The organism is Devosia sp. LC5, assembly GCF_000735585.1.
GTDB lineage: Bacteria > Pseudomonadota > Alphaproteobacteria > Rhizobiales > Devosiaceae > Devosia.
The window spans coordinates 57672-113841 of the sequence record NZ_JNNO01000047.1 but is presented as its reverse complement, the minus strand read 5'-3'; the positions used below and the strand labels follow the sequence as shown (position 1 = coordinate 113841).

General features: G+C 62.1%; 57 protein-coding genes and 1 other RNA gene (2 of these 58 only partly in view). 33 read left to right on the top strand and 25 right to left on the bottom strand.

Annotated elements, in window-relative coordinates; genetic code table 11:
• The 3 genes in view from FF80_RS20510 to FF80_RS20500 are tightly spaced (at most 32 nt apart) and all read right to left on the bottom strand, a layout consistent with a single transcriptional unit that may run on beyond the window.
• Nucleotides 1–1477: the 5' portion of a hypothetical protein gene (locus FF80_RS20510; RefSeq protein ID WP_035103772.1), read on the bottom strand. Its footprint begins 71 nt before the window's first position; only the first 1477 of its 1548 coding nucleotides appear in the window; it begins with the start codon at nt 1475–1477; its stop codon lies off the left edge, out of view.
• Between the two features lie 4 nt (nt 1478–1481).
• The gene (locus tag FF80_RS20505) at nt 1482–2420 is read right to left on the bottom strand and encodes a DUF6384 family protein (RefSeq protein ID WP_035103771.1); all 939 of its coding nucleotides are present in this window, start codon (nt 2418–2420) and stop codon (nt 1482–1484) included.
• Between the two features lie 32 nt (nt 2421–2452).
• On the bottom strand, nt 2453–3661 hold the full coding sequence (locus tag FF80_RS20500; RefSeq protein WP_052153816.1) for a hypothetical protein: 1209 nt from the start codon (nt 3659–3661) through the stop codon (nt 2453–2455).
• Nucleotides 3662–3900: 239 nt separating this feature from the next.
• Between FF80_RS20500 and FF80_RS20495 the strand changes: the two genes are divergently transcribed.
• From FF80_RS20495 to FF80_RS20435, 14 genes are all read left to right on the top strand, one after another.
• Nucleotides 3901–4374, top strand: coding sequence for an SRPBCC domain-containing protein (locus tag FF80_RS20495; RefSeq protein ID WP_035103770.1), 474 nt, complete (start codon nt 3901–3903; stop codon nt 4372–4374).
• A gap of 110 nt (nt 4375–4484) precedes the next feature.
• Nucleotides 4485–4607, top strand: a complete 123-nt coding sequence (locus FF80_RS22365) for a hypothetical protein (protein WP_280113917.1) — start codon at nt 4485–4487, stop codon at nt 4605–4607.
• Nucleotides 4608–4859: 252 nt separating this feature from the next.
• Complete coding sequence (locus FF80_RS20490) at nt 4860–5810, top strand: BMP family ABC transporter substrate-binding protein (protein WP_052153826.1); 951 nt, start codon at nt 4860–4862, stop codon at nt 5808–5810.
• Nucleotides 5811–5835: 25 nt separating this feature from the next.
• Nucleotides 5836–7443, top strand: a complete 1608-nt coding sequence (locus tag FF80_RS20485) for an ABC transporter ATP-binding protein (protein WP_052153815.1) — start codon at nt 5836–5838, stop codon at nt 7441–7443.
• A complete protein-coding gene (locus tag FF80_RS20480) occupies nt 7440–8570 on the top strand; it encodes an ABC transporter permease (protein WP_035103768.1) in 1131 nt (376 codons plus the stop codon). The genes FF80_RS20485 and FF80_RS20480 overlap by 4 nt, the downstream gene beginning before the upstream one ends.
• 1 nt (nt 8571) lies before the next feature.
• On the top strand, nt 8572–9537 hold the full coding sequence (locus FF80_RS20475; RefSeq protein WP_035103765.1) for an ABC transporter permease: 966 nt from the start codon (nt 8572–8574) through the stop codon (nt 9535–9537).
• A gap of 125 nt (nt 9538–9662) precedes the next feature.
• Nucleotides 9663–10073 carry a cytidine deaminase gene (locus FF80_RS20470; protein ID WP_035103762.1) on the top strand — a complete coding sequence of 137 codons (411 nt, stop codon included), beginning with the start codon at nt 9663–9665 and terminating at the stop codon, nt 10071–10073.
• Nucleotides 10074–10172: 99 nt separating this feature from the next.
• Nucleotides 10173–10967 (top strand): purine-nucleoside phosphorylase, encoded by a 795-nt coding sequence (locus tag FF80_RS20465; RefSeq protein ID WP_035103759.1) that lies wholly within the window; start codon nt 10173–10175, stop codon nt 10965–10967.
• The gene (gene deoC / locus FF80_RS20460) at nt 10964–11953 is read left to right on the top strand and encodes a deoxyribose-phosphate aldolase (protein WP_035103756.1); all 990 of its coding nucleotides are present in this window, start codon (nt 10964–10966) and stop codon (nt 11951–11953) included. Before FF80_RS20465 ends, deoC begins: the two co-directional genes overlap by 4 nt.
• A 1-nt stretch (nt 11954) precedes the next feature.
• On the top strand, nt 11955–14321 hold the full coding sequence (locus FF80_RS20455; protein WP_035103753.1) for an aldehyde dehydrogenase family protein: 2367 nt from the start codon (nt 11955–11957) through the stop codon (nt 14319–14321).
• A gap of 155 nt (nt 14322–14476) precedes the next feature.
• A complete protein-coding gene (gene deoA, locus FF80_RS20450) occupies nt 14477–15799 on the top strand; it encodes a thymidine phosphorylase (protein WP_035103750.1) in 1323 nt (440 codons plus the stop codon).
• A gap of 4 nt (nt 15800–15803) precedes the next feature.
• On the top strand, nt 15804–17021 hold the full coding sequence (locus tag FF80_RS20445) for a phosphopentomutase (protein ID WP_035103748.1): 1218 nt from the start codon (nt 15804–15806) through the stop codon (nt 17019–17021).
• A gap of 70 nt (nt 17022–17091) precedes the next feature.
• A complete protein-coding gene (gene upp, locus FF80_RS20440) occupies nt 17092–17721 on the top strand; it encodes a uracil phosphoribosyltransferase (RefSeq protein WP_035103746.1) in 630 nt (209 codons plus the stop codon).
• Nucleotides 17722–17732: 11 nt separating this feature from the next.
• Nucleotides 17733–18170, top strand: coding sequence for a VOC family protein (locus FF80_RS20435; protein ID WP_052153814.1), 438 nt, complete (start codon nt 17733–17735; stop codon nt 18168–18170).
• A gap of 81 nt (nt 18171–18251) precedes the next feature.
• Here the strand turns inward: FF80_RS20435 and FF80_RS20430 are convergent, their stop codons facing one another.
• The 4 genes from FF80_RS20430 to FF80_RS20415 all read right to left on the bottom strand — a co-directional run bounded on the left by FF80_RS20430 (nt 18252) and on the right by FF80_RS20415 (nt 20651).
• Nucleotides 18252–18872, bottom strand: coding sequence for an HAD family phosphatase (locus tag FF80_RS20430; RefSeq protein ID WP_035103745.1), 621 nt, complete (start codon nt 18870–18872; stop codon nt 18252–18254).
• A gap of 66 nt (nt 18873–18938) precedes the next feature.
• The gene (locus FF80_RS20425) at nt 18939–19523 is read right to left on the bottom strand and encodes a TadE/TadG family type IV pilus assembly protein (RefSeq protein ID WP_035103743.1); all 585 of its coding nucleotides are present in this window, start codon (nt 19521–19523) and stop codon (nt 18939–18941) included.
• Complete coding sequence (locus tag FF80_RS20420; RefSeq protein ID WP_052153813.1) at nt 19520–20017, bottom strand: TadE family protein; 498 nt, start codon at nt 20015–20017, stop codon at nt 19520–19522. The genes FF80_RS20425 and FF80_RS20420 overlap by 4 nt, the downstream gene beginning before the upstream one ends.
• A gap of 190 nt (nt 20018–20207) precedes the next feature.
• Entirely contained in the window at nt 20208–20651 is a 444-nt protein-coding gene (locus FF80_RS20415; RefSeq protein ID WP_052153812.1) for a pilus assembly protein N-terminal domain-containing protein, read from the bottom strand.
• 386 nt (nt 20652–21037) lie between these two features.
• On the opposite strand from FF80_RS20415, the gene FF80_RS20410 reads away from it, so the two are divergent.
• The 8 genes from FF80_RS20410 to FF80_RS20375 all read left to right on the top strand — a co-directional run bounded on the left by FF80_RS20410 (nt 21038) and on the right by FF80_RS20375 (nt 29296).
• Nucleotides 21038–21244 (top strand): Flp family type IVb pilin, encoded by a 207-nt coding sequence (locus FF80_RS20410; RefSeq protein WP_035103742.1) that lies wholly within the window; start codon nt 21038–21040, stop codon nt 21242–21244.
• A 156-nt stretch (nt 21245–21400) separates the two neighbouring features.
• Nucleotides 21401–21901, top strand: a complete 501-nt coding sequence (locus FF80_RS20405) for a prepilin peptidase (protein WP_035103741.1) — start codon at nt 21401–21403, stop codon at nt 21899–21901.
• 219 nt (nt 21902–22120) lie between these two features.
• Complete coding sequence (gene cpaB, locus FF80_RS20400; RefSeq protein ID WP_052153811.1) at nt 22121–23047, top strand: Flp pilus assembly protein CpaB; 927 nt, start codon at nt 22121–22123, stop codon at nt 23045–23047.
• Nucleotides 23048–23061: 14 nt separating this feature from the next.
• Nucleotides 23062–24477 (top strand): type II and III secretion system protein family protein, encoded by a 1416-nt coding sequence (locus tag FF80_RS20395; protein WP_035103740.1) that lies wholly within the window; start codon nt 23062–23064, stop codon nt 24475–24477.
• 24 nt (nt 24478–24501) lie between these two features.
• On the top strand, nt 24502–25773 hold the full coding sequence (locus FF80_RS20390; RefSeq protein WP_035103739.1) for an AAA family ATPase: 1272 nt from the start codon (nt 24502–24504) through the stop codon (nt 25771–25773).
• A 30-nt stretch (nt 25774–25803) separates the two neighbouring features.
• Nucleotides 25804–27291 carry a CpaF family protein gene (locus tag FF80_RS20385; protein WP_035103737.1) on the top strand — a complete coding sequence of 496 codons (1488 nt, stop codon included), beginning with the start codon at nt 25804–25806 and terminating at the stop codon, nt 27289–27291.
• Nucleotides 27288–28262, top strand: coding sequence for a type II secretion system F family protein (locus tag FF80_RS20380; protein WP_035103735.1), 975 nt, complete (start codon nt 27288–27290; stop codon nt 28260–28262). The genes FF80_RS20385 and FF80_RS20380 overlap by 4 nt, the downstream gene beginning before the upstream one ends.
• A gap of 17 nt (nt 28263–28279) precedes the next feature.
• Entirely contained in the window at nt 28280–29296 is a 1017-nt protein-coding gene (locus FF80_RS20375) for a type II secretion system F family protein (protein ID WP_035103733.1), read from the top strand.
• Nucleotides 29297–29355: 59 nt separating this feature from the next.
• Here the strand turns inward: FF80_RS20375 and FF80_RS20370 are convergent, their stop codons facing one another.
• Complete coding sequence (locus tag FF80_RS20370) at nt 29356–30114, bottom strand: tetratricopeptide repeat protein (protein WP_160172867.1); 759 nt, start codon at nt 30112–30114, stop codon at nt 29356–29358.
• 142 nt (nt 30115–30256) lie between these two features.
• Between FF80_RS20370 and FF80_RS20365 the strand changes: the two genes are divergently transcribed.
• Together FF80_RS20365 and FF80_RS20360 are read left to right on the top strand one after the other, a co-directional pair.
• Nucleotides 30257–31609, top strand: a complete 1353-nt coding sequence (locus tag FF80_RS20365; RefSeq protein ID WP_035103728.1) for a leucyl aminopeptidase family protein — start codon at nt 30257–30259, stop codon at nt 31607–31609.
• Between the two features lie 56 nt (nt 31610–31665).
• The gene (locus tag FF80_RS20360) at nt 31666–32607 is read left to right on the top strand and encodes a helix-turn-helix domain-containing GNAT family N-acetyltransferase (protein WP_035103726.1); all 942 of its coding nucleotides are present in this window, start codon (nt 31666–31668) and stop codon (nt 32605–32607) included.
• On the opposite strand, the gene FF80_RS20355 is transcribed toward FF80_RS20360, so the two are convergent.
• The 3 genes from FF80_RS20355 to FF80_RS20345 all read right to left on the bottom strand — a co-directional run bounded on the left by FF80_RS20355 (nt 32608) and on the right by FF80_RS20345 (nt 35169).
• Nucleotides 32608–33288 carry a YqaA family protein gene (locus FF80_RS20355; RefSeq protein WP_081917579.1) on the bottom strand — a complete coding sequence of 227 codons (681 nt, stop codon included), beginning with the start codon at nt 33286–33288 and terminating at the stop codon, nt 32608–32610.
• A 96-nt stretch (nt 33289–33384) separates the two neighbouring features.
• Nucleotides 33385–34344, bottom strand: a complete 960-nt coding sequence (locus tag FF80_RS20350) for a glyoxylate/hydroxypyruvate reductase A (protein WP_052153809.1) — start codon at nt 34342–34344, stop codon at nt 33385–33387.
• Between the two features lie 78 nt (nt 34345–34422).
• Entirely contained in the window at nt 34423–35169 is a 747-nt protein-coding gene (locus FF80_RS20345; protein ID WP_035103724.1) for a cytochrome c family protein, read from the bottom strand.
• A gap of 260 nt (nt 35170–35429) precedes the next feature.
• On the opposite strand from FF80_RS20345, the gene FF80_RS20340 reads away from it, so the two are divergent.
• Entirely contained in the window at nt 35430–36254 is an 825-nt protein-coding gene (locus FF80_RS20340) for a prephenate dehydratase (RefSeq protein ID WP_035103721.1), read from the top strand.
• A 91-nt stretch (nt 36255–36345) separates the two neighbouring features.
• Here FF80_RS20340 and FF80_RS20335 read toward each other — a convergent pair whose 3' ends face one another.
• Complete coding sequence (locus tag FF80_RS20335; protein WP_152558452.1) at nt 36346–36909, bottom strand: hypothetical protein; 564 nt, start codon at nt 36907–36909, stop codon at nt 36346–36348.
• Nucleotides 36910–37054: 145 nt separating this feature from the next.
• On the opposite strand from FF80_RS20335, the gene dapD reads away from it, so the two are divergent.
• The 4 genes from dapD to FF80_RS20315 all read left to right on the top strand — a co-directional run bounded on the left by dapD (nt 37055) and on the right by FF80_RS20315 (nt 40376).
• The gene (gene dapD, locus FF80_RS20330; RefSeq protein WP_035103717.1) at nt 37055–37897 is read left to right on the top strand and encodes a 2,3,4,5-tetrahydropyridine-2,6-dicarboxylate N-succinyltransferase; all 843 of its coding nucleotides are present in this window, start codon (nt 37055–37057) and stop codon (nt 37895–37897) included.
• A gap of 192 nt (nt 37898–38089) precedes the next feature.
• Nucleotides 38090–39256: a succinyl-diaminopimelate desuccinylase gene (gene dapE / locus FF80_RS20325; protein ID WP_035103852.1), complete on the top strand. Its 1167-nt coding sequence runs from the start codon at nt 38090–38092 to the stop codon at nt 39254–39256.
• The gene (locus FF80_RS20320; protein WP_035103715.1) at nt 39253–39795 is read left to right on the top strand and encodes a hypothetical protein; all 543 of its coding nucleotides are present in this window, start codon (nt 39253–39255) and stop codon (nt 39793–39795) included. The genes dapE and FF80_RS20320 overlap by 4 nt, the downstream gene beginning before the upstream one ends.
• A 14-nt stretch (nt 39796–39809) precedes the next feature.
• Nucleotides 39810–40376 (top strand): hypothetical protein, encoded by a 567-nt coding sequence (locus tag FF80_RS20315; protein WP_035103713.1) that lies wholly within the window; start codon nt 39810–39812, stop codon nt 40374–40376.
• Here the strand turns inward: FF80_RS20315 and truA are convergent.
• From truA to def, 3 genes are all read right to left on the bottom strand, one after another.
• Nucleotides 40373–41110 carry a tRNA pseudouridine(38-40) synthase TruA gene (truA, locus tag FF80_RS20310; protein ID WP_035103711.1) on the bottom strand — a complete coding sequence of 246 codons (738 nt, stop codon included), beginning with the start codon at nt 41108–41110 and terminating at the stop codon, nt 40373–40375. The two genes, FF80_RS20315 and truA, sit on opposite strands and share 4 nt — an antisense overlap.
• A 2-nt stretch (nt 41111–41112) precedes the next feature.
• Nucleotides 41113–42033 carry a methionyl-tRNA formyltransferase gene (fmt, locus tag FF80_RS20305; RefSeq protein ID WP_035103709.1) on the bottom strand — a complete coding sequence of 307 codons (921 nt, stop codon included), beginning with the start codon at nt 42031–42033 and terminating at the stop codon, nt 41113–41115.
• A gap of 119 nt (nt 42034–42152) precedes the next feature.
• Entirely contained in the window at nt 42153–42668 is a 516-nt protein-coding gene (def, locus tag FF80_RS20300; protein ID WP_035103707.1) for a peptide deformylase, read from the bottom strand.
• A 124-nt stretch (nt 42669–42792) separates the two neighbouring features.
• On the opposite strand from def, the gene FF80_RS20295 reads away from it, so the two are divergent.
• Both FF80_RS20295 and FF80_RS20290 read left to right on the top strand, forming a co-directional pair.
• Complete coding sequence (locus FF80_RS20295) at nt 42793–44205, top strand: DNA recombination protein RmuC (protein ID WP_052153808.1); 1413 nt, start codon at nt 42793–42795, stop codon at nt 44203–44205.
• A gap of 78 nt (nt 44206–44283) precedes the next feature.
• Complete coding sequence (locus FF80_RS20290; protein WP_035103706.1) at nt 44284–44778, top strand: hypothetical protein; 495 nt, start codon at nt 44284–44286, stop codon at nt 44776–44778.
• 215 nt (nt 44779–44993) lie between these two features.
• Here FF80_RS20290 and recR read toward each other — a convergent pair whose 3' ends face one another.
• The 5 genes from recR to FF80_RS20270 form a co-directional block, all read right to left on the bottom strand.
• Nucleotides 44994–45590, bottom strand: a complete 597-nt coding sequence (gene recR, locus FF80_RS20285; RefSeq protein WP_035103847.1) for a recombination mediator RecR — start codon at nt 45588–45590, stop codon at nt 44994–44996.
• 283 nt (nt 45591–45873) lie between these two features.
• Nucleotides 45874–46197 (bottom strand): YbaB/EbfC family nucleoid-associated protein, encoded by a 324-nt coding sequence (locus tag FF80_RS20280; protein WP_035103705.1) that lies wholly within the window; start codon nt 46195–46197, stop codon nt 45874–45876.
• Nucleotides 46194–47966, bottom strand: a complete 1773-nt coding sequence (locus tag FF80_RS20275) for a DNA polymerase III subunit gamma/tau (RefSeq protein WP_035103703.1) — start codon at nt 47964–47966, stop codon at nt 46194–46196. The genes FF80_RS20280 and FF80_RS20275 overlap by 4 nt, the downstream gene beginning before the upstream one ends.
• 121 nt (nt 47967–48087) lie before the next feature.
• An RNA gene (gene ffs / locus FF80_RS21525) (signal recognition particle sRNA small type) lies at nt 48088–48183 on the bottom strand.
• A 39-nt stretch (nt 48184–48222) separates the two neighbouring features.
• On the bottom strand, nt 48223–49077 hold the full coding sequence (locus tag FF80_RS20270; protein WP_035103701.1) for a DUF817 domain-containing protein: 855 nt from the start codon (nt 49075–49077) through the stop codon (nt 48223–48225).
• A 226-nt stretch (nt 49078–49303) separates the two neighbouring features.
• Here FF80_RS20270 and FF80_RS20265 point away from each other — a divergent pair, with 226 nt between their 5' ends.
• Both FF80_RS20265 and sthA read left to right on the top strand, forming a co-directional pair.
• Nucleotides 49304–50164, top strand: coding sequence for an LOG family protein (locus FF80_RS20265; protein WP_035103699.1), 861 nt, complete (start codon nt 49304–49306; stop codon nt 50162–50164).
• Between the two features lie 102 nt (nt 50165–50266).
• The gene (sthA, locus tag FF80_RS20260; protein WP_035103698.1) at nt 50267–51685 is read left to right on the top strand and encodes a Si-specific NAD(P)(+) transhydrogenase; all 1419 of its coding nucleotides are present in this window, start codon (nt 50267–50269) and stop codon (nt 51683–51685) included.
• Nucleotides 51686–51707: 22 nt separating this feature from the next.
• On the opposite strand, the gene FF80_RS20255 is transcribed toward sthA, so the two are convergent.
• The 5 genes from FF80_RS20255 to FF80_RS20235 form a co-directional block, all read right to left on the bottom strand.
• The gene (locus FF80_RS20255) at nt 51708–52529 is read right to left on the bottom strand and encodes a transporter substrate-binding domain-containing protein (protein ID WP_035103697.1); all 822 of its coding nucleotides are present in this window, start codon (nt 52527–52529) and stop codon (nt 51708–51710) included.
• 113 nt (nt 52530–52642) lie between these two features.
• Nucleotides 52643–54406: a PQQ-binding-like beta-propeller repeat protein gene (locus FF80_RS20250; protein ID WP_035103696.1), complete on the bottom strand. Its 1764-nt coding sequence runs from the start codon at nt 54404–54406 to the stop codon at nt 52643–52645.
• 50 nt (nt 54407–54456) lie between these two features.
• The gene (locus tag FF80_RS21195; RefSeq protein WP_052153805.1) at nt 54457–55086 is read right to left on the bottom strand and encodes a c-type cytochrome; all 630 of its coding nucleotides are present in this window, start codon (nt 55084–55086) and stop codon (nt 54457–54459) included.
• A 182-nt stretch (nt 55087–55268) separates the two neighbouring features.
• Nucleotides 55269–56090 (bottom strand): transporter substrate-binding domain-containing protein, encoded by an 822-nt coding sequence (locus tag FF80_RS20240; RefSeq protein ID WP_035103695.1) that lies wholly within the window; start codon nt 56088–56090, stop codon nt 55269–55271.
• On the bottom strand, nt 56087–56170 hold the end of the coding sequence (locus tag FF80_RS20235; protein WP_035103694.1) for an ABC transporter permease. It continues 729 nt past the right edge of the window; 84 of the gene's 813 nt are visible here — the last part of the coding sequence; the start codon falls outside the window, past its right edge; the stop codon is at nt 56087–56089. The genes FF80_RS20240 and FF80_RS20235 overlap by 4 nt, the downstream gene beginning before the upstream one ends.

Sequence of the window (56170 nt, the reverse complement as noted above, 5' to 3'; positions counted from 1 at the left end):
AACCGCCGCCGCCCGAACTCGCGCCACCGCCCCAGCCGCCACCAAAGCCGCCGCCGCCCTTGTTCTTGCCGCTACTGCTGCCGCCGCCAAAGCTGCTATCGGGCCATTGGAATCCCCCGCCCTGCGGCCAGGGCGTGCTAGAGCGTTGCCGGCCATTATTGGGCAGGCCCGCGCCGCCGCCCCACTCCGATGAGCTGCTCCAGTTCTGGCTGCGCCGCCACTGGTCCCAATAGGACGCCGCCGAAATGCCGCCACGCAGGAAATCGTTGAGCAGGTCGCCCACCAGCCGGTCCTCGCGGAAGCTGGAGCGCGGATCATCGAACCGCTGCTTCTTGAATTCCCACTGGATATCTTCCAGTTCCCGCCGCCGCGCCGCCAGCGTCTTGAGCCGCTCCTTCTGGTCGCGCGTCTCGTCTTCCTCGTCCTTGGCCCGGGCACGCGCATCGTCGATCTGGGCGACGATGGTATCGTCCTGCCCGGTCCGCGTCCGCCGCGCCTCGGCCAGCAGCGTCTGGATATCCTCGCGCGCCAGTGCATTGGCCAATTCGGCCAGGGCACTTTCAAAGGCCGGGTTATTACCTTCCGCCAATACGCCCAGCGCCTGCGTAGTCTGGTCGCGCTGGTCTTCGGTGGCCACGATTTCAGCGTCGATGGCGTCGATCCGCTCCTGCACGCTGGCCAAAGCCGCCCGGATCGGCTTGCCGCCCGCCGCGTCGATGGCTGCGGTTTCCATCGCTTCCAGTTCGGCCTCAGCCGCCTTGGCGCTTTCGATCTGCCGCTCGGCATGTTCGCGCAGCCGCAGCGGGATTTCGTTCAGCATGGCAAAATTGGGCCGCGCCTTGGCAAAGCCGGCAATGCCCGCCACCAGCCCATCGAAATAGCGGATCAGATTATTGGCCCGATAGTTGGACGTGCCGTAGCCCGCTTCCCACAGATACATGAACAGCGGATCGTCGCGATAAGGCTTGCCCTTGTCTTCGCGGTCGGCCTCGGCCTGCTCGGTCTTGCGCATGGATTGGTTGGCAATATCGGCCAATTCCTGCGCCGCTTGCCGTTTGGCAGCAAAGGCCGGCTCCTGCGCAATGGTGGCCGATAGTTTGTCGCCCAGCGCCTTGAGCTCGGCCTGGTGCCCTTCCAATTCCTTGAGCGCGGCCGCACGCTCGCCGGTCAGCCTGGCCAAAGCCGCATCGATATCGGCCGCCGCCTGCTCGGCCTTGCTCAAATCCTGCGCATGCGCCTTGAGCATGTCGCGGGCCTTGGCTTCGGCCGCCGAAATCCGTCCGTCCAACTCGCCCTGGACAGAAGGATCCAGCCGCAGCTGCGCCAATTGGCGGAACAATTCGGCCTCATTCTCGCGGATCTTGCCCACGCGCTCGCCCGATCGGGCCAGCCGCTTGGAAATTTCGTCCTCTTCGCGACGAATGTCGCGCATGGCTTCGTCCAGCGAGGCCAGGGCTTCGGGTCCGCGCAGGCTCATTGCGTCACCACCGGGTCACCGCGCCGCCAAGAACGGGCATGTTATATTCCACCTCGAGAAAACCATCGGCCTTACGGCCCACTTCATTGGCCTGGATGATACCGTCGTCGCGCTTGTCGGCGGCCACCGCGTTGTAAACCACTTCAGGCACCCGCACGCCCCAGATATTGACCGTCTCGGTCTGCCCGTTCTCTTCGTTGAGGATTGGCAGCGACAGGACATTGCCGGACGGGTCGACCGCCTCCACCACGACATAATAGTTGGTCGCGTCGATATTGACTTCAGGCGTCGTCCAGAATCCCGATTGCACATCGGCGCGGTTGACGATGCGCAGCGTATATTGCTGGCGCAGCGTATCGCGCAATGCCGTCAGGTCGGCTACCGCCTGCTCGGCGCCGGCGCGGTTCGCCTCGGCGGCAAAGGCCTTGCCGCGGCTGCGGATGGCTTCAGCCTGCACCACGGCCGTCTGCACCTTGGTCTCTTCGAAAATCGTCTGGTAGAGCCCATCCATCTGCGCCGGCAGGCCCTCGGCCAGTTCCACCCGTGCCTGCTCGGCCTGCCCCGCCTGATAGGGCCGCCACACGCCGAAATAGCCGATGCCCAGCACCACCAAGGCGAGCAGCACGGCCATGGCCGGCTTGCCCCAGCGCTTGCGGCTCACATAGAGCCGCGCCAGCGTCGTGCCAAAGCCCGGCTTGGGCGGATCATAAACGAACCGGCTTTCCGCCAGCGCCGCCACGCCTTCCTTGAGGATATGGTCGGGCACTTCGATGCCCTGCTGGTGATAGATATCCCGCAGCTTGTCGATGAGCTGCGCCTCACGGGAAATCCCGTCGAGTTCGCGCGTGGCCAGATCCTGGCGATGGCGCAGTGTATCCACCACATCCATCGCCAGCATCACTTCATCGAGGGGCGCAGCGGGCTTCGCTGTCACGTCACTCATGGCTTGAGCTCACCTATGGGGCAGGCCCCGCATCAGTTCTTGGTTTCGAGCAGCAAGGCATTGCCATCGGCAGCCAAAGCCGCCAGGCGCCGCTTGCCATCTTCCACCGCATCGCGGATTTCGGCCGAATTCTTGGTCGAGGCGATCCGCATTTCGTTGATGATGGTGCGGCTCTTTTCCTGGAAATTGACCACCGAATCCACCAGCTTCTTGACTGCGTCGGCGCGCACTGTGGGGCCATAGCCGGCCTTGACGGCTTCTTCCTGCACCTTGTCGCCGATCTCGGAAAGGGTTTCGAGGCTCTTGCTCATCCCCTCCTTCATCGCGTTGAGCGTTTCGGTCGATTCATGCAGCCCGAACATGCCGGTGAACGAGGCCGAAAGCGCGGTCAGCACTGTCTCATTGGTCGAGAAGAAGCTGATCGACTGCTGATAGACGCGCTCCTTGGCATTGGTGGTCTGCATCAGCCGCGCCATCACCACTTCCGACGTATTGTAGGAAATGGTCAGATTGTCCGAGAGGTCCTTGGCGATCTGGTAGCGCTTTTCCTCGTTCTGCATGTCGCGCAGCTTTTCGTCGCGATCCATTTCGAGGCGGGCACGATCGGCCGGGGCCGTACCAGCATAAGCCGCAACTGCCGAAGAGGCCGTCTGCAAAATGTTCTTCTTCTCTTCCAGCCGCTTTTCGGCGGTGCCCAGCACTTCGAGCGCCATCACTTCGGACTGTTTCAGCGCACCGCGGAAATCGCGATAGGCCTCGAGAATGGTCTGCTCGCGGTCGATCTGGTCCTTGGTGTCCTTGGTGACATCGAGGTAAATGTCGCGGATCTTGTTGAAGCGCTGGGCGATATCGCCGCGGCTGACCTTCATCCACACATTGGAGGCGCGCTCCAGCAGATCGATTTTATTGTCCGCCAATTGGTCGACCATGCCCTTGGCATCGTCGCGGATGGAATCGAACCCCTTGGTGATCTCTTCATAGCGCTCGCCGATCTTCATGGCGGCGATCTGCTCGCGCACCACTTCGTTGAAGGCGCTCGCCTGGCTCAGCGTGCGGCCGATCAGCACCACGCGGGTTTCATCCAATTCGGTGATCTGGCTGAGCAGGCCCGTGATCGGCTGTTCGCCCTGCTGTTCGGGCCAGATGCCCAGGTCGCGGATCGCGCTGACCGCTTTATCCAGATACTGCAGCGGCTTCTCTGCAAGCGTGGCTGCTGGTGCTGATGTGACTTCGTTGGCCATGTTTTGCTCCCCGTGATCTGACGCCGATGCGGCGGAATGCGTGCCTTCAGGGCCATAGATTGACCCTGCGCCGCAGGATGACAATTGCCACATATCTGCGACACAACTATTTAGGCCATATTGGTGCGAAAAAGCCGCACGTCAAATAGCGGGGCCACCATGCTGGCAAGTATTTGTTTCTATGGGCATTCAGGCCACAATGGGGCGGCCGGCTCGTGCCCTCCGGCGGGAGCGGGATAATGGATTTTGGCGGCCACTATATCATCGCCGCGCCACGGCAAGAAGTCTGGGAGGCGCTCAACGATACTGCCATGCTCAAGGCCGCCATTCCCGGCTGCCACAGAATAGAATGGTCGAGCGAAAAAACCCTCGACCTCGAGATCAAGGTCAATCTCGGCGTCATCCATCCCGTGTTCAAGGGCGGGTTGACCCTGTCCAACATCATGCCCTCCAAAAGCTATACGCTGGCCGGCAAGGGTAAGGGCGGTCTGCTGGGTCTGGCCGAAGGGGCGGCCGACATCGTACTCAGCGATGCCGGTGAACAAACCGATCTGCTCTTTTCCGCCCAGGGCGGCGCTTCCGGCCAGATCATGAACCTGGGCAAAGCCATTATCGGCAATTCCGCCCAGAAGGTCATTGACGGCTTCTTCGAACGTTTCGGCACCGCCATGGGCGCCAAGGTCACCCCGCTGCCGCTGGAATGGGCGCCTTAACCCATCCCTAACCACGCCAAGCTCTGCCGCAAAACCATCACAATCGGCACTGCGTTTCCGGGTTACTGAGGCATTAACAACGCCCCGCAAATACCGGCCAAATTGTAACCATGACCGCCCGCACCCGAGATACGCTTGCTCTGTTCGCCATCGCCGCGCTTGCCGTCCTGGCAGTGCTTTATGCCGATCTCAATCTGGCCGACCTGTTCGCTTCCCTGCTGAACCCGGGCTAGCGCATCGCCCCGCACAAGGCGCAAACGCCCACGCCGCCTTGCCTGTGGACTATGCGCCCAAATTTTGACCATTCGGAAAAAATTGCCTTTTTCCCTCTTGCGGGCAGGCCATTTGCACGATTGTATCCCTTTTAGCGCACAGGGATTGTCCGTTGGCTGCAAGCGCCTTCGCTCATGTGCGAGACAGGGAGACTATTCATGAAATTCAACATGTTCACCAAGGCCCTCGCAGGCGGTGTCGCGCTGAGCGCCATGCTGACCGGGGTGGCGCTCGCCGATCCGGCCGTGATCTACGATCTGGGCGGCAAGTTCGACAAGTCGTTCAACGAAGCCGCCTATAATGGCGCCGAGGCCTGGAAGGCCGAAACCGGTGGCTCCTTCCTCGATCTGGAATTGCAGAACGACGCCCAGCGCGAACAGGCCCTGCGCCGTTTTGCTGGCCAGGGTGCCAACCCGATCGTCATGGCCGGCTTCTCCTGGACCGCAGCGCTCACCGCCGTTGCCACCGAATTCCCGGACACCAATTTCGTCGTGATCGACACCGTCGTGGACGCACCCAATGTGCAGTCGATCATTTTTGACGAACATACCGGCTCGTACCTGGTCGGCGTTCTCGCGGCCCTCAAGTCGGAAACCGGCACTGTCGGCTTTATCGGCGGCATGGACGTCCCCCTGATTCACAAGTTCTATTGCGGCTACGCCCAGGGCGCCAAGGCTGCCAATCCCGATATCAAGCTGATCGAAAACTACACCGGCACCACTCCCGCCGCCTGGAACGACCCGGTCACGGCCGGTGAATTGGCCAAGGCAGGCGTTGATGCCGGCGCCGACGTGATCTTCGCCGCCGCCGGCGGTTCGGGTCTGGGCGTGCTGCAGGCAATGAAGGATGCCGGCAAGTTCTCCATCGGCGTTGACAGCAACCAGAACTATCTGCAGCCCGGCTCGGTGCTGACCTCCATGGTCAAGCGCGTCGACGTCGCGGTCAAGACCGCTCTGACCGAAGCGGCTGACGATGCCACCTTCAAGCCCGGCCTGACCATTATGGGCCTGGCCGAAGACGGTGTCGGCTACGCCGTCGATGACAACAATGAGGCCCTGCTGACCCCCGAAATGATCGCCGCCGCCGAGGACTACAAGGCCAAGATCATCGCCGGCGAGATCGCGGTCCACGACTACACCACCGACTCGACCTGCCCGCTCTAAGCCAAGCTGGATGAGTGGTGATCACATGAACCCGCAGCGGCCGGAAACGGCCGCTGCATCGGCGCCGGCCAATGGCTGGGCGATCGAGCTTGAGCAGATCAACAAGCGATTTGGCGCGGTTCACGCCAATAAGGACATCGATCTATCCATCGCCCGCGGCACCATCCACGGCATTGTGGGCGAGAATGGCGCCGGCAAGTCCACGCTGATGTCCATCCTCTATGGCTTCTACACCGCCGATAGCGGCACCATCCGCGTCAACGGCCAAGTGCAGTCCATCACCGATTCCAGCCATGCGCTGTCACTGGGCATCGGCATGGTGCACCAGCATTTCATGCTGGTCGACAATTTCTCCGTGCTGGAAAACATCGTGCTCGGTGCCGAAGATTCCGGCTTCCTCAAGCCAAGCCTGGATCGCGCCCGCAAGGAGCTGGACCGGCTGGAGCATGAATACGACCTCGAGGTCGATCCCGACGCCATCATCGAGGATATCTCGGTGGGCCAGCAGCAGCGCGTCGAAATCCTCAAAGCCCTCTATCGCGGCGCCGAAACGCTGATCCTGGATGAGCCCACGGGCGTGCTCACCCCCAAGGAAGCCGACGATCTGTTCCGCGTGCTGCGCACCCTGCGCGAGCAGGGCAAGACGGTGATCCTGATCACCCACAAGCTGCGCGAGATCATGGCCATTACCGATAGTGTCTCGGTCATGCGCCAGGGCCAGATGGTCGCCACCGTAAGGACGAGCGAAACCAGCCCCGAGCAATTGGCCGAACTCATGGTCGGCCGCCGCGTGCTGCTGCGCGTCGAAAAGGACCAGGCCAAGCCGGGCAAGACGCTGCTCGAAGTGCAGAACCTGGTCGTCAAGGACGATATGGGCATTACCCGGGTCAAGGATGTGAGCTTTGCCGTCCGTGCCGGCGAAATCGTCGGCATTGCCGGTGTCTCCGGCAATGGCCAATCCGAACTGCTCGAAGCCGTTTCCGGCATGCGCGACCAGGCGTCCGGCAATGTCATCCTCAACGGCGATGCCCTCTCGCTCAAGGGCGATGACGGCGCCGCCCGCGCCCGCGCCGCTGGTCTTGCCCATGTGCCTGAAGATCGCCAGCGCATGGGGCTCGTCACCAATTTCTCCGAATGGGAAAATGCCATTCTGGGCTACCAGAACAGTTCCGATTACGGGCAGGGGCCCTTCCTTGATATCGGCGCCGCCAAGAAGCGCGCCGCCGAACACGTCAAGCTGTTCGATGTCCGCCCCGCCAATATTAATCTCAAGACCTCGCTCTTCTCCGGCGGCAATCAGCAAAAGATCGTGCTGGCCCGCGAGATGGAGCGTGATCCCGATGTGCTGGTCATCGGCCAGCCCACAAGAGGCGTCGATATCGGTGCCATCGAATTCATCCATAATGAAATCATCAAGATGCGCGACGAGGGCAAGGCCATTCTGCTCGTCTCGGTCGAACTCGACGAAATCCGCTCGCTGGCCGACCGCATCATCGTCATGTTCGACGGCGTCATCGTCGGCGAAGCCGATCCCGCCAGTGCCAGCGAAGGCGAACTGGGCCTGATGATGGCCGGCATCAACGATAAGGCGGCCGCAGGCCCCGGCGCAGCCGGCCAGGAGACTAAACCGTGAGCGCCCGCAGACCCATTCCCCGCTGGGCGGACGTTGCCCTGCTGCCCGCTATCAATCTGCTGCTGGCGCTGATCGTGTCCGGGCTGGTCGTGCTGTTTGTCGGCGAAAATCCGTTCCACGCCATCCAGGTCATCATCTATGGTGCCTTCGGCTATGGCGAGGGCGTCGGCTACACGCTCTATTATGCGACCAATTTCATCTTTACCGGCCTCGCCGTGGCGGTTGCCGCCCATGCCGGGCTGTTCAATATCGGTGGCGATGGCCAGGCCTATGTCGCGGGCCTCGGCGCCATCGTCGTGGCCCTGGCGCTCGACCAGACCCATTGGCTGATCGCCATGCCCCTGGCCGTGATCGCGGCCGGTGCGGTGGGCGGCTTCTGGGCTTTCGTGCCCGGCTGGCTCCAGGCCAAGCGCGGCAGCCATGTGGTCATCACCACCATCATGTTCAATTTCATCGCCGCCGCGCTCATGGTCTACATGGTCAATCGCGTGCTCAAGCCCGCCAGCACGATGGCCCCTGAGTCCGAAACCATCGACGTGGCCGGTCGCGTGCCGCAACTGCGCCAGTTCTTCTCCTTCTTCGGCTATTCGCCGGTCAACCTGTCGATCGTCATCGCCATCGCCGCGCTGATCGGGGTCTATATCCTGATCTGGCACACCAAATTCGGCTATGCCATGCGCGTGCTAGGCCAGAACCCCACAGCCTCGCGCTATGCCGGTATTTCCAATTCCCGCATGATCATGATCACCATGACCATTTCCGGCGCTCTGGCCGGCATGGTGGCGATCAACGAAGTCATGGGCGTGCAAAACCGGCTGGTGCTCGATTTCGTCGCCGGCGCCGGCTTTGTCGGCATCGCCGTGGCGCTGATGGGCCGCAACCACCCCATCGGCATCGCGCTTGCTGCTGTGCTGTTCGGCGCGCTCTATCAGGGCGGGCAGGAGCTGCAATTCGTCATCCCCGGCATTACCCGCGAAATGATCGTGGTGATCCAGGCTCTGGTGATCCTGTTTACCGGCGCCATGGAAGGCCTGTTCCGCCCCGCGCTCGAACGCGCCTTCATGCTGTTCTCGCCCGAACAGAAGGCCGATGCTATCGCCGCCTCAACCGCCAAGACGGAGAGCTGACATGGACCTTTCCGCCATTCTCTCCATTCTGGACGCGACGATCCGCCTCTCCACCCCGCTGCTGCTGGCGTGTCTGGCCGGCCTCTATTCTGAACGCGCGGGCATCTTCGATATCGGCCTTGAAGGCAAGATGCTGGCCGCAGCCTTTGCTGCCGGCGCTGTCGCCGCCATTACCGGCTCGGCCTGGATCGGCCTTGCCGCCGGCATGTCCGTGTCGCTGGCGACCGCGTTGCTGCAAGGCGTCGCCGCCATCACCCTGCGCGGCAATCAGCTCATTGCCGGCGTCGCCATCAACATGCTGGCTGCGGGCCTCACCACGTTCCTGGGCCAGACCTGGTTCTCCCAGGGCGGCCGCACGCCTCCCCTTGGCGAAGGTGGGCGCTTCGTGCCCATCAACCTGCCATTCGCCAATGAAGTGGCGGGCGTCCCCATCATTGGCCCGATCTATTACGAGCTGATTTCGGGCCATTACATCCTGGTCTATATCGCCTTCCTCATGGTGGCCGTCACCGCCTATGTGCTCTATCGCACCCGCTTCGGCCTGCGCCTGCGCGCCGTGGGCGAAAGCCCCAAGGCCGTCGACACGGCCGGCATTTCGGTGGTCAAGCTGCGCTACCAGGCGGTGATCATAACCGGCCTGCTCTGCGGCATCGCCGGGGCCTATTTCTCCATCGCCCAAGGCTCGGGCTTCGGCAACAATATGACCGCCGGCAAGGGCTATATCGCGCTCGCCGCTCTGATCTTTGCCAAGTGGAAGCCGGTGCCCGCCATGTTCACCTGCCTGCTGTTCGGCTTCCTCGATGCCTTGCAGATTCGCCTGCAGAGCGCGCGGCTGGGCGGGGTGGAAATCCCGGTTCAGGCCATTCAGGCTTTGCCCTATGTGCTGACCGTGATCCTCTTGGCCGGTTTCATCGGCAAGGCAGTTGGCCCCAAAGCCGGCGGCGTTGCCTATACCAAGGAGCGTTAGGGGACCGATCCCCAAAAGACCTCATGGTGAGCTTGTCGAACCACGAGGTCGAGCAAGTGGAGGCCTGGGTGCCACGACCTCGTCCTTCGACGGGCTCAGGATGAAGTCTACTGATAGGATATGCGATGTCTCTAACCAATACCGACAAAGCCCTGTTCGACGCCGCCGAAGCCGTTCGCGCCAAGGCCTATGCGCCCTATTCGGGTTTCCATGTCGGCGCCGCCATCCTTGCCGATGACGGCAAGATCTATGCCGGCTGCAATGTCGAAAACGCCGCCTATCCCGTCGGCAATTGCGCCGAACCCAGCGCCATCGCCGCCATGCTGGCCGGCGGCGGCAAACGCATCAGGCGCATCTATGTCACCGGCCCAGGCACGACCCCGGTCACCCCCTGCGGCGGCTGCCGCCAACGCATCCGCGAATTCGCCGACCTCGATGTCGAGGTCATTTCGCATGGGGTCGATGGCACCCCGCTGGTCATGACGCTAGGCGAATTGCTGCCGCATTCATTTGGACCCGAGTTCCTGGGCAAGTGACCCAGCGCCTGACCAACCACTGTGCCCCCCTTCTCCCCCCGGGGGAGAAGGTGCCCCGCAGGGGCGGATGAGGGGTCCCTTTCTTTTGGAATTCACACCATGACCAAAGCCGCCAAGACTATCCAGAAAATCGCCGGCAAGGAGCCCATCGAGGCCGCCATCGTGCTCGGCTCGGGCCTCTCGGCCATTGGCGAGCTTCTGGCTGACAAGGTCACCATTCCCTATTCCGAGCTCAAGGGCTTCCCCGGCGGCGGCGTCTCAGGCCATGGCCGCGACCTGCTCATCGGCACGATGGGCGGCAAGCGCGTCGCCGTGCTCACCGGCCGCGAGCATTATTACGAACACGGCAATGCCGCCGCCATGCGCCCCGCGCTCGAAGCCATGGCCGAACTCGGCGCCAAGACCCTGCTGCTGACCAATTCGGCCGGCTCGCTCGACGAGCGCTTCCGCCCCGGCGATCTGATGCTGCTCTCCGATCACATCAATTATGCCGGCATGAACCCGCTGATCGGTGAACCCACCGACCGCCGTTTCGTCAATATGGTCGATTGCTACGCTCCCGATCTGCGCGCCAAGGCGATTGCCCTGGGCGAACGCCTCGATATCAAGGTCGGCGAAGGCATCTATCTGTGGTATTCTGGCCCCAGCTTTGAAACGGTCGCCGAAATCCAGATGGCCATTCGCCTGGGCGCCAATGCCGTAGGCATGTCCACGGCACCCGAAGTCATTCTCGGGCGTTTCCTGGGAATGAAGGTCTGGGCCTGCTCGTCCATTACCAATATGGGCGCGGGTCTGTCGAGCGAGAACATCAGCCATGAACACACCAAGACCATGGCGGTACAAGGCGCAGAGAAGCTGAAAAAGCTCATACCAGCGCTGGTGGAGGAACTATGAGCTTACGCGTTGTAGACAACCCCGAGCCCCATACCCCGCATAAGCGCAATCCGGGCTTCCCGCTTGATCTCGATTGGGTCAACAACGTCCGCATGAACCGCTCGGCGCTCGAACGCCGCGCCGGCTCCATCGGCGCGCGCCGCACCGTCAAAAAGGATTATCAGCTGGCCTGGCTGCTCAAGGCCATCACGCTGATCGATCTGACCACGCTCAATTCCGACGACACCGACGGCCGCGTCACCCGCCTCTGCGCCAAGGCGCGCCATCCCCTGCGCACCGACATTCTCGACAAGCTCGACATTCCCGGCCTGCGCATCCTGCCCGGCGCCGTCTGCGTCTATCATAGCTTCGTCAAGACCGCGGTGACCGCGCTCGAAGGCACCGGCATCCCCGTCGCTGCTGTCTCCACCGCCTTCCCGCATGGCCTCGCCCCGCTCGAAACCAAGCTCAAGGAGATCGAGCTCTCGGTCGCCGACGGCGCCAGGGAAATCGACATCGTCATCGAACGCGGCATGGTCCTGCGCGGCGATTGGCAAGCGCTCTACGATCAGGTCAAAGCCTTCCGCAAGGCCTGCGGCGACGCCCATATCAAAACCATTCTGGGCACGGGCGAACTGGCCACCCAAACCAATATCGCCAAAGCGTCGCTGGTCTGCATGATGGCCGGCGCCGATTTCATCAAGACCTCGACCGGCAAGGAAAAGGTCAATGCCAATCTCGTCACCAGCCTGACCATGATCCGCATGATCCGCTGGTTCAGTGAGGAGACCGGCATCGAAATCGGCTACAAACCCGCCGGCGGCATCGCCACCGCGGGCGACGCGCTGAAATACATGGCGCTGATGAAGGAAGAACTCGGAACGCGTTACCTTCAACCGCATTTATTCCGTTTCGGCGCTAGCAGTCTGTTAACCGATATCGAGCGTCAGCTGGAACACGGGTTAACCGGACACTATGCCGCCGACTACCGCCAGCCGATGGTGTGACATGAACAAGATTGCACAGATTTTTCAATCACTTGAATATGGTCCGGCCCCCGAATTGCCCGATCAGGCCAATGCCTGGCTCGATAGCCACGGCCGCAAATTCGGCCATTTCATCGACGGCAAATGGACCAAGCCGGGCAAGACTTTTGCCAGCGAAAACCCCGCCAATGGCGAAAAACTGGCCGATATCACCGAGGGCACCGCCGAAGACGTCAACGCCGCCGTCAAAGCCGCCCGCGCCGCCTTCAAGCCGTGGAGCGCGCTGTCCGGCTACGAGCGCGGCAAGTATCTCTACGCCATCGCCCGCGCCATCCAGAAGCATTCCCGGCTCTTCGCCGTGCTCGAAACCATGGACAATGGCAAGCCGATCCGCGAAAGCCGAGACGTCGATATCCCATTGGTAGCGCGTCATTTTTACCATCACGCCGGCTGGGCCCAGCACCTATCCCGCGAATTCCCCGACGCCGTCCCCTATGGCGTCTGCGGCCAGATCATCCCCTGGAATTTCCCGCTCCTGATGCTGGCGTGGAAGATCGCCCCGGCCCTCGCTGCCGGCAATACGGTCATCCTCAAACCCGCCGAATTCACCTCGCTGACCGCATTGCTGTTCGCCGAAATCTGCGACCGCGCCGGCCTGCCCAAGGGCGTGGTCAATATCGTGACGGGGCAGGGCGAAACCGGCCAAGCCATTGTTTCTCATGAAGGTATCGACAAGATCGCCTTTACCGGCTCGACCGAGGTCGGCAAGGCCATCCGCGCCGCCACGGCCGGCACCGGCAAGGGCCTCAGCCTCGAGTTAGGTGGCAAGTCGCCCTACATCGTCTTCGAAGACGCTGATATCGACAGCGCCATTGAAGGTCTGGTCGACGCCATCTGGTTCAATCAGGGCCAGGTCTGCTGCGCCGGCTCGCGCCTGCTGGTGCAGGAAAGCATCGAAACCCGCTTCATCGCCAAGCTCAAGACCCGCATGGCAAGCCTGCGCGTCGGCGATCCGCTCGACAAGAGCATCGACATCGGCGCCTTGGTCGCCCCGGTGCAGGTCGAACGCATTCGCGATCTGATGAAGCGCGGCGTGGCCGAAGGCGCATTGGTCTACGAGGCCGATGGCCCGGTCCCTGCCAATGGCTGTTTCCTCAAGCCGGCTCTCGTCACCAATGTCTCCCCCGCCAATACGCTGGTGGCCGAGGAGATCTTCGGGCCCGTGCTGGTCGCCATGAGCTTCCGCACACCGGAGGAAGCTGTGGCGCTGGCCAACAACACCAAATATGGTCTCGCCGCCACGATCTGGAGCGAGAACATTAATCTCGCCCTCGACATCGCCCCCAAGATCAAGGCCGGCGTGGTCTGGATCAATGGCACCAATAATTTCGACGCTGCGGTCGGTTTCGGCGGGTACAAGGAATCCGGCTTCGGCCGCGAAGGTGGCCGCGAAGGCATGAGTGCCTATCTCAAGCCGGCCTGGGAAAAGGAGCTGAAACTGGCTCCCGCTGCCAAGGCGGCGCCGGCGAAGGCCGAAAATCCGCTCGATAGCGGCCATCTCGACCAGACCGCAAAGATGTATATCGGCGGCAAGCAATCCCGCCCCGACAGCGCCTACAATCGCCCCGTGCTCGATCCCAAAGGCCAGACCATTGGCGAAGTGGGCGAAGGCAATCGCAAGGACGTCCGCAACGCCGTCGAAGCCGCCCGTGCCGCGCTCGGCTGGTCGACAACGGCTGCCCATACCCGCGCCCAAATCCTCTATTTCCTCGCGGAAAATCTCGACTACCGCCGCGACGAGTTTGCCGCCCGCATCAAGGCGCAGACTGGCGAAGATGGTACTGCCGAAGTCGCCCTCTCGGTCGAACGCCTCTTCGCCTTTGCCGGCTGGGCCGACAAATATGATGGCGCGGTCCACAATCCGCCCCTGCGCGCCGTCGCCGCCGCCATGGTTGAGCCGCTCGGCGTCATGGGCATTGTCGCCCCGCCATCGCGTCCTTTGCTCGGCTCCATTGCCCTGATCGCCCCGGCGCTGGCCATGGGCAACACTGTTGTGCTGGTCCCCTCGAGCCAGTCGCCGCTATCCATCACCGATCTCTACCAGGTCATCGAGACCTCCGACGTGCCCAATGGCGTGGTCAACATCGTCACCGGCGATAGTGTCAGCCTGGCCAAGACCCTGGCCGAGCATGATGGCGTCGATGCAATGTGGTTTGCCGGTTCCGCCGAAGCCTCCGCCATGGTCGAAAAAGCCTCGATCACCAATCTCAAGCAAACCTGGACCAGCCGCGGCCTCTACTACGATCTGGCCGATCGACGCTTCGAGGGCGACTATTTCCTGAGCAAGGCGACCCAGGTCAAGAATGTCTGGATTCCGTACGGGGCGTAGGTCCGGGGATCGGAGTACCCCCTCCTAACCTCCCCCTGATAGGGGGAGGGACCGCCCGGTGCCTATGACGCGATCGTGCCACAAGAGTGGAGCCATCCCTGCCCCTATCAGGGGGAGGTTAGGAGGGGGTATCCCCTAAACAAAAAGAGCCATCCATGGTCTTCCTCCCCCAAGAAGTCATCGCCAAAAAACGCGACGGCCACGCCCTCTCCGCCGGCGAGATCGCCGCCTTCATTCATGGTTTCACCCATGGCACGGTCTCCCACGCCCAGGCCGCGGCCCTTGCCATGGCGGTCTATTTCAACGACATGTCCATGCCCGAGCGCGTTGCGCTGACCCTGGCCATGCGCGACAGCGGCACCGTGCTCGATTGGTCCGATCTCGACGGCCCCGTCGCCGATAAGCACTCCACCGGCGGCGTCGGCGACAATGTCAGCTTCATGCTTGCGCCGATCCTGGCCGCTATCGGCATCTACGTGCCCATGATCTCGGGCCGAGGCCTTGGTCATACCGGCGGCACGCTCGACAAGTTCGATGCCATCCCCGGCTATGCCACCAGCCCCGACAATGCCCTGTTCCGCAAAGTGGTTGAGGAAGCCGGCTGCGCCATTATCGGCCAGACCGCTGACCTCGCCCCCGCCGACAAAACGCTCTACGCGATCCGCGACGTGACGGGGACGGTCGAATCCATTTCGCTGATCACCGCCTCCATCCTCTCCAAGAAGCTCGCCGCGGGCCTGGGCGCACTGGTCCTCGACGTCAAAACCGGCTCGGGTGCCTTCATGCCGACGCTGGAAAAATCCCGCGATCTCGCGCAAAGCCTTGTGACCGTTGCCAATGGCGCAGGCCTCAAAACATCAGCTCTCATCACGGACATGAACGAGCCACTGGCCTCCGCCGCTGGCAATGGTTTGGAAGTCCGCAATGCGGTCGACTTCCTCACCGGCAAGCATCAGGACACCCGCCTGCGCGAAGTCACCCTCGCCCTCTGCGCAGAAGTCGCTGCCATGACCGGCCTTGCCGACAGCGTCATCGCCGCCCGCAAACTGGTGGATGATGCACTCGATAGCGGCCGCGCCACCGAGCGCTTCGCCAAAATGGTCAGCGCCCTTGGGGGGGCTTCAGATTTCGTCGAGCGGATGGACACCCATTTGGCCCCCGCCCCGATCATCCGCGACGTCTTCGCCACGGGGCAGGGCACTATTGCCGCAATCGACACCAAAGGCGTCGGCATGGCCGTGGTCGCCCTGGGCGGCGGCCGAACCATGCCCAGCGACAGCATCGATCACACAGTCGGCTTCGACCGCCTGCTCGGCCTTGGCGACACGGTTGACAGCCATACCCCCATCGCCCGCATCCACGCCCGCGACGAAGCCTCCGCAGCCGATGCCGAAGCCCGCCTCAAATCTGCCTATCGCTTGGGTGAAGCAGCCCCGCGCCACGATCTCATTGCCGCGCGCCTCGCGCCAACGGAGTAAGCCCATGCCCCGCGCCATTCTGTGCATTCTCGATAGCGTCGGCATTGGTGGCGCCCCCGACGCTGCCGCCTATGGCGATGCCGGCTCCAACACCTTTGGTCACATCGCCGAATGGGCCGCGGCTGGCAAAGCCGATAAGGCCGGCCTGCGTTCCGGGCCGCTCAACGTGCCCAATCTCGATGCCCTCGGCATCGGTGCCGCGATAAAACTTTCCACCGGAACCTTGCCGCCCAACCTTTCCGCTACGCCCAAGGGCGGCCGCTTCGGCGTGGGCCGCGAAGTCAGCAAGGGCAAGGACACCCCTTCCGGCCATTGGGAAATCGCCGGCGTGCCTGTGCCCTTTGAATGGGGTTATTTCCCGCAAACCGTGCCGACCTTTCCCGACGAACTGATCGCCGACCTGATCGAAAAGGCCGAGCTGCCGGGCGTCCTGGGCAATCGACACGCCTCGGGCACAGAGATCATTGCCGAATTGGGCGAGCAGAGCATTCGTTCGGGCAAGCCCATCGTCTATACTTCGATCGACAGCGTCTTCCAGATCGCGGCCCATGAAACCCATTTCGGCCTCGAAAAGCTCTATCGGGTCTGTGAAATCGCTTTCTGGATGACTTCGCCGCTCAAGATCGGCCGGGTCATTGCCCGCCCCTTCCTGGGTGAGGACGCCGCTTCGTTCAAACGCACCGGCAATCGCCGCGACTTTGCCATTGCCCCACCTGAGCCGACCCTGCTCGACCGCAACAAGGAAGCCGGAAACCAGGTCTTCGCCATCGGCAAGATTTCCGACATTTATGCCGCCCACGGCGTCACCCATAAGCTAAAAGGCACGGGCCTCGGCCAGCTGTTCGACAAGACGCTCGAAGCGCTCGAAATGGCTGATGACAAGGCCTTCATCATGACCAATTTCGTTGATTTCGACAGTGAATATGGCCATCGCCGCGATGTGCCCGGCTATGCGGCGGCGCTGGAATATTTCGACGCCCGCCTGCCCGAACTGATCGCCAAGCTGAGGCAGGATGATCTGTTGATCCTCACGGCCGACCACGGCAATGATCCGACCTGGCCCGGCACTGACCACACGCGCGAACAGATCCCGATTCTGCTCTTTTCCCCAAGCGTATCGGCGGGCGAGATTGGCATTCGCTCCACCTTCGCAGATATTGGCGAAACCATTGCCCATTGGCTCGGCCTCGCGCCCGGCCGCCATGGCAAGAGCTTTCTCTAACCAGAGCGTTTCCAGCAAAAGTGGCCAGCGGTTTTGCGGTTCGGAAGCGACAATATAGACAGGTGATCCTATGAGCAGCGTGACCGTCCTTGATCACCCTCTGATCCAGCATAAGCTGACCATTATGCGCAACAAGGAGACCTCCATCGCGGGGTTTCGCCGCCTGCTGCGCGAAATCGCCCATCTGATGTGCTATGAGGTCACACGCGATCTCGAACTCGAGATGATCCCCATCGAAACCCCGATGGCCGAGATGCAGTCCCCCGCCATCAAGGGCAAGAAGCTGGTTTTCGCCTCCATCCTGCGCGCCGGCAATGGCCTGCTCGATGGCATGCTCGACCTGGTCCCTGCCGCCCGCGTCGCCCATATCGGCATCTATCGCGATCACGAAACGCTCGAGCCGGTGGAATATTACTTCAAGGCCCCGTCCAATCTTGAAGATCGCCTGATCATCGTGGTCGATCCGATGCTGGCCACCGCCAATTCGGCGACCGCCGCCATCGACAAGCTCAAGGAGCGTGGCGCCAACAATATCCGCTTTCTCTGCCTGCTCGCTGCCCCCGAGGGCATCAAGCGTTTCGGCGAAACCCACCCCGACGTGCCGGTCTTCACCGCCTCCATCGACAGCCATCTCAACGAAAAGGGCTATATCATCCCCGGCCTGGGCGATGCGGGCGACCGCATGTACGGTACGAAATAGGATTCCTGCCCATGGCCAAACTTGTCCATTCGATGATCCGCGTCATCGACGAGGCCCGCTCGATCGATTTTTATCGCCGCGCCTTCCGGCTGGAACTGGCCGAACGCATCGCCTTTGATGATTTCGCGCTGGTCTATCTGCGCCATCCTACAGAGGACGATTTCGAGCTGGAACTGACGGTCAATTTCGGTCGCACCGAGCCCTATGAACTGGGCAATGGTTATGGGCACCTGGCGGTGGTGGTCGATGAACTCGACGCCGAACATGCCCGCTTCACCGCCGAAGGGTTCAATCCGCGTCCGCTCAAGGATTTCATGAACAAGGAAGTGCTGGTAGCGCGTTTCTTCTTCGTCGCCGATCCCGATGGCTACCAGATCGAAGTCATCCAAAAGGGTGGTCGGTTCGGCAAGGCCACTCCACCATCGTCATCACCCGGCTCGTCCGGGTGATCCATGCTGCAGCGCCCGCTGAAAAATAGATTGCCCGGACAGGCCGGGCAATGACGATATCGCTATGATAGGCGGGCTTGCTTACTTCGCCTTGAGCGGCAGGCCCAGCGCGATCAGTTCCTTGCGCAGCATGACCGGGTCCTTGAAGTGGATCCCGTGCATGCCGAATTTGCGCGCCGAGATGATATTGGGCTCGCTATCGTCGATGAACACGCAGCTTTCCGGCGCCATTCCATAGCGCTCGCAGAACACGCGATAGAGCCGCGGATCGGGTTTCACCAAGCCTTCAAGCCCCGAGACGATCACGCCATCGAACTTTTCGAGGAACGGCCATTCGCCGAGACAACTCACCCATTTCTCCCAGGAGAAATTGGTAATGGCAAAGGTGGGAATTTCCTGCTCGATCAACTCGTCATGAATGTCGATCGTGCCCTGGATGAACCCGCCCAGCGTTTCTTTCCAGCGCAGGTCGAACGCCTGGATTTCGCGCCAATATTTGGGGAAGCGGGTGATCAGCTTGGCCACGCCCTCCGAATAGATCTCCCCGGCGTCGAATTCCAGATTCCAGTCCAGCGTGCAGATATTCTGGTGGAACCACAGCGCGTCGTCCTCGCTCTCGAAGAGCTTGCGGAACAGATACATCGGGTTCCAGTCGACGAACACGCCGCCAAGATCAAAAACAGGGACGAGCGTATCGGTCATGGGAATTGTCACCAGGAGGGAGGAAGCTGGCTGGCTTTTGCCACGCGCCGGAGGCACGTGCAACGGCTAGTTCAAAACGATGGGCTCGCCGAACCGCGGCACGTAAAAGCTCTGGCGATAGAGATTGACGGCGGTGTCAAAGACGATCCCGTAGAGCGGCTTGTAGCTATAGCTGGCTTCCGAAACGATGACATAGCTGCCCTTGGCGATATCGGCCATGCTGGCCATGTCGCTGGCCCGGCCATAAGGCTGGTTCTGCGGGTAGGTCGTCCCCACGCTCATGTTGCCGTTGAGATATTCGCGCGACCAGGCCACGTTCGTCGTGCCGTCCACTTTCACCTCCACGGAGGTGACGATCTGCTTGATATCCGTCGTCGTATAGGGCGTCATAATGCCTGACGAGGCCTGGAAGTAATCCTGCAATGTGGTGCCGGAAATGGTTCCGTTCTCACGGGCCACCAGATCCCCCACCGCGCCGGCAACCGATTGCACCTTGCGATCCATGGTGATCAGCGCCCCGCCTTCGGTCGTCCCCAGATAAACTGCCAGCATCACCGGCACGATCATCGCGAACTCCACCGCCGCGACGCCGCCCTGAGCTTTGACGAAGCGCCGTAGCAATCGCTTGAGCATCTGCGAGGTCCCGATCATGTGAAAGGCTCGTTGCGGAACACGGTCACTGCGCCCAGCAGGCGCCGCCCGTCATTGAGATTGGACAGGCCAAGCGAGCCACCCAGAAAGTTGAGGTTCAGCAGTACCGGATATTTGTAATAGACCTGCACCAGAACCACGTTGGATCCAGCGCCCGGCGCATAGTGCTCATCCTTGGTCCAGCCGCAATTGTCGGTCTTGCAGGCCCAGTCCACCGGCGGCTCGACCGTCGCCGATTGGAAATTGGACACCACCGACACCCGCACATGCAGGCCCGAGCAATCGGAAAACAGCCCATAAAGCCGGTCGCAAATATTGTTGCTGAATGATTCCAGCGTGTCCTTGCGCTGCTGCGCCTGGCCAGTTCGGATCATCCGGCTGGCGTCCTGCACGGCACTTTCGAGTATCTGGCCGGACATGAAGACCAGCGAGGTTTGCAGAATTGCCGTCATGATGGCGAAGAACGGCATTGCGAGGAGAGCAAATTCGATCACCGTCGCAGCACCCTCATGGCGCGCGAAGGCCCGCCATCTTTTCCTCGGCGTCGCTCTGCCGAGCAGGAATGCGGTTGACTTGATCATGAGCCCACATGCGTTTGGTCGCCGCACCCTAGGGGCCTTTGGCTAATCCTTGGTTACGAAGGGCCACCCCGTCCGCACGGAAGGTTAAGCTGCGGTTAACCGCTCACTGCGCAGCAGACTGTACGACCTGTGACGAAGCCAGCGCCTGTGCGGTAAAGGAATTATCGTCGCCCAGCATGATCACGGGCTGGCAAGTGGGCGCGCAGGATAGCGTCGTGCGGTTTTGTCCCTGATAGACGGTCATCACCCCCGCCTGCATCTGCGCCACTTCGACCATGGTGTCGGCAATCGGATTGCCCTGCATGTCGAGCACGATCAGATTGGTCTGCCCGTAGCTTTTGCCGGTCAGCACCAGTGTCAGCGGGTCCTGGATGGTTACGTCGGCAATGCCGGGATTGCCGATGATCACCGTGGCGGCCGGTGAACTGATGCGCAAGACCCGCGCCATGTTGACATTGACCTCGATCGGCAGCCCGTCAGCCGCATGGACACCGCCCGGGCTGGCCAGCAACAGAAACAAAGCGGCAAAAGCAGGGGGCAAACGCATGGGGACAATCCGGCCATCGAGGACGCAATGCCTGCCACTTTCCATTGGAATGGTGAATTTTTTGACAAACACCCAGCAAGGGCCCGGGCAGGATATTTCGCACACGCGCAGGGCATGATGGCCGGGCAATGCTGCCTGGCTCTAAAGCAGATAAGTAAAGCCGGATTCTATACTTAGTGGCACCTGGCGGCGTGGCGATAGATAAGATGCCATCGATCTCATTAATGCTTTGATTATCATGCGGAAATCAGCGCCGTAATCGCGATCCGGCGGCCGCACCAATTAACTCAATTGCAACAAGTCGCGACTAGTTTTTGCCTCATGTTCGATGTGTGACGTGTCGAACGACGGCGTCACCCGATGACGTTATTTAAAGGAGCCTGGGAATGACTATTTTCGCACGTTTCGCCAAGGACGAGTCCGGCGCAACCGCAATTGAATACGGCCTGATCGCCGCTCTGATCTCCGTTGCCATCATTGGTGCCGCGACCCTGCTGGGTGGCAGCCTCAGCGAACTGTTTACCGGCATCTCTACGCGGCTCGACAATGTGGACGTGCCCACTGGTGCTGCCGCTCCGCCGGCTGACGGCTAAGGATTGTAGCGCGGCACCGGCTCCCGGTGCCGCAGCGCGTGGAAAGGGGAAAGCGCTTGTCGCTTTCCCCTTTCCTTTTTGTCGTTTTTTAACGCCGCCCGTCGCATTATCTCCACGGCGCAAAGGCAGAAGCAGCGCCGTTTTGGGGATGCTCCTATGGCCACGATTGCATTGTTGTTTTTTCCGCTTGGCATGGCTTTCGCGGCCTCTTCTGACTTGTTGACCATGCGCATTTCCAACAAGCTCGTGCTGTTGCTGGTGGTCGGCTTTTGCATCACGGCCATGGCCATCAACCTGCCGCTGCAGCAATTTGCCATGCATGTTGTCGCGGCGCTGATCGTCCTGGTCGCCGGCTTCACCTTTTTCGCCCTGCGCTGGGTCGGCGGGGGCGATGCCAAGCTGGCGGCTGCGACCGCGCTCTGGCTCGGCTTCGGCCTCACGCTGCCTTATCTGGTCTATGCCGCCGTGCTGGGGGGCGTATTGACACTGTTGATCCTCGCCCTGCGCCGGCTTCCTCTCACGCCCTTCCTCGCCCGCTATCGTTGGCTCGAGCGGTTGCATGACCGCAAATCCGGTATTCCGTACGGCATTGCTCTCGCGTTGGCCGGTCTCCTGACCTATTCCAACTCGGTGATTTTCGAGCGCTTGTCCGCCTAGGCGCCCTCGACGGAGCCTTGCAGGCCGTAAGCGCCGCAAAGATCAATAAGTCCCCGCGCCCAATACTTGTCCTTCCCAAGCCATTACCAAATTCTCTAAAATTTACATCCCGTTAACTGAATTCGCAAACGTCCGGTTAACCAAACTTTGACCCTTTGGGCTCACACTCACAACCGTGGAATTGGGCCAGAACGGCTCTGTGCCTAAGCGGAGTGTGGCATGAAGCCGGCGCGTCTCATCTTGATCCTAGTGGCAGTCGTCGCCGCCGGGCTGGCCGCATTTCTGGTGACCCGCGGCGGCCGCCCGGCGCCCGAGCAGGTCGTGAGCGAAGTGGTGCGCGAGGAAGCCAAGGCCCAGGTCTTGGTGGCGCGCACCGCCGTGGGTATTGGCGAGCGCCTGACCGCAGAGAGCCTGGAATGGCAGGATTGGCCCGAGGGCGCTGTCCGCCCCGAATATGTCACCTCATCAGCCATGCCCGATGCCCCCACGCAACTGACCGGCGCCGTGGTGCGGTTTGAATTTTTCCCCGGCGAGCCGATCCGCGAGGCCAAGCTGGTCCGCGCCGACCAGGGCTACCTCTCGGCTGTGCTGGGCCAAGGCATGCGTGGCGTCTCGGTCGGCGTCACGGCGGTCTCCAGCGCCGGTGGCTTCGTCGTCCCCAATGATCATGTCGATGTGGTGCTGACCACCGCCACCGAAATGGGCCAGCAATCCCAGGTCATCCTCTCCAATGTGCGGGTACTCGCCATTGGCAAGCGCTTGGGCGAAATGGGCACTACCGGCACCGAGGCCGGCCAGGAGCCAACGGGCTCGCCCACGCCCGTTGTGTTCGACAACGCTACCATCGCCACGCTCGAATTGCTGCCGCCCCAGGCCGAGATACTGATCAATGCCGCCACCCGTGGCGAACTCAGCCTGACCCTGCGCTCGGTGGTCGATTTCAAGGACAATAGCGTGGCCGATGCCGGGGGCAGCCAATCGATCCGGCTGATCCGTTTCGGCAGGGAACAAAGCGTGCGCTCGACCAGCAGCGGCCAGGTTTTCAACCCGCCTGCCGCTACGGGCCTGCAGACGACCGACAATCTCTACACTCCTCCCCTTAATGTGCCGGCCAGCGCCGCCGCGCCGCAAGTGTTGCCCCAATAGGGCGAGAGGCAACCATGTTCACATCCGTTTCCGCCCTGTCCCGCAAGCTCCTGGCTCCCGCCATCATGGCGCTGTTGACCGGCGCTGCCCTGATCCAGCCGGTGCCTGCCCAAGAGGCGCAGATAACCATTTCATCGGCCGCCTATGGCGGCACGCGTCAGATGGAACTCGACCTCAACAAGTCCATCATCATCGATCTGCCCGCGGGTGTGGCCGAAGTCGTGGTGTCCCAGCCTGCGGTCGCGGCTGCCATCATGCGCACCCGCACCCGCGCTATCGTGCAGGGCATTTCGGGTGGCGACACCAACATTTTCTTCCTCGATGACCAGGGCCGCACCATTTCCGTGCTCGATATCCGCGTCATCAAGGAACCATCCCAGGTCGGCAATGCCCTCCAGGAGGCATTGGCCCGCGTCATTCCCGGCTCCAATATTCGGGTTGAATCGGTGACCCTGGGTGACGAGACCAACCGTGTCGTGCTGACCGGCACGGTGCTGTCGAGCGACGACAGGGAGCGCGCCGAACAGGTGGCCGTCCAGTTTGCCGGCGACCCGCAGAATGTCGCCAATATTCTCGACATTTCCGGCTCCCAGCAGGTCATGCTGCAGGTCACCGTGGCCGAGGTGTCGCGCGACACGGTCAAGCAGCTCGGCATTAACCTGTCGGGCAGCCTCTCCATCGGCAATTTCAATGCCGGCATCAACAGCACGCAGTCTACCCTGCCCAATGGCGTCACCGGCGGCTTCTCGGCGGGCAATGTCTCGCTCTCGGCCGAGCTGCGGGCGCTTGAACAGCGCGGTTCGCTCCGTACCCTGGCCGAGCCGGTTCTCACCGCCATTTCAGGCGAACCGGCCGAATTCCTCGCCGGCGGGCAGATTCCCATTCTCTCGGCGATCGACCCAGCCACCAATAACCGCACCTACACGCTCAAGGATTTCGGCGTGAAGCTCAAATTCACGCCCACCATCAAGTCGAATGGCGTGGTGGGGCTCGAGGTCGAAACCGAGGTCTCTGAAATCGCCGAAACCGGCTTCAATATCGGTGGTGAAACCGTCCCCGGCTTCAACAATCGCAGCGCCAAGACTTCCATCGAGCTGCGTCCGGGCCAGACCATCGCCATTGCCGGCATGATCCAGGACAAGCTGCGCCAGCAGATTTCGGGCCTGCCTGGCCTGGGCGACATCCCCATCCTGGGAACGCTGTTCCGCTCACGCAATTTCCAGCGCAGCCAGACCGAGCTGGTCATCATCGTCACACCTTATCTGGCCGCGCCGATGACCCAGCAGCCCATTCTGCCCACCGACAAGTTCGAGGCCGCCAGCGATGCCGAAGCCATTTTCCTGGGCCGCATGGAGCGCAATTACGGCGTCGGCGGCAATATCGAAATGCGCGGTGGTTTTAACGGATCTGTCGGCTTCGTGCTTGATTGAGCGCGGCCTCAGGAGTTTAGTACGATGAGTTTTCTCTCTCCCGAAAAAACCAAGAGCGAAGAGGCCGCGGCCGAGATTTCCGCTGGTGCCCGGCTGATCCCGCGCATCACCATTCAGGCCTTTTGCGAGCATTCCCAGACCGCCCAATTGGTGGAAAGCGCCATTCACGACCGGCGCATGTCCAAGGTGGCGCTCACCACCCATAATGGCGGCATCGAAGGTGCGGTGGAGACCTACAAGTCCAACCCCACACCCAATCTGATCATCGTGGAAACCGCGCTCTCGCCGTCCGAAATCCCGCTGGCGCTGGAGCGGCTGGCCGAAGTCTGCGACGCCTCCACGCGGCTGATCGTGCTTGGCCATGTCAACGACGTGCCGCTCTATCGCGAACTGATCCGCTCCGGCGTCTCCGAATATGTAGTGTTGCCCGCCACCTCGGGCCAGATCGTCTCGGCCATCACCGATCTGTTCGCTGCCGAAGGGGGCGCTCCCATCGGCCGCACGATCGGCTTTGTCTCGGCCAAGGGCGGGGCAGGGGGCTCCACCGTGGCGCATAATGTTGCCTGGGGCATTGCCACTGCACTGCGCCAGGATAGCCTCATCCTCGACATGGACCTGGCCTTCGGCACCGCCGGGCTCAATTACAACCAGGACCCTCCGCATGGCCTGGCTGATGCAGTGCTGGCCAACCAGAAGGTCGACCAGACCATGCTGGACCGCCTGATGAGCAAGGCAGCCAACCATATCAACCTGCTCACGGCTCCGGTCACGCTCGATCGCACCTTCGATTTCGAAGAACGCGAATTCGAACAGATCATCGAGATGAGCCAGAACACAATGCCTGTCGTGGTGCTCGACATTCCCCATGCCTGGAATGCCTGGATCCGCCACACCCTGGCGACCGTGGACGAAGTGGTCATCGTGGCCGAACCGGACCTCGCCAATCTGCGCAATGCCAAAAATCTGGCCGACACCATCAAGGCCCTGCGCCCCACCGAGACCATGCCTAACCTGGTGCTCAACAAGATGGGCATGCCCCGCCGGCCCGAAATCAGCTCCGCCGAATTCGCCGCTTCGGTCGAATGCCAGCTATTGGGCGCCATTCCGTTCGACGCGGCCTTGTTCGGCACTGCCGCCAATAACGGGCAGATGATTGCCGAGGTCGCCGCCAACAGCAAGATCAACGATATCTACCGCGCCATCGGCATGCAGGTGACGGGACGGCAGGTGTCTCACGCCGGAGGCAAGTCATCGAGCCTGATGAAGCTGCCTTCGTTCCTCAAGAAGCGGGCCTGATCGGGTTCCGATCGGCCGGATAGGACGAACATGTTTGGCAAGCGCACGACATTTGGTGGCAATACGCCGGGCCTGGCCGAAACACGTCCAGCGCCCAGCGCGCCGCTGCGTTCCGAAGCCCCCGCCCCGCGCCGTGGTGTTGACAGTGACGCCATGTCTGCCCGCATGCGCACGAGCGAGGAGGTGGTCGATGTCCGCACCCCGGTCGATACGCAGCGCGACAAGGATTACTTCCACACCAAATCGGCCATTTTCAGTGCCCTGATCGATTCCATCGATCTGAGCCAGCTCGCCACCATGGATCAGGATGCGGCGCGCGAGGAAATCCGCGACATCGTCGCCGAGATCATCGCGCTCAAATCCATCATCATGTCGATTGCCGAGCAGGAGGACCTGCTTGAGGATATCTGCAACGACGTTCTGGGCTATGGCCCGCTCGAGCCCTTGCTGGCGCGCGACGACATTGCCGATATCATGGTCAACGGCTCCCAGCGTTGCTACATCGAAGTGGGCGGAAGGGTGAAGCTCACCAATGTGCGCTTTCGCGACGACGCGCACCTGATGAATGTGTGCCAGCGCATCGTCAGCCAGGTCGGCCGCCGCGTGGACGAAAGCTCCCCCATTTGCGACGCGCGCCTGCCCGACGGCTCCCGCGTCAACGTCATCGCACCGCCGCTGGCCATCGATGGCGCCGCCCTCACCATCCGCAAGTTCAAAAAAGACAAGCTGACCCTGCCACAGCTGGTCAAATACAATTCCATTTCCAGCGAAGGGGCCGAAGTGCTGCGCATCCTTGGCCGGGTCCGCGCCAATGTGCTGATTTCGGGCGGCACAGGCTCGGGCAAGACCACCCTGCTCAATTGCCTCACCGCCTTCATCGAAAAGGACGAGCGGGTCATCACCTGCGAGGACTCCGCCGAACTTCAATTGCAGCAGCCCCACGTGGTGCGGCTGGAAACCCGCCCGCCCAATCTTGAGGGCGAGGGCGAGATCACCATGCGCGATCTCATCAAGAACTGCCTGCGTATGCGGCCCGAACGCATCATCGTCGGCGAAGTGCGTGGCCCCGAGGCCTTCGATCTGCTCCAGGCCATGAACACCGGCCACGATGGCTCCATGGGCACACTGCATGCCAACAGCCCGCGCGAAGCCCTGAGCCGTCTTGAATCCATGATCACCATGGGCGGCTATTCCCTGCCCAGCCGCACCATTCGCGAAATGATCACCTCGTCCATCGACGTCGTGGTGCAGGCCGCCCGCCTCCGCGATGGTTCGCGCCGCATCACGCACATCACCGAAGTGCTGGGCATGGAAGGCGATGTCATCGTCACCCAGGATATTTTCCTCTACGACATCCTGGGCGAAGACCAGTCGGGCATGCTCATGGGCCGCCACCATTCGACCGGCATCACCAAGCCGCAATTTGCCGAGCGAGCCCGCTATTTCAACGAGGAAGCCAATCTGGTCGAAGCCCTCGAACGCTCCAATATCGAACAGCGCGAACTGCTGGATTCATGACCACGCTCCTGCTCATCATCCTGGCCATGGTCGCGGTCGGTGCCGCCGGCTTTGCCCTGGTCCCTTCCGCGCTGGGCGACAGCACTGCAGACAAGCGGCGCAAGGCCTTCCAGGGCGATCTGCGGGTCAATCGCCTCGAAGTGGATGCGGCGCGCAGCCGCGATCAGCGCCGCAAGAGCGTACAGCAAGCGCTCAAGACCCAGACAGACGCGCTCAATGCGAAGAAGCGTCTCACGCTGCCCCAATTGCTGTTCCAAGCCGGCATGACCATCAAGCCGGCCGCCTTCATCCGCAACAGCATCATCCTGGGTGTCGTGCTGTTCCTCATCCTGGTGTTGGTGCAGGTGCCATTCTACTTCGCCGCCATCTTTGCCATCGCCGCGGCCTATCTGCTGCCGCGCTTCTATGTCGGCCGCAAGCGCCGCAAATATCAGGATCAATTCCTCGATGAATTGCCCAATGCCGTCGAAGCCATTGTGCGTGGCGTCAAGACCGGTCTGCCGCTCAACGATTCCATCCGCGTCGTCGCCAAGGATGCCAAGGACCCGGTGAAATCCGAATTCGCCCGCGTACTCGATCAGCAGGCCTTCGGCATGTCCATGACCGAGGCGGTGCAGGTGCTGCTCGACCGCGTACCATTGCCCGAGGTCAATTTCTTCGTCGTGGTCATCACCGTGCAGCAGCAGGCCGGCGGCAATCTGAGCGAAGCCCTGGGCAATCTGGCGCGCGTGCTGCGCAACCGCAAGAAGATGAAGCAAAAGGTCAAGGCCATGTCGTCCGAGGCCAAGGCATCCGCCGGCATTATCGGCTCGCTGCCTTTCGTGGTGGGCATTCTGGTCAGTGTGGTGTCGCCCCGCTATCTTGAGCCGCTGGTCACCACGTCGCTGGGCCATATCTGGCTGGGCATTGGCGCGATCATGCTTTCCGCGGGTATTTTCGTCATGAAACGCATGGTCAAATTCGACTTCTAAGCGCGGGGGAGCATGTCATGAACATCGTCGAAATGCTGACCCAGCGGGAATCGCTTATTGCCATTCTGGCGGCTATTTCCGCCGCCGCCATCGTCTATACTTTCGGCTCGTCCTTCATCGTCAAATCGGAAATGAAGACGCGCATCCGCCGGGTGGCGCTGGAGCGCGACAAGATGCGCGCCGAGGAAATGGCCCGGTTGCGGGGCCTCGCCTCCAATGGCGGGGAAGGGCGCGGCTCCATCAGGCGGGCCGGCGAAACCAAGTCCTACATGAAAAAAGTGGTCGAACGTTTGGACCTCAAAAAGGCATTCCAGGACGATGCAACCGTCGACAAGCTCGCTATGGCCGGATTCCGCGGGCAAGGGCATCTGACGACGTTCCTGTTCATGCGCCTTGCCACTCCGATCGGTGTATTTCTGTTTGCCGCGCTCTATCTGATGGTACTCGCGCCCGGCGGCCGCCCGCTCTATCTCAACCTGGTTTACTCCATCGGTGCGGGTATCGTTGGCTCTTATCTGCCCGTACTGCTGCTCAAGAACACCACGAGCAAACGCCAATTCTCCATTCGCCGGGCCTGGCCAGACTGCCTTGATCTGCTGCTACTCTGCGTTGAGGCGGGCATGTCGATGGAACATGCCTTCAAGCGCGTCGCCAGGGAGATCGGCCAGCAAAGCGCCGAGCTGGCTGAAGAGCTGACCCTGACGACGGCCGAACTGTCCTTCCTTGAAGATCGCACGCGCGCCTATGACAATCTGGGCCGCCGCGTCGGGCTGGACAATGTGCGCTCGGTAATGACTGCGCTGATCCAGGCCGACCGCTACGGCACCTCAGTGGGTCAGGCCCTGCGCGTCATGGCCGAGGAAGGCCGCGAAGCGCGCATGATGGAAGCCGAGAAGAAAGCCGCCTCCCTGCCGCCCAAGCTGACCGTGCCGCTCATCCTGTTCTTCCTGCCAGTGCTGTTCATCGTCATCCTGGCCCCGGCCGCGATCAAGATTTTCGGCCCCGGCGGCGCAGCAAGCGGCGGTATGGGCTAGGCGATTTTCGGCGAAGCACCGTCTTGCCTGATCTGCAGGCCGCCTTCGAGCTACCCGGCCTAGCTCTTTGCAACCGCGTCCCAACGGTTCTGCTGGGTCAGCATTGAGCGGACATAGGCCATATTGCTCTCGACCTGGTCGGGTGGCAATTCGGCGGCGTAGAGCTTGCGCGCTTCATCGAAACGACCCTGCAGGCCCACGATCAGCGCCAGGTTTTGCCGTATCTTGCTGGTTGCGCCCGGCATTTGGGCGGCGCGGCGCAAATGCTGTTCGGCGGCGCCCAACTCATTGGTCATGGCATAGGACAGGCCCAGATTGGCCGCGATCGACGCCTCGCCCGGCGCCATGACAAGTGCCTGGCCATAAACCTGCCGCGCTTCGGCATTGCGCCCCAATTGGTCCAGCGCCGCCCCCTTGACCAGGAGCGCATTCCAATCCGGCGCATCGGGCCGGATTACCCGCTCCAGTACGCCCAGCGATTGCTCGAACCGCCCGTCCGCAGTCAGCGCCTTGGCATAGGCCACTGCAATGTCGGGGTCATTGGGATAATGGCCGACGCCTTGCTCGAGCGCCGCCACGGCCTGTCCGCTCTGTCCGGCAGCGCGTAACGCGGCGGCATAATGAATAATGGTAGCCTTGTCCTTGGGATTGGCGCGATAGCGTGCCGTGAGTTCGGCAATGCCCAATTGCGGCTGCCCCGCCGCATAGCCCGGCGCGGGGCCCCTTGTAGCGGTGCAGGCCGAAATCGCCACCAAGGCCGCGCCAGCAAGCAGCACGATGCGCAAGGGCTTGAACAAGGGGGACAATGACGACAGCACGCTAGGCACTCCTCGGGCAGTCTCGCCCGCCTCGAGCAATAAATCATTAACCCTAACAGCCCGTTAAAACGGCATTTCGGCCGTTGTGGGCGCAGGGCCCGCCCACTACAAATGCACACACAAATCCCTGCCGGAGCCCGCCATGTCGCAAGCCCAATCCCTGCCCATCATCGTCATTGAAGAGGGGCGTCTTGACGCGGCAAATCTCTCGCCGGCACACCTTGCCTGGGCTGCGGCCAACAGCTTTTCCGGCCAGCGCGGACGCTTGCTGGCGCTGCCGGGCGATGATGGCGCAGTGACCGGCTATCTTTTCGGTATTGGCGAGCCCGCCAACCGCTCTGCGCTGGTCATGGGCCTGGCCGGCGCGACGCTGCAGGCCGGCGACTATCACCTCGAAGGCGCCTTTGGCGACCCGGTCCTGGCCGTGGCCGGCTTTCGTCTGGGCGCCTACCGCTTCACCCGGTATCGCAAGGCCGAACCCGCGCCAGGCCTCGTCCCGCCGGCCGGCGCCGACATCGCCGAAATCGACCGTCTCGTGGAAGCCGCGATTCTCGCCCGCGATCTGGTCAATACGCCCACCAACGATCTTGGCCCCGACGCTTTCGAAGCTGCTATCCGCGACTTCGCAACCACCAGGGGCATGAGCGTTTCGTCCATTGTCGGCGATGACTTGCTCGCCGCCAATTTCCCGATGATCCACGCCGTCGGTCGCGCCGCGCCCCAGGCACCCCGCCTGCTCGATTTGAGCTGGGGCCGCGACACCGATCCAAAGGTGACGTTGGTAGGCAAGGGCGTTACCTTCGATACCGGCGGGCTCGACATCAAATCGGCCACCGGCATGCTGCTGATGAAAAAGGACATGGGCGGCGCCGCCAATGTGCTGGGCCTGGCTCACGCCATCGTCTCGGCCCGCCTTGCCGTGCGCCTGCGCGTACTCATACCGATCGTTGAGAACGCTATTGCCGGCAATTCTTTTCGCCCCGGCGACGTGCTGGCCTCGCGCAAGGGTCTCACTGTCGAAATCGGCAATACCGATGCGGAAGGCCGCCTGATCCTGGCCGATGCGCTGGCCCTCGCCGACGAGGAAGGCCCGGATCTGCTGATCGACATGGCCACCCTGACCGGCGCTGCCCGCGTCGCGCTCGGCCCCGATTTGCCTGCGCTCTACTCCACCGACGACGTCCTGGCGCGCGATCTGATGACGGCTGGCCTGCGTGCTGACGATCCGCTCTGGCAGATGCCGCTCTGGTCGCCCTATGACGGCATGATGTCATCCAAGATCGCCGATGTGAACAATGCCGGCAGCGGCGGCTTTGCCGGCTCCATCACTGCTGCCCTGTTCATGCGGCGCTTTGTCAGCAAGGCCAAGGCCTGGGTCCACCTCGATATCATGGCCTGGGCTCCCGAAGCCCGTCCTGGCCGCCCCCAGGGCGGCACCGATCACGGTATCCGCGCCGTCTATGGGGTACTCAAGCAGCGCTATCCGGCAAGTTAATTGACTTGGACAGCTATTTAGTTGACTATATCAACTAGTCAGCGGGGCCATGAAATATGTCCATCAGTGCCGATGTCGCGGAGGTTCGTGCCTTCAACCGCTTTTACACGCGCGTGATCGGCCTGCTCGAAGAAGGCATGCATAAGAGCCCCTTTGGCCTGGCCGAAGCCAGGGTGATCTACGAACTGGGCAAGCGAGGTCACGCCACGGCGGCGATCATAGCCGATACTCTCGATATGGACCGCGGCCAAATGAGCCGGCTGACATTGAAACTCGTCGATCAAGGTGTGGTCGCTGTACTGCCCCGGGCTACCGACAGGCGCTCGTCACCCTTGGCCCTGACCCCAGAAGGCGATGCGGTCTATCGTCGCTTCAATGAAATGAGTGATGCCGCCATTGCCAGTGGTTTATTGGAGCCTCTGGACGAGTTCGGCCGCCGGGATCTGCTCGACGCTATGCGCCGCATCCAGTCGCTCCTGGCCGAACCAGATCCGGCTGAGCCGATGCTGTTGCGCCCCCACCGCGTCGGGGAACTGGGCTGGCTCGTGCATCGCCAGGGCCTGCTCTATCATCTCGAGCAAGGCTGGAATAGCGAGTTCGAAGCGCTGATCGCCCGCATCTATTCCGAATACGAGGCCGCACCAGCCACGCCGCCCAAATCGCTCTGGGTCGCCGAAATGGCGGGGCAGGTGGCCGGCTCGCTCTTTATCGTCCCATCGGCCGCCGATCCGGCCGTCGCCCAATTGCGCATGCTCTATGTCGAACCCGCCTTCCGCGGCCACGGCATCGGCAAGCGCCTCGTTGAGGAAGCCATCCGCTTCTCTCGCGCCTCCGGCTATTCCAGCATCCTGCTCTGGACTCAGGACTGCCTTACGGCCGCCCGCAAGATCTACCAGGCCGCCGGCTTCACCCTCGAACGCGAAGAGCCCCATCGCTCCTTTGGCGCCGACCTGAACGGGCAATATTGGCGGCTGCCGCTTAAGCGCGGAATACGGTAGTCAGCCCTCCGGCATGGCGTCGGGCGTCGTGGTGTCCATCGCCTCGATCACGCTGCCCGTTTCTGCTCCACCCTTGGGGAACACCAGCGGCGCAGCGGCAAAGCCGACAATCGTCAGCGCCACCAGCGCCCAGCCGGCAACAATTTTGTGCTTTTCGATGAAGTGATTGGCCGCTGGGCCGAAGAAATAGAACAGTCCGCAGGGCACGAAATAGCGCGCCGTCCTGCCCACCAGCCCGTAAAAGACAAACGTCCACAGGTCCAGCCCCGCCACCCCGCTGGTGATGGTCACCACCTTGTACGGAATGGGCGAGATCGCGCCGATCAGGATCATCAGCGGGCCATTGTCGTTAAAGCTCTGCATCAGCGAGGCGAAGCCGTCGCCTGCGCCATAGAAGGCGATAATGGCGCGGCCCACTGTGTCGAACAGGAAATAGCCCACCGCATAGCCGGCCAAACCACCCAGCACCGAGGTCACCGTGCAGATCGTCGCCAGCCGCCACGCCCGCTTCCGGTCGGCGATGATCATCGGCGCCAGCATAATTTCGGGAAAGATCGGCAATATGCTGGCTTCGAGGAAGCATAGCAGCCCCAATATCGGTTCGGCCAGCCGGTGCTTGGTCGCCAGCTTCAGGCGGTCGTAGAACTTGAGTTTCTGCGGCTGCGTTGTGGCGTCCGTCATAGGACCTCTTTGCCTCTTGCTGGGCCGGGCGGCACCAAATCGTTGCGGGAATGTCAGGTTCAGCTGCCTCTGGGCGCTTAGCCAATAACAATCGCGTCAGTAGCCGCGTGTCCGATCCACCACATTGATCAATGGCTTGCCCGCCTCATGCTCGGCAATGATCCGCGCATAATACGCAACCCCGGCCGTTTCGCTGGAAATCGCCGCGATATGGGGGGTGATGTAGCAATTTTCGATTCCCCAGAGCGGGCTGTTGGCGGGCAGGGGCTCGGTTTCGAACACATCAAGGCTTGCCGCGCCCAGCGTGCCGTCGGCCAGCGCCCGCACGATATCGGCCTCTCGCTGATGCCCGCCCCGCGCCGCATTGATGATCACCGGCCCGCCTTCGAGCCCGCCACGCCGTAGCTTGGAAAAGGTCTCGTAATTGAGAATGCCCGTGGTTTCAGGAGTCAACGGCAGCAGATTGACCAGGATGTCCGTGCCCGCCAGGAACGCATCGAACTGCTCTGTCCCGGCAAAGCCTTCCACGCCCTCGATCGCTTTGGGTGTGCGGCTCCAACTGCGCAGTGCAAAGCCCTGCGGCTTGAGCCTTTTGGCTGCATCCTGCCCCAAGACGCCCATGCCCATTATGCCCACCGCGGTCTGCGAAGCGGCCGGGGGATAGAGCTGGTCCCAGCGCCGCGCAAACTGCGCCGCCCGGAAACGGCTATAGAGCCGCTGATGCATGGTGACATGAGCCACCACATAATCGCTCATGCGCTGGCTCAGGTCCTCGTCGACAAACCGCACCACCGGCACGTCCGGCAGCTCGGGATGCTTGAGCAGCGCATCCACTCCTGCGCCCAGCGACAGGATAGCCTTCAGATTGGTCAGCCCGTCAAACGCCGCAGGTTTGGGCTTCCACACAAAGATGTAGCGGATGTCCTGGGGGTCGAAGGCTTCGCCCTGCCGCACCACGGGGTAGGGCGCCAGTGCGGCGCGCAATTTGTCGGCCCAACTGGCCTCATCCACATCGGACAGGTGCAACAGCAGCATGATCGTCAGCCCTTTCGACAAGACAATGCCGCGTCCCGTTGGGAACGCGGCCTGATTGTTTCCGCTCCCTGCGGGGCGCGGCCATTGTCGGCCCCGCTATTAGCCGGGCGGCATAAGCGTATTGATCCGGGCCGGTGCATCGGTCTCGGCCGGCGCTGCTTCAGCGGGCGCTGGCTCTGCTGCCGGTTCGGCCGCGGGTGCGGGTTCGGCAGCCGGGGCAGGCTCAGCAGCAGGTGCAGCCTCTTCAGCGGGTGCCGTGTCGGCCGGTGCAGCCTCTTCAGCAGGCGCTGCTTCTTCTGCGGCCGGGAATGGCACGGGGCTAGCCGACAGCGTCTGCAGATAGGCCAGGATATCGGCGCGTTCCTCGGCGGTGCGCACACCGGCAAAGTTCATCTTGGTGCCGGGGACATAGTCCTTGGGAGCGGCCAGGAAGTGGTTGAGATTCTCGTAGGTCCAGGTATCGCCGGCGTCATGATGCGCCTTCATCCCGTCCGAATAAGCGAAGTCGGGCACGCTACCTTCAGCGCGACCCACCACATCATAAAGATGCGGACCGGTCTTGTTGGCCTCGCCCTCGCCGAAATTGTGGCAGGACTGGCATTTCCGCGCCGCCGCTGCGCCGCGCTCGGCACTGGCGCTGGCCAGGAGCGTCCCCAGCGGCACCTCCGGTTCGGCTGGACCGGCTTCGGCCGCCGCCGTGGCCGGCTCAGGTTCGGGCAGGGCATAGCCCGGGCCCCGGTCTTCGATGGGATGATAAATGGCTTCGGCAACGAGACCGACACCCATGACAAACAACAGGGTGCCCAGAACGGCGCCCATGATCTTGTTAAGCTCGAACGAATTCATTTGGTCTTCCTGCCGGTCCATCCCCTGCGGACGTCAGCCGTGCCACCCAACTTTCGATTATCCCACAAGGAAATCGCCTCAACGGAGGGGCCCGACGCGCGCGGAAGATAGTCGCAAAAAGGCGTGAGGTGCAACAGGGCAAAGCCCGGTTGCGACAATTCCTCCATCCTCTTCGGATGCACCGTGCCGGCTATGGCCGAATTGACACCCGATCCGCCGGGGTTCAAAAGCCTGACGCCGATAGACCGATGGACAGTGTCATGACGAAAAAGATCGCCTTCCAGGGTGAGCCAGGCGCCTTCAGCCACGCCGCCGCCGCCAATGTGTTCCCCCATGACGAGGTGATCGGCTGCGTCACGTTCGAGGAAACCATTGCCGCCGTGCAAAACGGCAAGGCCGATTTCGCCGTTGTGCCCGTGGAAAACTCGCTCTATGGCCGCATCACCGATATCCACCATCTGCTGCCCGAAAGCGGTCTTTTCATCATTGGGGAGACCTATCTGCGCGTCGAGATGAACCTGCTCGCTGTGCCTGGCGCCACGCTGGACGATATCAAATCTGTGCAGTCGCTTTCTGTGGCTTTGGGTCAGTGCCGCAAATTCATCTCCGATCACGGTTTCCGCACCATCAATGCAGTAGATACAGCCGGCTCGGCCCGCGAAGTCGCCGAGAAGGCCGATAAATCCGTCGCGGCCATCGCCTCCCGTTTTGCAGGCGAGATTTACGGCCTCAACGTGCTGGCCTCCAATATCGAAGATGCCGAGCACAATACCACCCGCTTCCTCGTGCTCTCGCGCGAACAGCAGGACGCCGCCCCCGGCGACGTCAAGACCACTTTCGTCTTCCGCGTCCGCAACGTGCCCGCCGCGCTCTACAAGGCCATGGGCGGCTTTGCTACCAATTCCATCAATATGACCAAGCTCGAAAGCTACATGGTCGGCGGCGCCTTCACCGCCACCCAATTCTACGCTGATATCGAGGGTCACCCCTCCGACATCGGCGTGCAACATGCTTTCGAGGAACTGGGTTTCTTCACCGACTATTTCCGCGTGCTTGGTGTGTATCCCAAGAACGAGCTGAAGTAGCACGTCTTTAGAGGGATACCCCCTCCTAACGCCCCCCTGATAGGGGGAGGCAAGGAGGGGGTACTCCGATCCCGCAGTGGACCCGCCGGCCTCAGCCCTGCCCACGATAATCCTCGATCAGCCGCCAGCACCCATCAAACGGCTCAAAGCTGAGCACTCCCGGCTCGCCGATCCGTTCCACGATCTCGCCCTGATCGTCTCCGCCCGACGAATTGCCGTCAAAGCGCACATGCTGCCAATCCACCGCCCATTGATTGGCCTGGCTCTGGTTGAATTCCATATCCAGATATTCCAGTTCGACATCCGGGTTACTGTCCCAGGCCTGCATCGAGGCGCGGCTGACCCAATAATAATCCATCATGCCGATCGGAAAATCGGCATAATCCTCGCTCGCCACCGTGCTCGTTGCCCCGTCTTTCACGACGGTGATTTCGGGCGCGCTGTATTTGAGGCGCACCGCATCGGAAATCGCCATGGCGCCCATCAGCGCGCTAAAATCCTCTTCCTTGCAGGCCGCCGCCGCCGTTTCGAGCGCATAAGTGTCGGTCTCGCTCAGCGCTGCCGCTGCTTCTCCATGGATGCGGGCCGCCTGTGCCTGGCCCCCAAGCAGTCCAAAAGCCATCGCCACGCCAATAGTCACTGCTTGTTTGTTCACGCCATGCTCCCTCGGGCAAGTGGTTCTGCCGCAATTGTTTAGCCGCGCCTTTGCGGCGGGAAAAGGGCCTAACCACCGCTCCGAGATTGACACTATCCCGCTCCCCGCTATGGTCCGCCCAAACGCCCAAGAGGATGATGAACTGATGTCGCACGCCGATCTCGCCGCCACAATCGACGCCGCCTTCGAGGCCCGCGCAGAGATCAACATCTCGACCAAAGGCGAGGTACGTGAGGCCGTCGAGACGGCTTTGGCTCTGCTCGATAGCGGCCAGGCCCGCGTCGCCGAAAAGATCGACGGCAAATGGCAGGTCAATCAATGGCTCAAAAAGGCCGTGCTGCTCTCTTTCCGCCTCAATGACAACAAGCTCATCGAAGGCGCGCCGGGCGGCTCCTCCTATTGGGACAAGGTGCCCACCAAGTTTGAAGGCTGGGGTGAAAATCGCTTCCGCGAGGCCGGTTTCCGCGCCGTGCCCGGTGCCGTGGTTCGCCACTCGGCCCATATCGGCAAGGGCGTCATCCTCATGCCCAGCTTCGTCAATCTGGGCGCTTTCGTTGATGAAAACACCATGGTCGACACCTGGGTCACCGTTGGCTCCTGCGCCCAGATCGGCAAGAATGTCCACATTTCGGGCGGCGTCGGCATTGGCGGCGTGCTCGAGCCGCTCCAGGCTGGCCCCGTCATCATCGAAGACAATTGCTTTATCGGCGCGCGTTCCGAAGTCGTCGAAGGTGTCGTTGTGGGCGAAGGCGCGGTGATCTCCATGGGCGTCTTCATCGGCGCCTCCACCAAGATCGTCGACCGCGCCACAGGCGAAATCCATATCGGCAAAGTGCCGCCCTATTCGGTCGTCGTCTCGGGAAGCCTGCCTGGCAAACCTCTCCCCAACGGCAATCCCGGCCCCTCGCTCTACTGCGCTGTCATCGTCAAAACCGTCGATGCCCAGACCCGCAGCAAAACCGGCATCAACGAATTGCTGCGCGACTGACACGTCCGGCCTTGGGAGGCCTCGGATACCGCCAATCATCCGCTGGCGGGAATTCCGCGAGTCACCTAAACTTAGCGCGCCGGACATTCCGGCCCGGCTGTGTCGTCTTGCTCCCTGGGCGGCGATAGCGCGGGTGACAGCAGTCCGATGGCCAATCCGGCCCGTCTGATCATCAACCGGTGGGATTGTCTCGTGACTGACATTGCTGCGGACGACCCTGTCCAGCTTCTCAAGGCACTGATCGCCTGCCCCTCGGTCACCCCCGAAGCCGCCGGCGCGCTTGACCTGCTTGATAAGTCCCTCACCGGCCTGGGCTTCGCCGCTACGCGCCTGCGCTTTGAGGGCGACGGCTCCTATCCGGTCGACAATATCTTCGCCATCCGCGGCAATGCCGGTCGCCGTCTACTGTTCGCCGGTCATACCGATGTGGTGCCTGCCGGCGATCTCTCCGATTGGGCAGCCGACCCCTTCACGCCACGCGAGGCCAACGGCAAGCTCTATGGCCGCGGCGCCGCCGACATGAAATCGGGTATTGCCGCCTTTGTTGCCGCCGTCGCTGCCATCCCCGCCGATGCCGGCACGATCATGCTCGCCATTACCAATGATGAAGAAGCCGACGCCATCAACGGCACCGACAAGCTCATGGCCTGGGCTGCAGCGCAGGGGCACAACTTCGATTTCGCCATCGTGGGGGAACCCAGCTCGGCCACCCTGCTTGGCGACAGCATCAAGATTGGCCGGCGCGGCTCCTTTTCCGGCCTCATAACTGTCGAGGGCATCCAGGGGCATGTCGCCTATCCGCATAAGGCGAACAATCCCCTGCCCACGCTGGCCCGCATCGTCGCCGCGCTCAGCGATACGCCTATCGATCAGGGCACGGAGCATTTTCCCGCCAGCAATCTCGAAGTCACCACCATCGACGTCGGTAATCCCGTTTCCAACGTCATTCCGGCGCGTGGCACACTCCGCTTCAACATTCGCTACAACGATCTTTGGACGCCCGATACCCTGGCCGAATGGGTGCGTGACCGTATCGCCGGCGTCGATAAAGGTGAGAGCAAGGTGCGCTTCGAGATAGCGGGCACGCCTTCGCGCTCTTTCCTCTCCCCGCTGAGCGCCGATGTGGAAACTCTCGCCAGCACCATCGAATCGATCACCGGCCGCCGCCCCGAGCTTTCGACCGGCGGCGGCACATCCGACGCCCGTTTCATCGCCCAGCATGGCCCGGTGGTCGAATGCGGGCTTGTCGGCCCCTCCATGCACAAGGCCGACGAACACATCGCGCTCGATGACCTCACCGGTCTCACTGAAATCTACCGCGCCTTCATGACACGCTTTTTCGCAGGGCCCGCTGCATGAAGCTCTGGGCCGCCCTCGCCAATGCCTTTGCCGGCTGGATCAGAATCGCCCGCGGCGACGCCGATTGGCGCGCCCATTTCGCTTTCACCGCGCCGGGGTTGGTCACGGCGATCCTGATCTACTTCTTCTTCGCCTTCCTCGCGGTGGCCTTTGCCTCGATGAATATCGGCATGCCGGGCCTGCCCGGCATTGCCAGTGCACTCATCGTGCAGGGCCTGTCGCTGGCCGCGTTGGCCCTCGCCATTCAGGGTACCAAGGCGGCTCTCAAGTCTGCCCAGCCCATGCTCGATCTCATGGTGCCGGGCACTTATGTGCTGGTTTTCTACCTGCTTGCTGGCGCGATACTCTCGCTGATCGGCGGCCCGGTCCTGCTGCTGCTCTGGATCGCGCTGGGCTATCTGCTCTATCGTCTGGCCCGTGTGGCGACCACCTGGAGCCTCGGCATTTCCCTCGCCTTTGCAGTTTTGACCGTGCTGCTGCTTGTCGGCATGCCGGTGACGCTTTACATGCTGTCCAACCCTGCCACTCCTCCCATCTAGCCCCGAGACAGCTTTTGGCCCAATCGACCTCGACCTTTCTCGAAGAACTGATGAACGCGGCACGTGGCTGCTTTGCCCTGCTGACCGGTGATCGGCAGGCGCCCACCTGGTTCGATTTCAGTCAGCGCGGCCTTATCGGCAGTCTCATCGCCACCACCATCGCAATTGGCCTGGCCGGCTTCGGCCCGGTGCTGATCGGTGTGCCGCTGCCCGCGGGCGCCGCCACCCAATCCATCGTCGTCAATGCCGTGCTCTTCGCTGCGCAAGCGGCCACCGGCTTTGTCGCCCTGCGCCAGATGGGCCGGCAGGATGGCTTCATACCTTATCTGGTTGCGTCCAATTGGGTCACCCTGGCTTCGGCCGTCTTGCTGCTGCTTTCGACGCTATTGGGGCCGCTGGGCGTCGTCATACTCGCCCTCGTGGTCATCCTGGCGCTGGCGACCTTCATCAATATCGGCCGCTTCATCGTCACCCTGACGCCGTTGCAGATCGGTATTCTGTTCGTCTCGCAAGCCGTCGGAGTGTTCCTGGCGCTGGCCGTCGTGGCGATCCTTTTCGTCCCGCCAACCCCAGCGGTCTAATAGTCTACCCGCGTCAGGTATAGCCCATCCGACGGCGCCATGGCGCCACACCGCTTGCGATCCCTGGCATCCAGCGCCGCCCGTAGATCCCGCGGCTTCCACTTGCCTTCGCCCACCAGCTTGAGCGAGCCCACCATGGACCGCACCTGATGGTGCAGAAAGCTCCGTGCACTGGCCGTGATCACGATATGCTCTGTCTCCCGCCGTACCGCAAAAGCGTCGAGCGTGCGCAGCGGTGACTTGGCCTGGCATTCCGCTGAGCGGAACGTGGTAAAGTCGTGCGTCCCCAGGATCATCCCGGCGGCATGGTCCATCGCATCGGCATCGAGCGGCATGGGCAGGTGCCACACATGATTGCGCTCGATCACCGGCGGCGCCCGCCGGTTGAGGATGCGATATTCGTAATGCCGCGCTTTGGCCGAAAACCGTGCCTCGAAATCATCCCCCACCGCCTCGGCGAGGATGATCGCCACCGGGTCGGGGCGCAAATGATAATTCAGTGCCTCGCGAATGCGGAACGGGTCCCAGCCCTTGCTGAGGTCAAAATGTACCACCTGGCCCAGCCCATGCACGCCCGCATCGGTCCGCCCCGCCGCTTGCGTCGTCACGGCTTCGCCAGAAAACCGTTCGATTGCTTCTTCCAGCGCCTGCTGCACACTCGGCCGGCTCGTCTGCCGCTGCCAGCCAGAGAACGGGGTTCCGTCATATTCCACTGTAAGCTTGTAGCGCGGCATGGCTACTGGACGATCCCCGGCATGGTCCCAACGCCGCGCAGGAACGTCGCCGCATCCATGGCCGACTTGCCCTCGCGCTGCACCTGTACCAGACGTACGGCGCCACTGCCGCAGGCAATGGTCAAATCCCCCAATACGCTCCCCGGCGCCCCCGATCCCTGGGCCAGGCTCGGCCGCAACACCTTGACCCGCACCGGCTTGCCGCCCAATTCCACCTCGAACCAGGCCCCCGGAAAGGGCGACAGCCCGCGAATATGGTTATGCACCTCGCTTGCCGGCCGCGACCAGTCGATCCGGCTTTCGGCCTTTTCGATCTTTTTGGCATAGGTCACGCCGTCTTCGGGCTGCGGTTTGAAATCGAGGCTCCCCCGCTCCAGCGCTGCCAGCGCCCGACCCATCAGGTCCGCACCCACCCGCATCATCTGGTCGTGCAATTCGCCAGAAGTCATGTCCGGCCCAATGGGAATGACCTCGCCCAGAGCCACCGCGCCGGTATCGAGCCCCTCATCCATTTGCATTACCATGACGCCGGTCTGGCTATCGCCCGCCATCACCGCCCGCTGGATCGGCGCAGCGCCCCGCCAGCGTGGCAGGAGCGATCCATGCAGGTTGAGACACCCCATGCGCGGCGCCTCGAGGATCGCCTTGGGCAGCAGCAGCCCATAGGCCACGACAATGGCGACGTCTGCATCATGCAGCGCAAACACACCCTGTTCATCCAGCCCCTTGAGCGAGCGGGGCGTAAACACCGGAATGCCAAACCCCTCGGCAGCCTCATGCACCGGCGATTTGCGCTCGGCCTGCCCGCGCCCTGCCGGCTTGGGCGCCCGCGTATAGACCGCCACCACTTCGTGCCCCGAAGAGACGATCTCGGTCAGCGTGGGCACGGAAAATTCGGGCGTACCCATGAATACGACGCGCATAGACAACTACTCCGGTGGCACGACCTCCCCTTCGACAAGCTCAGGATGAGGTCTACGGGATAGGCCGCACTGTCTCAGCAGACCTCATGGTGAGCCTGTCGAACCACGAGGTCGTGGCACTACCCAGCCATCCGCTTGGCAGCCTTATCAAATTTCTTGATCACCCGATCGCGCTTCAGCCGGCTCAGATAATCGATATAGAGTACGCCATCGAGGTGATCGAGTTCATGCTGAATGCACACGGCCAGTTTCCCCTCGGCATCCCGGGTGACTTCCTTGCCATCCAGATCGGTATATTTCACCGTTACCGCATTGGGCCGCTCCACCTCGTAGAACAGCTCGGGAATGGACAGGCACCCTTCCTCGGTCACCTGCATTTCCTCGCCGAACTTGGTGATTTCGGGATTGATCAGCACCATCGGATCAGGCGTTTCCCCTTCGGGCGCTAGATCCATCACCACGATGCGCTTCATCACCCCGATTTGCGGCGCGGCCAGGCCAATGCCTGGCGCGTCATACATGGTGTCGAGCATGTCCTTGGCCAGCGTCTTGATCTCGTCATCGACCTCGATGATGGGGTCGGCAACGGCGCGCAGGCGCGCATCGGGAATGACAAGAATGGGGCGGATAGCCATGGGTGAATGTCCAGCGAAACAGGATTTGCCTTTCGATATGGTATTTTCCGCCTCTGGGTCAACTCCAGGGGACCTTCGCGTCTAGAACATTTCGCGAACAGGCGAATCGGCTTAAAAGATTCGGATGGATACTCTGCTTTTCACCATTGGCGATGTGCCGGTCACCACGGCCCAGGCCGCCATCGGCGCAGCGGCTTTGGTCGCGCTGCTCATCGTTGGTCTGCTGCTGGGCGCCATGCGGGCCAGCGCCCGCCGCGCCGAGGCGGCCGGCCAATTTGCGGCCGAGCAATTGCGCACCAGCTTCCTCGAACAGCTCGCCGATCGCGACGCCCGCATCCAAGCGCTGGACCATCAGGTGCGCGTCGAGCGCGAGCGGGGTGTTGACCTGCTCGACAAGGAACGTGAAAAAACCGCTGAGCTGTTGACCGAAGTTTCGGCCCTGCGCGCCCGCATGGCCGAACAGGCCAAGCAGGCAGAGGCGAACCTGGCCCGCTTCCTCGATGCCCGCCAGCAGATGACCGACGAATTCAAATCCATCGCCGGCGACGTGCTCAAGAGCCATAGCGAGACGTTCACCAAACAGAACCGCGAGCAGGTCGATGTGCTGCTCAAGCCGCTCAACGACAAGATCGTCGAGTTCCAGGGCGATCTCTCGCGCGACCGCACTACCATGGCCGAGCAGATCCGCGCTCTCGCCGCCAGCAATCTGCAGATCACTGCCGAAGCCAACAATCTCACCCGCGCCCTCAAGGGCAATGCCCAATCCCAGGGTGCCTGGGGTGAGATGATCCTCTCTACCATTCTGGAGCGCTCCGGTCTGCGCGAAGGCGAGCAATTTGTCACCCAGCAGAGCCACACCGCCGAAGATGGTTCGCGCGTTCGCACCGATGTCGAAGTGCTGATGCCCAACAACGACCGGCTGGTCATCGATTCCAAGGTCTCGCTGACTGCCTTTGAGGCCTATACCTCAAGCGAGGACGATACCCGCCAGCAGCATTTGCAGGCCCATATCACCTCGATCCGCACCCATATCCGCACCCTGGGCGAAAAGACCTATCAGCGTCACGCGCAGTCCAAGATGGATTTCGTGATGATGTTCGTGCCCATCGAGTCCGCCTTAGCCACCGCCATGCAAGCCGACCCGCAATTGGTGGAATTTGGCATGAGTCGCGGCGTCATGCTGACCACGCCGACCACGCTGATGACCGTGCTGCGCACCGTGCGCAATGTGTGGGACATCGAAAAGCGCCACCAGAATGCCGAGGAAATCGCTTCCCGCGCCGGCAGCCTCTACGACAAGGTCGTGGGGTTCCTGGCCACCATGGACAAGATGGGCACCCATATCGATCGCGCCCAGCAGAGCTTCGCCGACGCCAAAGGCCAATTGTCCGGCAAGGGCAGCGTCGTCCGCCAGGTTGAGATGCTGCGCGAGCTAGGCGCCAAATCCAGCAAGCAGTTGCCTTCCGGCTGGGACGGCGGCGCCGAGGATGTGCGCGTGCTGCGCCTCGTCGGCGAGGAGCCCGGCGACCTCTCCTGACTTTGTCGCATTCCCCTCGAACCTCTGGCCACGCCCCGCGTTGTACAGCCAGGCAACTGTTCAACATGGGAGACGACAATGGCTCAGCATCATGACCATCACGGCACCATGGTGCCGCAACAGACCAATTTCGATAATGCCGACCAGCCTGGCATCGCCCAGCCCTATAGCCAGAGCGAAATCGAAGACCTGCTCTATGGCGATGACCGCCCCGCCATGGAGCGGCTGGCCCGCCTGCGCGAATTGCGCGAAGAAGCGAGTATTCGCGAAAGCGGCGATTGGGGTGATCAGGACCCCGCGGCCATGCTTGACGAACTCGACCGCGCCATCGATGAGCTAAGCGCCACAATCGCCAATGCCGACGATACCAGTGATTATGCTGATCTCGACGCCCCGCTCGACCGCAATCCAGATGATCATCTGGACGCGCTCTCACCTGACGACGAGGAGGCCCGCCAGGCCATCGAAGGCGATCCGGAAGAAGAATTCTTCGAGGAGGACGACCTGGGCCCCATCGAGGAAACCCCATGGGACGGCAGCGACGAATTCCACCCGGAAAAGGATATGCACTAGGCCCGGCTGACTCAGTGGGGAATGAAACGCCGGGCCAGATTTCCATGTCCCATGTCCCATAATAGTTCCGCGATGGTCATGCTGCTGGCCTATAGGCGGCCCTATACTGCCCTCCAGAGGAGGACAGACCATGACTGAACGCGACTCTGCCGGGCAGCCCCGGATACGGACCTCGCCTGGTCGCGCACCGTCGGCCTGTTCAAGCAAGCCCTGGCCTAGATTTCCGTTCGCGCCTTGAGCGCCTGGCTCAGCGTGCCTTCATCGAGATAATCCAGCTCCCCGCCCACCGGCACGCCGTGGGCGAGGCGGGTTACCTTGGCGCCCGATCCGGCCAGCCGATCGGTAATATAATGCGCTGTGGTCTGCCCCTCGACCGTGGCATTGACTGCCAGCACGATCTCGCGGAATTCCGCAGCCCGCGCCAGCAGTGCCTCAATCGTCAGATCTTCCGGTCCCACGCCATCCAGCGGCGATAATACGCCGCCCAGCACGTGATATTTAACCGCCCCAACCCCGGCGCGTTCCAGCGCCCAAAGATCGGCGACATCTTCCACCACGATCAGCATGCCGCTCTCATTGCGGCGCGGATCGGCGCAGATCGAGCAGGGGCTTACCGTATCGACATTGCCGCACACTTCGCAGCTGCGCACCGCAATCACTGCCCGGTCCAGCGCCGCCGAAAGCGGGATCATCAGCTGCTCTTTTTTCTTGATCAGCTGCAACACAGCCCGCCGGGCCGACCGCGGCCCCAGCCCCGGCAACCGCGCCAGCAACTGGATCAATTGTTCAATCTCGGGTCCGCCGGAAGCCATAATGCTCATTTCTTGCCACGACCTCGTCCTTCGACAAGCTCAGGATGAGGTCTACTGTGAATATGGTTCCGCGAGTAGACCTCATGGTGAGCCTGTCGAACCACGAGGTCGTCGCACTATGCCGTCCAATCTACCAAGTCACCCCTCGCTTCCTGGGGGAGGCCGGGGTGGGGGCACTGTGCCACGCCATGCTTCAATACCGAGGAAAGACCCCTCATCTGCCCTTCGGGCACCTTCTCCCTCAAGGGGAGAGGGAAGGACGCGCAGGCCAAGAACCAAACCCCTAAAACGGAAATTTCATGCCCGGCGGGATCGGCAGGCCCGATGTCACTTCCGCCATGCGTTGCTGCATCTCGGCTTCGCTCTTGGTCTTGGCATCGGCATGTGCCGCCACGATCAAATCCTCGAGCACCTCGACATCGTCTTCCTTGAACAGGCTCGGGTCGATCTTGACGCCCTTAAGGTCACCCTTGCCCGACAGCGAAACCACAACCAGCCCGCCGCCCGAACGGCCTTCCACGACCAGATTGGCGAGGTCGGCCTGCATGGCCTCCATCTTGCCTTTCATCTCGCTGGCGGCCTTCATCATGCCCATAATGTCTTTCATTCGTCGTCCTCTTCTGGCGGGGGCGGCGGCACGTCAGGCGCCGCTGCGGCGGCCTCCTCGCGCACGGTCACATTGACCACCTTGGCCCCGGGAAATGTTTCGAGAATTGCTTTGACCAGCGGATCCTCATGAGCCGCCGCATGTGCCGCTTCGACCTTTTTGGCTTGTTCCTGCTTGAGCGTCAGCCCCTCGGGCGGCTTGCTCGAAACGGTGATCAGCCAGCGCTCGCCCGTCCAGGCCTGCAGCCGGGCCGAAAGCGTAGCGATAATGCCGGGGTCCGCCCCGTCGGCCAGCGCCACCTCGATCCGCCCCTGCTCGAATGAAACCGGCCGCATCGAGCCTTCCAACGCCATGCGTACGATAATGTCGCGCTTGGCGCCCGCCAGTGCGATCAAATCCTTGTAGCTGCCCACGCTCGCCAAGGCCGGCGCCGCCAACGGCTTGGGCGCCACTTGCGGCTGCAAGGACGCCTGCGGCTGCCCCGGCTGCGGTGCCACCGCTTCCGTACGCACGATCTGCGGCGCTTCAACGCGCATGGCATTGGAGCCGCCCGAGGGCCCCCGCGGCATCATACCATTGCCTTGCGGCAGGCTAGGGGCCGGCGCCGGCTGGTTGCTCAGCTTGGCGATCAGGTCGTCGGGGCTCGGCAGATCGGCGGCATAGGCCAGCCGGATCAGCGCCATTTCGGCGGCCTGCAAGCCATTATTGGTCCGCGCCACCTCGTCATGCCCTTTGAACAAGATCTGCCAGGCCCGCGTCAGCGCCCGCATCGAGAGCTTGCCGGCAAATTCAGCCCCGCGCACCCGCTCGTCGGGCGTCAGCGACATATCCTCGGCCGCCGCCGGCACCACTTTGATGCGGGTGACCAAATGGGTGAAATCGGCCAGATCGGCAATCAGCGTCTGCGGATCGGCGCCCATGTCGTAAAGCGCCCGCATGGTCTCGATGGCGTCACCAACGCGTCCGCTCAGAATTTCTTCGAACAGGTCGATGATCCGCGCCCGGTCACCCAGCCCCAGCATGGCCTTGACGGTCGCCGCCGTTACCGTGCCATTGCCATGGGCGATCGCCTGGTCGAGCAGGCTCAGATTATCGCGCGCCGAGCCTTCGCCCGCCCGCACGATCATCGCCAGCGCCTCGGGCTCAAACCCGATGCCTTCCTGCGCCAGGATCGATTCGAGATATCCCGACATGATTTCGGGGGTAATCCGCCGCAGGTCAAACCGCTGGCAGCGGCTCAAAATCGTCACCGGCACCTTGCGGATTTCGGTGGTGGCGAAGATGAATTTCACATAGGGCGGCGGCTCTTCCAGCGTCTTCAGCAGCCCGTTAAAGGCGGCCGTGGAGAGCATGTGCACCTCGTCGATCACATAGACCTTATAGGGTGCCGAGGCCGGCGCATATTTCACCGAGTCGATGATTTCGCGGATATCGTTGATGCCGGTATTGGATGCAGCGTCCATCTCGATGACGTCGACATGCCGCCCCTCGATAATGGCGCGGCAATGCTCGCCTTCCACGCCCAGGTCAAGCGTGGGGTGCGGCCCGCTGGCATCTTCATAATTGAACGCCCGCGCCAGAATGCGCGCCGTCGTGGTTTTGCCCACGCCGCGCACACCGGTCAGGATAAAGGCATGGTGGATACGGTTTTGCGCAAAGGCATTGCCCAGCGTCTGCACCATGGCGTCCTGGCCGACCAGGGTGGTGAAGTCACGCGGGCGATATTTGCGGGCGAGCACGAGATAGGGCGATGTCGCAGCGTCAGCCATCGTGCCCTTCCGCATCGGTTAAGTGGAATCTGCCTAAAGCCATTTGGCCATCATAGGCATGGCAGCGTTTCCAGCAAAAGTGCATACCGGCCTTACCGGACCGAACGCCACAGGAAAACACAGTAGGAGGCTGGCAACGACCCGTGAAGGTCTCGTTGGGGCTGCTTCCTTCCGGACCTGACCCGGTTGGCGAGGAACACGTCCGCGCCAACCTCCCGACCGCTATATGCGAACAAAATGTGCCCTTGGCAAGGCCTCAGGACACTTGTTGATACGCTCTGGGCGGGTGCACCAGCGTCACCAGCACCACCGAGATCAGCATCAGCAGATACCAAGAGCCCAGCTTGCTCCAGCTCACCAGCGACCAGCCATCGGCCTGGTCGGGATAGATCCAGGCTCGCGACCAGGTGCCGATATTCTCCCCGATCCAGATGAACAGGGCGACCAGCAGGAATGCCAACAGCATGGGCATGCGGTGGCGGAAGCGGAACACCCGGTAATGCATGGAACTGCGGAAGTAGAGCAGGGCCAACACCGCGAACAGAACCCAGCGGAAATCGAAAATGAAGTGGTGCGAAAAGAAGTTGATATATATGGCCAGGGCCAGCAGCATCGTCATCCATATTGGCGGATAGTGCGAAAATCGGATGTCGAAAATCCGCTGGATGCGCGCCATATAGGAGCCCACACAGGCATACATGAAACCCGAAAACAGCGGCACGCCACCGATCCGGAACAGCGCCTCCTCGGGATAAATCCACGATCCGGCCGCTGTCTTGAACAGCTCCATGCCGGTTCCCACCACATGAAAGATCAGGATCACCTTGGCTTCGCTCAGCGTTTCCAGCCGAAATACCAGCATGCCGATCTGGATCAGTAGCGCTGCCAAAAACCAGAAATCGTAACGCGCCAGCCCGATCTCTGGCCACCACAGCCGCGTCGCCAGGATCATTCCCAGCATCAGCCCGCCGAACAGGCACGCCCAGGCCTGTTTCAGCCCGAAGACCAGAAATTCCACCGCCCCATCGGCCAGCCGCCCGCGTGCTAGCCGCGCCAGCACCGCATGTGCCGCCGCGTCGATGCGCGCTTCCAAACTCGTAAACTGGCCCAAGCTCCCGCCCCTGCTTTCACAGCAAGCCAGCTTATGCCGCATCAAAGCGCGCGCAATTGTGGCCGGATAACCCTCCAGGACGCTGCGCCGCCGCCAGGCGAAAGTCGCGGTCCGCCACTACGATCGGCCAATGACAAGTCCGTGCGCCGCCAGCTTGCGCTTTACCGCCATGGCCGGGCGGGGTAATCGGGTCCCATCGAATCGGACTGCACCTGCCGGAGCTCCTATGGCCAAACGCCGCCCCACCCCGTTGCGCACATCCGAACAGGACGTTGCCGCCTCCAAGAGGGCTCCGCAGACGCCCCAGACCCAGTCGCCGGCCTTCCGCCTCGCCTTTGCCGACGATGATTTCCTCACCTCCGAGGATACCCGCGGCATCCGCTTCCAGCTCGAATATCAAAAGACCGAGCAGCGCCTGCATGAGCATGGCATCAATTCGACCGTCGTGCTGTTCGGCGGCGCGCGAATTCCCGAGCCCGGCAAGCCGGCCTGGGCGGCCAAAAACGAGACGCAGAAGAAAAATCTCGAACTCGCCTCGCGTTATTACGACGAAGCCCGCCGCTTCGCCCAATTGGCGGCCATGACCTCCAATAGCCTCGATGACAAGGAATTCGTCGTGGTCACCGGCGGCGGCCCGGGTGTCATGGAAGCGGGCAATCGCGGGGCGGCGGACCTGGGTGCCCAATCGATCGGGCTTAATATCGTGCTGCCGCACGAACAGGCGCCCAATCTTTTCGTCACGCCCGAGCTCAGCTTCAATTTCCACTATTTCGCCACGCGCAAAATCCATTTCCTGCTGCGCGCCAAGGTCGTGGCCATTTTCCCCGGCGGTTTCGGCACACTGGACGAGTTCTTTGAAACCCTCACCCTGATCCAGACGGGTCGCATGGAGCGCATTCCGTTGCTGCTGTTCGGTGCCGAATTCTGGGGCAAGGTCATCAATTTCGAAGCGCTGGCCGAAGCCGGCACCATCGCCCCCAGCGATCCGGACCTGTTTACATTGGTCGATACTGCCCAGCAGGGCTGGGACGTGGTGCGCGCCTTCTATGAATTGCCCGACCTGGGTCCGCCGCCAGGCTGGAAGTAGTCCAAGCATCCCTGCTCTTCCCACCCCGCCATTGCCACCCCCGCAATCGCAATGTCACACTCCTCCGATACGGCAGACAAAACACCAAATCGGGGCAGGGGCTTGGAGCACTATAATCTCGTCGTCATCGGCAGCGGACCGGCCGGGCGCCGCGCCGCCATTCAGGCGGCCAAGCTGGGCAAATCCGTGCTGGTGGTGGAAAATCGCCTCCGCCTGGGCGGCGTCTCTGTCCATACCGGCACCATTCCGTCCAAAACCCTGCGCGAAACCGTGCTCAATCTTTCGGGCTGGCGCGAACGCGGTTTTTATGGCCTGGCCTATCGCGTCAAGAAGGATATCGAGGGCAAGGACCTCGGCGCCCGCCTGCGCATGACGCTCGATTACGAAATCGAAGTGCTCGAACATCAATTCGCTCGCAATGGCGTACGCACCTTTGGTGGCATGGCAAAATTCACCGATGCCCACCACGTCACGGTCATCGACCATGCCGGGGACGATCACGCCTTCAGCTTCGATTTCGCGGTGATCGCGGTGGGCACCGCGCCCTATCGTCCGGCCAATATCCCCTTCAACGACCATTCCGTACTCGATAGCGATAGCCTGGTCACCGAGCCGCGCGTACCGCGCAGCCTTACCGTGGTGGGCGCCGGCGTTATCGGCATGGAATATGCCACCATTTTCTCGGCGCTCGACGTGCCCGTTACTTTGATCGAGCCCAAGGAAAACTATCTCGATTTCATCGACCGCGAGATCATCGAGGAGTTCACCCACGATCTACGCAAGCGCGGCATGACCATTCGCCTGGGCGCCAAGGTGGATCGCGTCGAACTCGATGAACAAGGCTGGGCCATTGCCATCCTCACCGATGGCCGCCGCGTCCGCTCCGATATGCTGCTCTACGCCGCCGGCCGGGTCGGGGCGACGGCCAATCTGGGGCTGGATGCCTGCGGCGTCGTCCCCGATGACCGTGGCCGTCTCAAGGTCGATCCTGCGACCTTCCAGACGCAGGTTCCCAATATCTATGCCGCCGGCGACGTCATCGGCTTCCCCTCCCTCGCCTCCACCTCCATGGAGCAGGGCCGGATTGCCGCGCTGCACGCCTTCGGCGCCGCCATGCCGCCCGCGCCGCAGTTTTTCCCCTATGGCATCTATGCCGTGCCCGAAATTTCCACTATCGGGCTCACCGAGCAGCAGGTCCGTGCCGCCGGCACGCCGTACGAATGCGGCGTCGCCCGTTTCCGTGAAACCTCGCGCGGCCACATTATGGGTCTGCAATCGGGCATGATGAAAATGATCTTCGCGCTCGATACCCGCAAATTGCTCGGTGTCCATATCGTGGGCGAGGGCGCGACCGAATTGATCCATATCGGCCAGGCCGTGCTCAATCTGGGCGGTACGCTCGACTATTTCGTCGAGAATACCTTCAATTATCCGACCCTCGCCGAAGCCTACAAGATCGCTGCCCTCGACGCCTGGAACCGCATGCCGAGGACCACCCCCATCGCGCCACTAGCCGAATAGGTTTTCCGCCACCGGCAAAGCCCTATTCGCCAGCGTGCCCGGTATAGCCGTATTTTTCCAGGAACCCGGCAATGGTGCCATCGGCGACCAAGGCGTCGATGGCCTGGTCGACCTGGCTGCGCAGGAAGCTGTTGCGGCTCGACACCAACGCGCCGACATGGACTTCGGCATTGGGGATCGGGTCATTGGCGATCACCCGCAGCGCAGCGGCGTCGGGCCGCTGTTGCTGCAGGTGTGCAAAGGCGGGCTGCCATAGCACCATGCCGGCAATGGTGCCGTCCAGCACGCGCGTCGTCATCAGATCGAAATTGGCATAGGGATAGCGCACCCAGCGCTCGGCCTCAGGCTGTTGCTGCGCCCAGGTGATGTAGTTCATCTCACCCAGGCTGGCCATGGCGGTGCCCAGCTTGCGATCCTTTGGAATGTCGCCCAGCTTCTGCCAATCGGGGTCGGCAACAACGAAGACAAAGGGAATGGTCGCATAGGGGCGGGTCAGCGCGAAAGCGTCGGAGACGGGAGAATTGGTCGAAACCGAGACGCCCATGAACATGTCGCAGGTATTGTTCATGGCTAGCGTCAACTCATCGAGAAAACCATCGCCATTGAGCGGGAAGCCGCCAAAGCCTTCCACCACATTGACCTCGAGAAACAGCGCATCGCCAATAGCCCTGGCCACATCTTCATCAAAGGCCCGGCCAAGGCTGGTGATATCGAAGCACACATTGATGGCGTCGCCGGCCAGCCTGCGCGAATTGTCCATCTCCTCGGGCGGGATGCCGGAAGATTGCGCATAGGCGCCACCAGCCATGAGCAGGGCCAGGCCTAGCGTAAGATAACGAAGCATCGAACTCTCCTTGGTCGCCTGGCGGTCCAAGGAAAGCCGGCGTCCCGTCACGAATTGGCGCTGCGGCGCCCAGAAAGACGAAAGGGGCCGAAGCCCCTTTCTTTGTTTGCTTTTTAGCTAGCGGCCTTTGGCAGCTTGAACACAAAGATCGAGTTGCCCGAACCGGTGGGTAGCGGGATTTCCGGGAAAGCCGAGGAAATCGAGCTGGCCGAGTTCGAGTAGCCGGTCGGAATGGCCAGATACTGCTCGCCGTCGATTTCATAGGTCATCGGATAGCCACCGATCGGCGCATTGAGGCGCTGCGACCAGACCACATCACCAGTTTCCTGGTCCCACGCCTTGACTTCGCGCGCAGCGTCGCCGCCGAACACCAGACCGCCAGCCGTGGCCAGAACCGAGCTGGTCATGGACGGACGCTCACGCATCTGCCACTTGGACTCGCCCTGGGTCGGGTTGATGCTGAGTGCTTGGAGCAGCCCGGCATCGGTGATGCCTTCGGGCAGCACGCGCGGACCGAACTTGACGGCGCCCACGGCATTACCGGCCGTGAATTCGGTCTGGGTCGGAGCAACGGTGTTGCAGGCTTCGGTCAGGGGCACAAAATAGGCCTGGGTCAGCGGGCTATAGGCGCCAGCTTGCCAGAGCTTGCCACCCGATACGGAGGCGCAGATCAGGTGTTCTTCACCGACGGCCTGGGAGACCAGGTCTTCGTTGATGTGAACAGTGCCGTCCGGGTCGATGCCGGTGACGACATTCTGCACCACGGTCTCCTTGGACCAGAGATACTTGCCGGTGTCGCGATCGAGGCCGAAAGCGATGCCGTTCTTGCCAGCGGCAGTGATCAGCAGCTTGTGCGTCTGGCCGTCGACTTCCTGGTCAACCAGGATGCGCTCGAACGGGCTGTCCAGATCCCAATTATCGCGTGGCAGGTGCTGGTAATACCACTTCAGCTTACCCGTCTCGACGTCGAGAGCGAGCGTGGAATTGGTGTAGAGCACCGACCCATCGCCTGAGCCGCGGATGAGTTCGGAATAGGGGCCGGGCATACCGATGCCCCAGAACGTAGTCTTGGTTTCCGGATCATAAGCGCCGGTGGTCCAAGGCGTGCCGCCCCAACGGTTTTCAGCAGGAACGCCGCCCCAGCTGTCCTGCTGGGCCTGGTTGTCGGGATCGTCGATCGTGTTGAAGCGCCAGAGCTCGTCGCCGGTATTCACGTCATGGGCGAAGATGTAGCAGCCGCCAGCGGTGCCGGCGATCGAGCAGCCGGAAATGGCCGAGATGATCTTGCCATCAGCAATCAGCGGGCCAACGGTGTAGCTATAGCCCAGATTGTAGTCGATGACCTGCTTTTCCCAGGCAACCTTGCCGTCGGCGGCATTGAGCACGACGATCTTGGCGTCAGCCGTGGTCAGGATCACCTTGTCCTGGTAGAGCGCGATCGAGTTCTTCTGGCGGCGGGCCTGGTTGATCTGATAGCTCCACGAGGTGGGGAGCTGGGGCAGAACATGGCGATATTGCCAGATCAGGTCGCCCGTCTTGGCGTCGAGCGCTTCAACGATATTGTTGTTGGTCTGCAGGAACATGACGCCGTCATGCACGAGCGGAGCGGTTTCCTGGATGCCGGCTTCGGCCATCGGCCAGGCCCAGGCGAGCTGCAATTGGCCGACCGTGTCCTTGTTGATCAGGTCGAGCGGGCTATAGCCTTGGTTATTATATGCGCCGCGGAACATCAGCCAGTCTTCGGCCGGCGGGCTGGCCAGCATCTCGTCGGTGACCGGAACATAATCCGCCTTGACGCCCTGCGCTTGTGCAGGGGCGGACAGCGCGATCAGCGCAGTCGTTGCCACAAGCAGAGATTTCATCAGATCGATTTTCATCGATACCTCCATATGTCAGCGCGCTTCAGGCACGCCTTAGTTGACCGTTGTTAATTGCCGACCGTGGGGAGCGTCTTGCCCCAGGTGTATGCTTGCGGGACAGTCGGCGCAGCGGCGTCGGCCGTAGGAGCCATGTCAGCGGGCGCGAGGCCGCCGGGAAGCTGCTTGCCCCAGGTAAAGGCCTGCGGCACGGGCGTACTGGGTTCAGCCGCGGCATCGGCTGGAGCGCCACCGGCATCGAGAGCGGCAGCAGCCATGCTGGCGGCGCCGGCAGCGGTTTCTGTCGCGAGCGAAACGTCATACATGGCGTCACCAGTTGCGAGCGGGGTGTCACCCGGCGCAGCGCCGTTGAACTGCATGATATAGGCAACGATGTTGACGTACGTCTCTTCGCCGAGCAGGCCCGGCGCAGAAGGAGGCATGGCGACCGAAATGAAGTCGTAAAGCCCACCAGCACTATCCCAATTCTGCATCACGTCACGCCCGGCCAGGCCCGGAGCATCGGGCCCTTCGAGCTGGAAGCCGTGACACTGGGCGCAATTGGAATCATACGCCGTCTTGCCGGCGGTAGCCTGTTCGGCGGTGAAGCCGGCGGCCATGGCCGAACCGGCGCTCAACACGCCGGCGGCAAGAGCAAGCAAGGTGACGGGGGCGGTGATCCGCTTGGATCTGAAAGGCACGGTACCCTCCCAATGAGTTGTAAAGCACAATGCGAAAAGGCGTTAGCCTTCAGACGGTTAACGCTGGGGTTCATTGTGATGCGCCACCGTTACATATGCGGCACGAAAGCACAATGACACTTTGATCAAATCCGTCCATTCCGAGACCGCATCAGCACATCTTAAAGTGCTGTGTGCGAACATTATTCCGCCGTGGAAGCTATGGCCCCGTCCAGCCCGTAACGCGCTTCCAACGCATTCAAAACGTTGGTTTTCGCTAGATTGTCCAAGGCATTGGCGACGGCCCGCTTGAGGGTCTGGTCGCCCTTCCACAAGCCAAGCGCCATTCGATAATGTGGAAAGATGCTTTCTGGTAACCAGAACAATCCGAACGCATTTTCTTTCAAATCGATGGTTCCCGCAACGAATCGCTCCGTGATCGCGGCGGCGATGGCGCCGCTTTCAAGCGAGGACTGGAGTTGAGCCGGGCTACGCAGCAATTGGGCGCGCAGGCCCTGCTGGCGCAGCCAGCCTGACAGCGCTAGCCGGTCGAGTCCGGATGTGCCGGGTAGCACGCCGACAATGCTGCCGGTAGGCGGCATGGTTCCGGTGGCAGAAATACCGACCCAGCCGGTTTCCGCCGCAGTGGGAATGGTCTGCAGGAACCCCCGCGTTTGCACCGTATCGGCCACCCCGCCGGCGACGAGGTCGCATTGCGCCCGGGTGAGGAACCAGTTGCGCGGGTTGAAATCCTGCCCGATGGCCGGCAGCGTGTTCACCGTCAGCCGCAGGCCCAAATCCCCTGCAATGGCCGCCACCAATTCGGCATCATAGCCGGGCTCGGCCGGGTTGCCGGTGATCAGCGGGGGATAGCTCGGAGGCACGCAGACCTTGAGCACACCCGCCTCTTGCCTGTCGGACAGGGAGGTGTCGGGCGGCAGGAAGCTGATGGCGGTCAGCAGGGCCGCGATGAAGGCGATGTTGACCCCGGCCTGCAGCCATCGATGCGGGCGCTTGGCACTCATGAGCGGCCGAAATCGATCAGCGCCATGATGAAGAACACAAGCGCCATGGTGCAGATGACGGCGGGGCCATAGCTGGGTGG

What these genes read in the sequence shown, in the direction of transcription:
- FF80_RS20415 (WP_052153812.1), bottom strand. Translation starts at nt 20,651, where the DNA reads ATGCGTTTGCCCCCTGCTTTTGCCGCTTTGTTTCTGTTGCTGGCCAGC.
- FF80_RS20445 (WP_035103748.1), top strand. Translation starts at nt 15,804, where the DNA reads ATGCCCCGCGCCATTCTGTGCATTCTCGATAGCGTCGGCATTGGTGGC.
- deoA (WP_035103750.1), top strand. Translation starts at nt 14,477, where the DNA reads ATGGTCTTCCTCCCCCAAGAAGTCATCGCCAAAAAACGCGACGGCCAC.
- FF80_RS20365 (WP_035103728.1), top strand. Translation starts at nt 30,257, where the DNA reads ATGTCGCAAGCCCAATCCCTGCCCATCATCGTCATTGAAGAGGGGCGT.
- FF80_RS20485 (WP_052153815.1), top strand. Translation starts at nt 5,836, where the DNA reads ATGAACCCGCAGCGGCCGGAAACGGCCGCTGCATCGGCGCCGGCCAAT.
- FF80_RS20495 (WP_035103770.1), top strand. Translation starts at nt 3,901, where the DNA reads ATGGATTTTGGCGGCCACTATATCATCGCCGCGCCACGGCAAGAAGTC.
- FF80_RS20290 (WP_035103706.1), top strand. Translation starts at nt 44,284, where the DNA reads ATGGCTCAGCATCATGACCATCACGGCACCATGGTGCCGCAACAGACC.
- FF80_RS20345 (WP_035103724.1), bottom strand. Translation starts at nt 35,169, where the DNA reads ATGAATTCGTTCGAGCTTAACAAGATCATGGGCGCCGTTCTGGGCACC.
- FF80_RS20405 (WP_035103741.1), top strand. Translation starts at nt 21,401, where the DNA reads ATGGCCACGATTGCATTGTTGTTTTTTCCGCTTGGCATGGCTTTCGCG.
- FF80_RS20490 (WP_052153826.1), top strand. Translation starts at nt 4,860, where the DNA reads ATGCTGACCGGGGTGGCGCTCGCCGATCCGGCCGTGATCTACGATCTG.
- FF80_RS20430 (WP_035103745.1), bottom strand. Translation starts at nt 18,872, where the DNA reads ATGACCGATACGCTCGTCCCTGTTTTTGATCTTGGCGGCGTGTTCGTC.
- FF80_RS20295 (WP_052153808.1), top strand. Translation starts at nt 42,793, where the DNA reads ATGGATACTCTGCTTTTCACCATTGGCGATGTGCCGGTCACCACGGCC.
- FF80_RS20275 (WP_035103703.1), bottom strand. Translation starts at nt 47,966, where the DNA reads ATGGCTGACGCTGCGACATCGCCCTATCTCGTGCTCGCCCGCAAATAT.
- dapD (WP_035103717.1), top strand. Translation starts at nt 37,055, where the DNA reads ATGTCGCACGCCGATCTCGCCGCCACAATCGACGCCGCCTTCGAGGCC.
- FF80_RS20390 (WP_035103739.1), top strand. Translation starts at nt 24,502, where the DNA reads ATGAGTTTTCTCTCTCCCGAAAAAACCAAGAGCGAAGAGGCCGCGGCC.
- FF80_RS20470 (WP_035103762.1), top strand. Translation starts at nt 9,663, where the DNA reads ATGTCTCTAACCAATACCGACAAAGCCCTGTTCGACGCCGCCGAAGCC.
- upp (WP_035103746.1), top strand. Translation starts at nt 17,092, where the DNA reads ATGAGCAGCGTGACCGTCCTTGATCACCCTCTGATCCAGCATAAGCTG.
- cpaB (WP_052153811.1), top strand. Translation starts at nt 22,121, where the DNA reads ATGAAGCCGGCGCGTCTCATCTTGATCCTAGTGGCAGTCGTCGCCGCC.
- FF80_RS20465 (WP_035103759.1), top strand. Translation starts at nt 10,173, where the DNA reads ATGACCAAAGCCGCCAAGACTATCCAGAAAATCGCCGGCAAGGAGCCC.
- def (WP_035103707.1), bottom strand. Translation starts at nt 42,668, where the DNA reads ATGGCTATCCGCCCCATTCTTGTCATTCCCGATGCGCGCCTGCGCGCC.
- FF80_RS20455 (WP_035103753.1), top strand. Translation starts at nt 11,955, where the DNA reads ATGAACAAGATTGCACAGATTTTTCAATCACTTGAATATGGTCCGGCC.
- FF80_RS22365 (WP_280113917.1), top strand. Translation starts at nt 4,485, where the DNA reads ATGACCGCCCGCACCCGAGATACGCTTGCTCTGTTCGCCATCGCCGCG.
- FF80_RS20375 (WP_035103733.1), top strand. Translation starts at nt 28,280, where the DNA reads ATGAACATCGTCGAAATGCTGACCCAGCGGGAATCGCTTATTGCCATT.
- FF80_RS20410 (WP_035103742.1), top strand. Translation starts at nt 21,038, where the DNA reads ATGACTATTTTCGCACGTTTCGCCAAGGACGAGTCCGGCGCAACCGCA.
- FF80_RS20500 (WP_052153816.1), bottom strand. Translation starts at nt 3,661, where the DNA reads ATGGCCAACGAAGTCACATCAGCACCAGCAGCCACGCTTGCAGAGAAG.
- FF80_RS20255 (WP_035103697.1), bottom strand. Translation starts at nt 52,529, where the DNA reads ATGCTTCGTTATCTTACGCTAGGCCTGGCCCTGCTCATGGCTGGTGGC.
- FF80_RS20320 (WP_035103715.1), top strand. Translation starts at nt 39,253, where the DNA reads ATGAAGCTCTGGGCCGCCCTCGCCAATGCCTTTGCCGGCTGGATCAGA.
- FF80_RS20355 (WP_081917579.1), bottom strand. Translation starts at nt 33,288, where the DNA reads ATGACGGACGCCACAACGCAGCCGCAGAAACTCAAGTTCTACGACCGC.
- FF80_RS20250 (WP_035103696.1), bottom strand. Translation starts at nt 54,406, where the DNA reads ATGAAAATCGATCTGATGAAATCTCTGCTTGTGGCAACGACTGCGCTG.
- fmt (WP_035103709.1), bottom strand. Translation starts at nt 42,033, where the DNA reads ATGCGCGTCGTATTCATGGGTACGCCCGAATTTTCCGTGCCCACGCTG.
- FF80_RS20265 (WP_035103699.1), top strand. Translation starts at nt 49,304, where the DNA reads ATGGCCAAACGCCGCCCCACCCCGTTGCGCACATCCGAACAGGACGTT.
- FF80_RS20475 (WP_035103765.1), top strand. Translation starts at nt 8,572, where the DNA reads ATGGACCTTTCCGCCATTCTCTCCATTCTGGACGCGACGATCCGCCTC.
- FF80_RS20385 (WP_035103737.1), top strand. Translation starts at nt 25,804, where the DNA reads ATGTTTGGCAAGCGCACGACATTTGGTGGCAATACGCCGGGCCTGGCC.
- truA (WP_035103711.1), bottom strand. Translation starts at nt 41,110, where the DNA reads ATGCCGCGCTACAAGCTTACAGTGGAATATGACGGAACCCCGTTCTCT.
- FF80_RS20380 (WP_035103735.1), top strand. Translation starts at nt 27,288, where the DNA reads ATGACCACGCTCCTGCTCATCATCCTGGCCATGGTCGCGGTCGGTGCC.
- FF80_RS20280 (WP_035103705.1), bottom strand. Translation starts at nt 46,197, where the DNA reads ATGAAAGACATTATGGGCATGATGAAGGCCGCCAGCGAGATGAAAGGC.
- FF80_RS20505 (WP_035103771.1), bottom strand. Translation starts at nt 2,420, where the DNA reads ATGAGTGACGTGACAGCGAAGCCCGCTGCGCCCCTCGATGAAGTGATG.
- FF80_RS20360 (WP_035103726.1), top strand. Translation starts at nt 31,666, where the DNA reads ATGTCCATCAGTGCCGATGTCGCGGAGGTTCGTGCCTTCAACCGCTTT.
- FF80_RS20435 (WP_052153814.1), top strand. Translation starts at nt 17,733, where the DNA reads ATGGCCAAACTTGTCCATTCGATGATCCGCGTCATCGACGAGGCCCGC.
- recR (WP_035103847.1), bottom strand. Translation starts at nt 45,590, where the DNA reads ATGGCTTCCGGCGGACCCGAGATTGAACAATTGATCCAGTTGCTGGCG.
- deoC (WP_035103756.1), top strand. Translation starts at nt 10,964, where the DNA reads ATGAGCTTACGCGTTGTAGACAACCCCGAGCCCCATACCCCGCATAAG.
- FF80_RS20240 (WP_035103695.1), bottom strand. Translation starts at nt 56,090, where the DNA reads ATGAGTGCCAAGCGCCCGCATCGATGGCTGCAGGCCGGGGTCAACATC.
- FF80_RS20395 (WP_035103740.1), top strand. Translation starts at nt 23,062, where the DNA reads ATGTTCACATCCGTTTCCGCCCTGTCCCGCAAGCTCCTGGCTCCCGCC.
- FF80_RS20340 (WP_035103721.1), top strand. Translation starts at nt 35,430, where the DNA reads ATGACGAAAAAGATCGCCTTCCAGGGTGAGCCAGGCGCCTTCAGCCAC.
- FF80_RS20425 (WP_035103743.1), bottom strand. Translation starts at nt 19,523, where the DNA reads ATGATCGGGACCTCGCAGATGCTCAAGCGATTGCTACGGCGCTTCGTC.